At 38.7% G+C, this 57,671-nt stretch carries 55 protein-coding genes (1 of these 55 running past the window's edge); 38 read left to right on the forward strand and 17 right to left on the reverse strand.

Translation table 11 applies throughout. The features are described from left to right. Positions 1–279 (reverse strand): hypothetical protein (locus FBD94_RS19815; RefSeq protein WP_136881155.1); only part of this gene is annotated, 279 nt, incomplete at its 3' end. Positions 280–769: 490 nt separating this feature from the next. Here FBD94_RS19815 and FBD94_RS19820 point away from each other — a divergent pair. From FBD94_RS19820 to FBD94_RS19840, 5 genes are all read left to right on the forward strand, one after another. Beyond that, positions 770–1,930, forward strand: coding sequence for an MFS transporter (locus FBD94_RS19820; protein WP_136881487.1), 1,161 nt, complete (start codon positions 770–772; stop codon positions 1,928–1,930). 139 nt (positions 1,931–2,069) lie between these two features. Further along, on the forward strand, positions 2,070–2,645 hold the full coding sequence (locus tag FBD94_RS19825; RefSeq protein ID WP_136881488.1) for a DUF1572 family protein: 576 nt from the start codon (positions 2,070–2,072) through the stop codon (positions 2,643–2,645). A 2-nt stretch (positions 2,646–2,647) separates the two neighbouring features. Continuing rightward, positions 2,648–3,466, forward strand: a complete 819-nt coding sequence (locus tag FBD94_RS19830; RefSeq protein ID WP_131608455.1) for a universal stress protein — start codon at positions 2,648–2,650, stop codon at positions 3,464–3,466. A gap of 20 nt (positions 3,467–3,486) precedes the next feature. After that, entirely contained in the window at positions 3,487–5,634 is a 2,148-nt protein-coding gene (locus FBD94_RS19835; RefSeq protein ID WP_136881489.1) for a prolyl oligopeptidase family serine peptidase, read from the forward strand. Between the two features lie 32 nt (positions 5,635–5,666). Then, positions 5,667–6,098 (forward strand): nuclear transport factor 2 family protein, encoded by a 432-nt coding sequence (locus FBD94_RS19840; RefSeq protein WP_136881490.1) that lies wholly within the window; start codon positions 5,667–5,669, stop codon positions 6,096–6,098. Between the two features lie 12 nt (positions 6,099–6,110). On the opposite strand, the gene FBD94_RS19845 is transcribed toward FBD94_RS19840, so the two are convergent. Further along, the gene (locus FBD94_RS19845) at positions 6,111–6,752 is read right to left on the reverse strand and encodes a DUF47 domain-containing protein (RefSeq protein ID WP_131608452.1); all 642 of its coding nucleotides are present in this window, start codon (positions 6,750–6,752) and stop codon (positions 6,111–6,113) included. Between the two features lie 144 nt (positions 6,753–6,896). After that, positions 6,897–7,382, reverse strand: a complete 486-nt coding sequence (locus FBD94_RS19850; protein ID WP_131608451.1) for a redoxin domain-containing protein — start codon at positions 7,380–7,382, stop codon at positions 6,897–6,899. 96 nt (positions 7,383–7,478) lie between these two features. Here FBD94_RS19850 and FBD94_RS19855 point away from each other — a divergent pair, with 96 nt between their 5' ends. Continuing rightward, positions 7,479–7,913, forward strand: a complete 435-nt coding sequence (locus FBD94_RS19855) for a PepSY-like domain-containing protein (RefSeq protein ID WP_131608450.1) — start codon at positions 7,479–7,481, stop codon at positions 7,911–7,913. 4 nt (positions 7,914–7,917) lie between these two features. On the opposite strand, the gene FBD94_RS19860 is transcribed toward FBD94_RS19855, so the two are convergent. Genes FBD94_RS19860 through FBD94_RS19870 form a run of 3 tightly spaced genes read right to left on the reverse strand, consistent with a single transcriptional unit; the run spans position 7,918 to position 10,189 of the window. After that, the gene (locus FBD94_RS19860; protein WP_136881491.1) at positions 7,918–9,249 is read right to left on the reverse strand and encodes a sensor histidine kinase; all 1,332 of its coding nucleotides are present in this window, start codon (positions 9,247–9,249) and stop codon (positions 7,918–7,920) included. Between the two features lies 1 nt (position 9,250). Further along, positions 9,251–9,925: a response regulator transcription factor gene (locus tag FBD94_RS19865; protein ID WP_131608448.1), complete on the reverse strand. Its 675-nt coding sequence runs from the start codon at positions 9,923–9,925 to the stop codon at positions 9,251–9,253. Between the two features lie 9 nt (positions 9,926–9,934). Continuing rightward, the gene (locus tag FBD94_RS19870) at positions 9,935–10,189 is read right to left on the reverse strand and encodes a hypothetical protein (RefSeq protein WP_131608447.1); all 255 of its coding nucleotides are present in this window, start codon (positions 10,187–10,189) and stop codon (positions 9,935–9,937) included. Between the two features lie 189 nt (positions 10,190–10,378). On the opposite strand from FBD94_RS19870, the gene FBD94_RS19875 reads away from it, so the two are divergent. Beyond that, positions 10,379–10,969 carry a hypothetical protein gene (locus tag FBD94_RS19875; RefSeq protein ID WP_205945241.1) on the forward strand — a complete coding sequence of 197 codons (591 nt, stop codon included), beginning with the start codon at positions 10,379–10,381 and terminating at the stop codon, positions 10,967–10,969. A 145-nt stretch (positions 10,970–11,114) separates the two neighbouring features. Next, positions 11,115–11,945 carry a KilA-N domain-containing protein gene (locus tag FBD94_RS19880; RefSeq protein WP_136881492.1) on the forward strand — a complete coding sequence of 277 codons (831 nt, stop codon included), beginning with the start codon at positions 11,115–11,117 and terminating at the stop codon, positions 11,943–11,945. 147 nt (positions 11,946–12,092) lie between these two features. On the opposite strand, the gene FBD94_RS19885 is transcribed toward FBD94_RS19880, so the two are convergent. Continuing rightward, entirely contained in the window at positions 12,093–12,806 is a 714-nt protein-coding gene (locus FBD94_RS19885) for a DUF4397 domain-containing protein (protein ID WP_131608445.1), read from the reverse strand. A gap of 143 nt (positions 12,807–12,949) precedes the next feature. Between FBD94_RS19885 and rpiB the strand changes: the two genes are divergently transcribed. From rpiB to FBD94_RS19920, 7 genes are all read left to right on the forward strand, one after another. Then, positions 12,950–13,399, forward strand: a complete 450-nt coding sequence (gene rpiB, locus FBD94_RS19890) for a ribose 5-phosphate isomerase B (RefSeq protein ID WP_131608444.1) — start codon at positions 12,950–12,952, stop codon at positions 13,397–13,399. Positions 13,400–13,405: 6 nt separating this feature from the next. Beyond that, positions 13,406–15,691, forward strand: coding sequence for a DUF7133 domain-containing protein (locus FBD94_RS19895; protein ID WP_136881493.1), 2,286 nt, complete (start codon positions 13,406–13,408; stop codon positions 15,689–15,691). Between the two features lie 687 nt (positions 15,692–16,378). Next, positions 16,379–17,167 carry a heparin lyase I family protein gene (locus FBD94_RS19900; RefSeq protein WP_169472363.1) on the forward strand — a complete coding sequence of 263 codons (789 nt, stop codon included), beginning with the start codon at positions 16,379–16,381 and terminating at the stop codon, positions 17,165–17,167. A 160-nt stretch (positions 17,168–17,327) separates the two neighbouring features. Continuing rightward, a complete protein-coding gene (locus tag FBD94_RS19905) occupies positions 17,328–18,677 on the forward strand; it encodes a PhoH family protein (RefSeq protein ID WP_136881495.1) in 1,350 nt (449 codons plus the stop codon). Positions 18,678–18,740: 63 nt separating this feature from the next. After that, positions 18,741–19,046 (forward strand): hypothetical protein, encoded by a 306-nt coding sequence (locus FBD94_RS19910; RefSeq protein ID WP_136881496.1) that lies wholly within the window; start codon positions 18,741–18,743, stop codon positions 19,044–19,046. Between the two features lie 51 nt (positions 19,047–19,097). Then, positions 19,098–20,957 carry a M1 family metallopeptidase gene (locus FBD94_RS19915; RefSeq protein ID WP_136881497.1) on the forward strand — a complete coding sequence of 620 codons (1,860 nt, stop codon included), beginning with the start codon at positions 19,098–19,100 and terminating at the stop codon, positions 20,955–20,957. A gap of 352 nt (positions 20,958–21,309) precedes the next feature. Continuing rightward, positions 21,310–23,898, forward strand: a complete 2,589-nt coding sequence (locus FBD94_RS19920; RefSeq protein ID WP_136881498.1) for a phosphatidylglycerol lysyltransferase domain-containing protein — start codon at positions 21,310–21,312, stop codon at positions 23,896–23,898. A 19-nt stretch (positions 23,899–23,917) separates the two neighbouring features. On the opposite strand, the gene FBD94_RS19925 is transcribed toward FBD94_RS19920, so the two are convergent. Further along, entirely contained in the window at positions 23,918–24,655 is a 738-nt protein-coding gene (locus FBD94_RS19925; protein ID WP_136881499.1) for an AcvB/VirJ family lysyl-phosphatidylglycerol hydrolase, read from the reverse strand. A gap of 99 nt (positions 24,656–24,754) precedes the next feature. On the opposite strand from FBD94_RS19925, the gene FBD94_RS19930 reads away from it, so the two are divergent. Genes FBD94_RS19930 through FBD94_RS19940 form a run of 3 tightly spaced genes read left to right on the forward strand, consistent with a single transcriptional unit; the run spans position 24,755 to position 26,411 of the window. Then, complete coding sequence (locus FBD94_RS19930) at positions 24,755–25,705, forward strand: energy transducer TonB (RefSeq protein WP_169472364.1); 951 nt, start codon at positions 24,755–24,757, stop codon at positions 25,703–25,705. Between the two features lie 5 nt (positions 25,706–25,710). Continuing rightward, positions 25,711–26,118 carry a (deoxy)nucleoside triphosphate pyrophosphohydrolase gene (locus FBD94_RS19935; protein WP_136881501.1) on the forward strand — a complete coding sequence of 136 codons (408 nt, stop codon included), beginning with the start codon at positions 25,711–25,713 and terminating at the stop codon, positions 26,116–26,118. Beyond that, a complete protein-coding gene (locus tag FBD94_RS19940; RefSeq protein ID WP_136881502.1) occupies positions 26,115–26,411 on the forward strand; it encodes a Dabb family protein in 297 nt (98 codons plus the stop codon). The genes FBD94_RS19935 and FBD94_RS19940 overlap by 4 nt, the downstream gene beginning before the upstream one ends. A 60-nt stretch (positions 26,412–26,471) precedes the next feature. Here FBD94_RS19940 and FBD94_RS19945 read toward each other — a convergent pair whose 3' ends face one another. Next, positions 26,472–27,404, reverse strand: coding sequence for an NADP-dependent oxidoreductase (locus FBD94_RS19945; RefSeq protein WP_136881503.1), 933 nt, complete (start codon positions 27,402–27,404; stop codon positions 26,472–26,474). Between the two features lie 69 nt (positions 27,405–27,473). Here FBD94_RS19945 and FBD94_RS19950 point away from each other — a divergent pair, with 69 nt between their 5' ends. Beyond that, positions 27,474–28,034 (forward strand): GNAT family N-acetyltransferase, encoded by a 561-nt coding sequence (locus tag FBD94_RS19950; RefSeq protein WP_131608433.1) that lies wholly within the window; start codon positions 27,474–27,476, stop codon positions 28,032–28,034. Between the two features lie 3 nt (positions 28,035–28,037). Here FBD94_RS19950 and FBD94_RS19955 read toward each other — a convergent pair whose 3' ends face one another. After that, the gene (locus FBD94_RS19955) at positions 28,038–29,258 is read right to left on the reverse strand and encodes an MFS transporter (RefSeq protein ID WP_136881504.1); all 1,221 of its coding nucleotides are present in this window, start codon (positions 29,256–29,258) and stop codon (positions 28,038–28,040) included. Positions 29,259–29,500: 242 nt separating this feature from the next. Between FBD94_RS19955 and FBD94_RS19960 the strand changes: the two genes are divergently transcribed. The 5 genes from FBD94_RS19960 (at position 29,501) to FBD94_RS19980 (ending at position 34,732) form a co-directional block, all read left to right on the forward strand. After that, positions 29,501–29,725 (forward strand): CDGSH iron-sulfur domain-containing protein, encoded by a 225-nt coding sequence (locus FBD94_RS19960; protein ID WP_131608431.1) that lies wholly within the window; start codon positions 29,501–29,503, stop codon positions 29,723–29,725. Between the two features lie 62 nt (positions 29,726–29,787). Next, a complete protein-coding gene (locus FBD94_RS19965; protein ID WP_136881505.1) occupies positions 29,788–31,665 on the forward strand; it encodes a gamma-glutamyltransferase family protein in 1,878 nt (625 codons plus the stop codon). 85 nt (positions 31,666–31,750) lie between these two features. Further along, a complete protein-coding gene (locus FBD94_RS19970; RefSeq protein WP_136881506.1) occupies positions 31,751–32,239 on the forward strand; it encodes a hypothetical protein in 489 nt (162 codons plus the stop codon). Positions 32,240–32,305: 66 nt separating this feature from the next. After that, complete coding sequence (locus tag FBD94_RS19975) at positions 32,306–33,874, forward strand: ABC1 kinase family protein (protein ID WP_136881507.1); 1,569 nt, start codon at positions 32,306–32,308, stop codon at positions 33,872–33,874. Positions 33,875–33,910: 36 nt separating this feature from the next. Beyond that, positions 33,911–34,732 (forward strand): endonuclease/exonuclease/phosphatase family protein, encoded by an 822-nt coding sequence (locus tag FBD94_RS19980; RefSeq protein ID WP_136881508.1) that lies wholly within the window; start codon positions 33,911–33,913, stop codon positions 34,730–34,732. 14 nt (positions 34,733–34,746) lie between these two features. On the opposite strand, the gene FBD94_RS19985 is transcribed toward FBD94_RS19980, so the two are convergent. From FBD94_RS19985 to FBD94_RS19995, 3 genes are all read right to left on the reverse strand, one after another. Further along, a complete protein-coding gene (locus FBD94_RS19985; RefSeq protein WP_235884574.1) occupies positions 34,747–35,298 on the reverse strand; it encodes a DUF417 family protein in 552 nt (183 codons plus the stop codon). A gap of 69 nt (positions 35,299–35,367) precedes the next feature. Beyond that, positions 35,368–36,201, reverse strand: coding sequence for a helix-turn-helix domain-containing protein (locus FBD94_RS19990; RefSeq protein ID WP_136881510.1), 834 nt, complete (start codon positions 36,199–36,201; stop codon positions 35,368–35,370). A gap of 13 nt (positions 36,202–36,214) precedes the next feature. Next, positions 36,215–37,477, reverse strand: a complete 1,263-nt coding sequence (locus tag FBD94_RS19995; RefSeq protein ID WP_136881511.1) for a BamA/TamA family outer membrane protein — start codon at positions 37,475–37,477, stop codon at positions 36,215–36,217. A gap of 250 nt (positions 37,478–37,727) precedes the next feature. On the opposite strand from FBD94_RS19995, the gene FBD94_RS20000 reads away from it, so the two are divergent. Genes FBD94_RS20000 through FBD94_RS20015 form a run of 4 tightly spaced genes read left to right on the forward strand, consistent with a single transcriptional unit; the run spans position 37,728 to position 40,912 of the window. Continuing rightward, entirely contained in the window at positions 37,728–38,099 is a 372-nt protein-coding gene (locus FBD94_RS20000) for a DUF805 domain-containing protein (protein ID WP_131608422.1), read from the forward strand. A gap of 3 nt (positions 38,100–38,102) precedes the next feature. Beyond that, on the forward strand, positions 38,103–39,584 hold the full coding sequence (locus FBD94_RS20005) for an FAD-binding oxidoreductase (RefSeq protein ID WP_131608421.1): 1,482 nt from the start codon (positions 38,103–38,105) through the stop codon (positions 39,582–39,584). 22 nt (positions 39,585–39,606) lie between these two features. Then, positions 39,607–40,146, forward strand: coding sequence for a hypothetical protein (locus FBD94_RS20010; RefSeq protein WP_131608420.1), 540 nt, complete (start codon positions 39,607–39,609; stop codon positions 40,144–40,146). Positions 40,147–40,201: 55 nt separating this feature from the next. After that, positions 40,202–40,912, forward strand: a complete 711-nt coding sequence (locus FBD94_RS20015) for a YqjF family protein (RefSeq protein WP_136881512.1) — start codon at positions 40,202–40,204, stop codon at positions 40,910–40,912. Here FBD94_RS20015 and FBD94_RS20020 read toward each other — a convergent pair. Then, positions 40,902–41,903 (reverse strand): NADP-dependent oxidoreductase, encoded by a 1,002-nt coding sequence (locus tag FBD94_RS20020; protein WP_317130120.1) that lies wholly within the window; start codon positions 41,901–41,903, stop codon positions 40,902–40,904. The two genes, FBD94_RS20015 and FBD94_RS20020, sit on opposite strands and share 11 nt — an antisense overlap. 187 nt (positions 41,904–42,090) lie before the next feature. On the opposite strand from FBD94_RS20020, the gene FBD94_RS20025 reads away from it, so the two are divergent. The 6 genes from FBD94_RS20025 (at position 42,091) to FBD94_RS20055 (ending at position 49,391) form a co-directional block, all read left to right on the forward strand. Further along, positions 42,091–42,564, forward strand: coding sequence for an SRPBCC family protein (locus FBD94_RS20025; protein WP_131608418.1), 474 nt, complete (start codon positions 42,091–42,093; stop codon positions 42,562–42,564). A 332-nt stretch (positions 42,565–42,896) separates the two neighbouring features. After that, entirely contained in the window at positions 42,897–44,531 is a 1,635-nt protein-coding gene (locus FBD94_RS20035; protein ID WP_131608416.1) for a fucose isomerase, read from the forward strand. Between the two features lie 9 nt (positions 44,532–44,540). Next, positions 44,541–46,103, forward strand: coding sequence for a sodium:solute symporter (locus FBD94_RS20040; protein WP_136881513.1), 1,563 nt, complete (start codon positions 44,541–44,543; stop codon positions 46,101–46,103). Between the two features lie 214 nt (positions 46,104–46,317). Next, positions 46,318–47,256, forward strand: coding sequence for a dihydrodipicolinate synthase family protein (locus FBD94_RS20045; RefSeq protein WP_136881514.1), 939 nt, complete (start codon positions 46,318–46,320; stop codon positions 47,254–47,256). A gap of 14 nt (positions 47,257–47,270) precedes the next feature. After that, entirely contained in the window at positions 47,271–48,563 is a 1,293-nt protein-coding gene (locus tag FBD94_RS20050; protein ID WP_136881515.1) for a DUF3748 domain-containing protein, read from the forward strand. Positions 48,564–48,608: 45 nt separating this feature from the next. Beyond that, positions 48,609–49,391: an SPX domain-containing protein gene (locus FBD94_RS20055; RefSeq protein WP_136881516.1), complete on the forward strand. Its 783-nt coding sequence runs from the start codon at positions 48,609–48,611 to the stop codon at positions 49,389–49,391. A 129-nt stretch (positions 49,392–49,520) separates the two neighbouring features. Here FBD94_RS20055 and FBD94_RS20060 read toward each other — a convergent pair whose 3' ends face one another. After that, positions 49,521–50,894 carry an NAD-dependent succinate-semialdehyde dehydrogenase gene (locus tag FBD94_RS20060; protein ID WP_136881517.1) on the reverse strand — a complete coding sequence of 458 codons (1,374 nt, stop codon included), beginning with the start codon at positions 50,892–50,894 and terminating at the stop codon, positions 49,521–49,523. Positions 50,895–50,912: 18 nt separating this feature from the next. Next, on the reverse strand, positions 50,913–51,515 hold the full coding sequence (locus FBD94_RS20065; protein ID WP_131608410.1) for an RNA polymerase sigma factor: 603 nt from the start codon (positions 51,513–51,515) through the stop codon (positions 50,913–50,915). Between the two features lie 209 nt (positions 51,516–51,724). Here FBD94_RS20065 and FBD94_RS20070 point away from each other — a divergent pair, with 209 nt between their 5' ends. The 3 genes from FBD94_RS20070 to FBD94_RS20080 all read left to right on the forward strand — a co-directional run bounded on the left by FBD94_RS20070 (position 51,725) and on the right by FBD94_RS20080 (position 56,430). Next, on the forward strand, positions 51,725–52,930 hold the full coding sequence (locus tag FBD94_RS20070; protein WP_131608409.1) for a FecR family protein: 1,206 nt from the start codon (positions 51,725–51,727) through the stop codon (positions 52,928–52,930). 178 nt (positions 52,931–53,108) lie between these two features. Beyond that, positions 53,109–55,673, forward strand: a complete 2,565-nt coding sequence (locus FBD94_RS20075; protein ID WP_136881518.1) for a SusC/RagA family TonB-linked outer membrane protein — start codon at positions 53,109–53,111, stop codon at positions 55,671–55,673. Beyond that, a complete protein-coding gene (locus FBD94_RS20080) occupies positions 55,666–56,430 on the forward strand; it encodes a TlpA family protein disulfide reductase (protein WP_136881519.1) in 765 nt (254 codons plus the stop codon). Before FBD94_RS20075 ends, FBD94_RS20080 begins: the two co-directional genes overlap by 8 nt. 41 nt (positions 56,431–56,471) lie before the next feature. Here the strand turns inward: FBD94_RS20080 and FBD94_RS20085 are convergent, their stop codons facing one another. Continuing rightward, entirely contained in the window at positions 56,472–57,011 is a 540-nt protein-coding gene (locus FBD94_RS20085; protein WP_136881520.1) for an SRPBCC family protein, read from the reverse strand. A gap of 174 nt (positions 57,012–57,185) precedes the next feature. On the opposite strand from FBD94_RS20085, the gene FBD94_RS20090 reads away from it, so the two are divergent. Continuing rightward, positions 57,186–57,671: the start of an LCP family protein gene (locus FBD94_RS20090; protein ID WP_136881521.1), read on the forward strand. 495 nt of this gene lie beyond the right edge of the window; 486 of the gene's 981 nt are visible here — the first part of the coding sequence; its start codon is at positions 57,186–57,188; its stop codon lies off the right edge, out of view.

Here is a 57,671-nt window from a genome sequence, read left to right on the forward strand (position 1 = left end):
AGCGTCGAATGCCTGTTTCAATGCCTTTTGTACGTCTGTTCTAAAGCGATAAACCATTGTTCCATCATAAAAATCTGTGATGATCTCCGTTGCATCTCGCCGGAATTGTTCTGCCAGGGTACTGGCGATCCCAAATTGAGTTGCTGCTTTGTGTGTGTTTTCAGTTTGCTTCTCCTTTGTCAACCTGGATTTGCCTGTAACCAATTGCATATTGCGATACTTCTTAAAAACAGCAGGTCCTATTACACCTGTCAGGAATTTTCCGTCAAATTTTGCCATGATCTATATGTTTTTTATAACTAAACAACTGATCTAAGATAAGGTTTGGTTAGCGTACAACAAAATTTCAAGTTAAAAAAAATAAAACAGTAATGAAACTCCATGTTTTTGTTTAAAAAGTTGGAATATAGTTGGAGTATACTTGGACTATACTTGGAGTATTATACTACTCAGACCGATCTCTGTCTTATCCGTATATAGCTTTTTTAGGAATCGACAGTTGACGAAAACAAGACAATGCGGTAAGACACTTTGAGTAGGGATTACTATGAATACAGGATAAATACAACTTAAAGACTGAACGCTATCTGAAGCGGTTCTATACTACGAGTACTAGAAGATAAAAAGTATATTTTTCGGTAAATTAATCGAAATCTGCGACAGAACTTAAATCCTGATTAACACAAAGTTTACCTTAAAAAGACTAAACAGGGGCTATTTATTTCTTAGTTTTGTACTGTGTATTTTTTACACTAACTACAACACGGAAATGAAGAAAAGTTTACTGACTTTAACCCTTGGGGGACTGGGGATTGGCATCACAGAATTTGTGATGATGGGCTTATTGCCCGATATTGCAAAAGACTTGGCCATTACCATTCCACAAGCAGGCCACTTGATCTCGGCTTACGCTCTTGGGGTTGTTATTGGCGCTCCTGTTTTAGTTGCCATTGCGGGTAGTTATCCCCCAAAAAAGATATTAATGGCGCTGATGTTGATGTTTGTTGCTTTTAATGCACTTTCAGCATTCTCTCCTGATTATACCACGATGTTTATTGCTCGTTTGCTTGCAGGGTTGCCTCATGGTGCCTTTTTTGGCGTTGGTTCAGTAGTGGCTAGTAAGCTTGCCGATAAAGGTAAGGAAGCACGTGCAGTCTCGCTCATGTTTGCTGGTTTAACCATTGCAAATGTAATTGGCGTGCCACTTGGAACCTATATAGGACATAATTATTCGTGGCGATATACTTTTGTCATCATTGTTATTGTTGGTTTAATTACACTTTTAAGTTTAAAATTATGGATGCCCGCTCTGCCAGCAACTAAAGACAGAGATTTGAAAAAGGAATTGGGTTTCTTTAAACTACCAGAAGCTTGGTTAATCATCTTGATGATCGCAATTGGAACCGGTGGATTGTTCTCCTGGTACAGTTATATTGCTCCTTTACTAACCGATGTATCGGGGTTTTCAGCGGATTCAATTACTTATATCTTGGTACTTGCCGGATTGGGCATGTTGGTTGGTAATTTTGTTGGTGGTAGGTTGGCAGATAGATTTTCTCCCGCGAAGGCTTCAGTTTCGTTACTTATCGCTATGGCTGTTAGTTTGGTTGTTGTTCATTATATCTCTACCAATCAAATGCTTTCATTGGTTATGACCTTTGTTACCGGTGCTGTAGCTTTTGCGCTTGCTGCACCAATTCAGATGTTGATGATTACTACCGCTAAAGGATCAGAAATGCTTGCAGCCTCTGTTAGTCAGGCTAGTTTTAATATTGGGAATGCATTGGGTGCCTTTTTAGGTGGCTTGCCACTGGCAATAGGATATGGTTATACCTCGCCTGTAGTCGTAGGTACGCTAATGGCCTTAACAGGTGCTTTATTTGCCTGGATGCTAATTGCTAGGAATAAAAGGACTATGCTGGTCGCTTAGTGCCATTTAATTTATTTAAATAACAAGGGGTAGTACAGAATGATTCATTTTTGTACTGCCCCTTGTCATTTTATTTAAAAGACAAACTTTTACTTGCTATAATTTGTAATTTTAGCTTAATCTAGTTTATGATTAAATTATGGAAACGGATTATTTATCAAGTGTTCAAAAACAATTTGAGTATTATAAATCATTAGGTGAAAAAACTATTGCACAAATGCCTGAAGATAAGCTATTCTGGCAGTACAATGAGGAGAGCAATAGCATTGCTACTATCGTAAAGCACCTTTCAGGGAATATGCTTTCCCGCTGGACTGATTTCCTGACATCAGATGGAGAAAAGGCTACCCGTAACAGAGAAGCTGAATTTGACAACGACATCAATAACAAAATGGAACTGCTTAAGCTATGGGATGACGGCTGGAAGTGTTTTTTAGCTGTATTATATACGCTGAAAGATGAGGATTTGAATAAGGAAATCTTTATCCGGAATATGGGCCATACGGTTACAGAAGCTATTAATAGGCAGCTGGCGCATTACCCTTATCACATAGGTCAAATTGTGTTTATAGGAAAAATGGTATGTGGACCAAACTGGGTTTCTTTATCGATTCCAAGAGGGAAGTCGGACGTTTATAATGCAGAGAAATTTTCAAAGCCAAAACATAAGGAACATTTTACTGACGAGTTTATTGAGAAAAAAAGAAGATCGTAATTATGACCATAATTGTAGCAACAGACTTTTCAGAGGTGGCGGAAAATGCGGTTGAATATGCCGCTGCAATAGCGAAACACAATAATGCCAGACTCATTCTTTATAACTCCTTCGTGATTCCGATGCATGCGGCCAATACACTAATGCCTGGTTCCAGCTTTCAAAAATTATTAAATGATAATGAGATCCGAATGATCGAAAGGTCATTATCGCTTTCTGTTACTTATGATATTGAAGTAGAGCATGAATTCGCTTTTTCATTTATTGAAGATGAGTTGAAGGCATTGCTGATTAAGTATGATGCTGGATTGGTGGTATTGGGTATGCATACCAAAACTTTAGAACAGGATTTGTGGGGCAATACGACTACTTCGGCCATAAAGAAATTAAGATTCCCTGTATTGGCTGTGCCATTGGGCGCCAAATTTGAAGGTATTAAAAAAGTACTCTTTGCTTGTGATGTGCTGAAAGGGGTTTCAGAAAAAGTATTGGTAAACGTTAAAGCGCTGGCCTTGAGTTTAAATGCTGAAGTAGAGGTGTTTAATGTAAATAGAGCATTAGAAGAATTGAAAAAAGAGGGGGAAGGCCTGCAAGCCACCAATGCTATTGATGATGGATTGGAAGGCATTACTTATTATTATAAAAACGTTAAATCAAGTGCTGTGATTAAAGAGATTGAAAAGGAGATAGAAGTATTTGGTGCTGATATGTTGATTATGGTTCCTAAAAAATATGGCTTTTGGGCTTCTCTAATTCATACCAGTAAAACCCGGATCATGGCCTCTGGTTTACAAATTCCATTACTTTCTATTCCAATATAGAAATCTAAAATTATTCGGTTATGAAACAAATTACTAAAAAAGCCTTGTTACTTTTGGCTATATTATCGCCCTTATTAGCCGAAGCACAATTGAATAAAATATCAAACAAATCTACAATGACTTATCCTGTAACGAAAGAAGGAGCTGTAAAAGACAATTATTTTGGAACCGAAGTAAGCGATCCGTATCGCTGGTTGGAGGATGACCGCTCGGAAGAGACCAAAGCTTGGGTAGTTGCGCAGAATGCGGTTACGCAAAAATATATGGCTCAGATTCCTTATCGTAATCTGATTAAAGCACGTTTAACCCATTTGATGAATTACGAAAAGTATTCACAACCCTTTAAAAAAGGTGCGTATACTTACTTTTATAAGAATACGGGCTTGCAAAACCAAAGCGTGTTGTATCGCCAAAAGGGAGATCAGGAAGCAGAAATTTTCCTTGATCCAAACACTTTTTCTAAGGATGCTACGACCTCTATGGCCAGTATTGATTTCTCTAAAGATGGTAGTCTGTGCGCTTATCAGCTTTCTGCAGGTGGGTCTGACTGGACAAATGTCGTGGTGATGAAGACGACTGATAAAACCATAGTTGGTGATGCGCTTATTGATGTGAAGTTTTCGGGCATAGCCTGGCATGGTAATGAAGGTTTTTATTATTCTAGTTATGATAAGCCTAAAGAAGGAAGTGAATTGTCGGGACTTACTCAATACCATAAATTGTATTTCCATAAATTAAGTACAGATCAAAAATATGATGTGTTGATTTTTGGTGGTGAAAAGACACCACGCAGGTATGTTGGTGCGGAGCTTACCGAAGATGAACATTACCTGATCATTTCTGCTGCCAATACAACCTCTGGGAATGAGCTTTACATCAAAGACCTTAAAGAACCCGGTTCTGCGATCATAAGTGTTGTTGATAATTTTGATCAAAACCATTCTGTTGTAGATAACGTGGGCACTAAACTTTATATCTACACGAATTTAAATGCGCCAAATGGACGCATTGTTACTGTTGATGCTGCTGATCCGAAGCCAGCAAATTGGAAGGAACTGATCAAGGAAACAGCAAATGTTTTAACGCCATCAACGGGTGGTGGTAAGTTGTTCACCAATTACATTGTCGATGCGGTTACCAAAGTGTTGCAGTACGACATGAATGGTAAACTGGAACATGAAATTGAGCTGCCTGGCTTAGGTACGGCCATAGGTTTTAGTAGTAAGAAACACGAAAAAGAGTTGTTTTATACTTTTACCTCTTATGTTTATCCGACTACTATCTTTAAATATGATGTGGCCAATGGTAAGTCAACTTTGTATAAAAAATCAGGGGTAGATTTTGATCCTTTACAATATGAGTCGAAGCAGTTTTTCTATGCTTCTAAAGATGGTACAAAAGTGCCTATCATCATCACCTATAAAAAAGGAACTCCATTGAATGGCAAAAATCCAACTGTTTTGTATGGTTATGGAGGCTTCAACATCAGTCTTACACCCGCTTTTAGCACTTCCGTTGTTGCTTTATTAGAGCAAGGCGGTATTTATGCTGTGGCTAATCTGCGTGGTGGAGGCGAGTACGGTGAGCAATGGCATCTGGCAGGCACAAAGTTGCAAAAGCAAAATGTGTTTGATGATTTTATTGCTGCTGCGGAATATCTGATTGATCAGAAATACACCGCTAAGGAATATCTGGCAAGTATGGGTGGTTCTAATGGTGGACTGTTGGTAGGGGCTACAATGGCACAGCGCCCGGATTTGTTTAAAGTTACTTTTCCGGCGGTAGGTGTGTTGGATATGCTACGTTATCATAAATTTACCTCAGGAGCTGGTTGGGCCTACGATTATGGTACCTCGGAGGATAGTGAGCGGATGTTTGAGTACCTGTATAAATACTCACCGGTACATGCTTTAAAACCCGGAGTTGCTTATCCTGCTACATTGATCACTACTGCTGACCATGACGATCGGGTAGTACCTGCACATTCTTTTAAATTTGCGGCTACGCTGCAAAAAGATCAAGGTGGTGATGCACCTGTGTTGATCAGCATTCAGACTAATGCAGGTCATGGTGCCGGAAAGCCTACCGATAAAGCAATTGAAGAAATTGCCGATAAGTGGGCATTTATGTTTTACAATATGGGGCTGGTTTATAAACCACTACAGTAATTTACTATATTCGGTTATTAAAAAAGCAGAACATGAAACAAACAATTATCTTAATTGCATTTACCATTATGAGTTTATTTGCTTCGGCACAATCAAAGGATGAAACTAAAATTGCAGAATTAACTGAAAAAATGCGTTTAGCGATGATTAGCGGCAATAAGACTGAACTGGAAAACCTGGCATCCGCTAATTTAACTTACGGACATTCGACCGGAAAGATTCAAGATAAAGCGGCTTTTGTAACCGCTTTATCTACCAAGGCATCTGATTTTAAAGCCATAGAATTATCAGAGCAATCTATTACTGTTGCTGGTAATACAGCAATAGTTCGTCACATTTTAAGAGCTGATACGAACGACGGTGGCATTCCGGGGAAAGCTAACCTTGGTATAGTACTGGTATGGGAAAAAGAGGCTGGCGCATGGAAATTACTCGCCAGACGCGCGTTTAAGATCAGCTATTAATTTTGGATGTTTCTATGCGTTCTTGATGAGGATGGATTCCAATACATTTGCAGCATCATCACATTTGTCGGCGGCCATTTCAAGTAGCTGTAATACCTCTTTTTGTTTGATGAGCTCAATGGCATCTTGTTCATCATCAAATAATACGGCTATAGCAGTATTACAGATCTGGTCTGCCTTACTTTCTCCTGCATTTATCCTTAGGCAGACCTCCGCAATTAACTGAGGATTTTTAAAACCTCTTAATTCTTTAATGGCACTTTCCAGATCTGTACACATCTCAAAAAGTAATTGGGCCAGGTTAATCATGGCTTTGTTTATCGTTTTGATATTGTACAGATCTATATTTATTCCGGCTGCATAGATGTAATCTGCGATATCATCCAGCGCACTTACCAATGCGTGGATATCTTCACGATCGAAGGGAGTAATAAAGGTCTTCCCTAATCCTAAAAAAATGGCGTGTGTAATGTCGTCACCAGTCTGTTCAAGCTTTTCAACTTCCTTAATGTGTTCTCTTCTTTTAACCTGGTCTTTTGAAGTAACGGTATCAACTAATGCTCCTGATATTTTTACGAGGTTACTTCCTGCCTGTTCAAAAAGAGGCTGGAATAGTTTGTCCTTTGGACTAAAGAAATTGAAAATGCTGTTCATAGTATTTTTGCTTTTAACAAAAATATAGTTGCATTGTTAAGCCATTATGAAATGTAATGTCTATTAACCTGCAACTTTGCAGCTTTATGTTTTCTTTATTAACTCAATTTACTAGATAAAAAGATAGACGGAAAAGAGTGGACATTAATTATTTATTTTCTTAAAGAACTTAGACACATCATTTTCATTACTAGAATAAAAATCAAGGTTCTTATCCGTTCCATACAAATATAGCGAAGGGTATTGTTTAGGGTGAAACAAAGGAATAAAGACATGATCACGATCTTGTAATACGGTCACATTTTTCATGGCCTTTAATGGCTTTCCAAAGTTGTCCATAAAATAATTGATGGAACGAAATTCATCTTGTGAAACGAGGTAAAGGTTGGCACCCGTCAGCTCTTTACTTCGTTTTGATAGATTTGAAGCTACACGTTGACAATGCTCGCAAGTGGCATCAAATAATATAATTAGCGATTTAGTGCCTTTCGTAATCTGATCTGTAGTAAAAGTTTTTCCATCTGCTTTATAAAAAACAGCTTTAGGCATTGCAGTACCAGGAGTTGGTGTTTGTGCAGAAAGAGTTAGCGAGCTTAGGGTAATCATAAGGGCAATAAATACTTGTCTCATAGCAGATGATTTTAATACGGCCGCTAATATAAACAAATACCCTTTTAGGTTGTTATCTAAAGCAATAATGGTATCAATTAATCTAAATTATTTCCTATGAAACAAAAATTATTATTTTTAGTATCTATGTTTTTTTCTGTTGTAGCTTTTGCTCAAGATATCCCAGTAAGCAATGTTCCGGCAGTGGTGAAAAATTCATTTACCAAAGCATTTCCAAACGCCACTAAGGTAGAGTGGGAAATGAAAGGTGATCTATTTAATGCCGATTTCGACATTGGACGTAGGGATAATGAAGTATGGTTAAATAATAAAGGAGCGATTGTTAAACACAAACAGGAGATTAAAGGCAGAGAATTACCTGCAGCTGTAGCTAAAAGTTTGAAACAGAATTTCAAAGCATTCTGGATAGACGATGTAGATAAATACGTAATAGGTAAAGAGGTTTTTTACAAAGTGGAGCTCAAAACCCTTACGGAAGAAAAGAATATTGTGTTAGACAGTAAGGGTGCTATCGTAAATAGAATCTTATAATGTTTTAAATGATTTTTTGGTACAGCTCTGAGGGGAAAAGCAAGCTAAAAGTGCTGCCTTTATGTACTTCAGAGCTGACTTTAATTTCGATGCCATGGTATTGGCAAATGCTCTTTACAATAGAAAGGCCCAAGCCGTGTCCCACATTTTCTGATAGGTTGGTTTTTCTGAAACGGTCAAATATGAAACCTTGCTCTTCGGCGGAAATGCCAATACCACTGTCCGCAATTGCAACGAGGTAGCCCTTATTGGTCAATTCATCAGTGATAGTAATACTTCCCTTATCTACATTGTACTTAATTGCGTTATTGATCAGGTTATAGAACAACTGAAACAATAAGTCGTGATTTACACCTTTTAGCAATGGGTTTCTATCCAGTTTAATCTCAATGTTAAGCGCTTTCTCTTCCAAGCGGTGACTGATTTCTTCGATGACTTCATTGACAAGGTCTGCAGGTTTTACTGCATCGGATTTAACGAACTGCTCATTTTCTATTCTTGAGATCAGGAGCAAAGAGTTTGAAATCTTCTTCAGCCTGTTTAACGTCTTCATCATTTCTACAATCTTGAGGATTACCGCATCACTCAATTGTTCGTCGCCAATCAGATTTTCCATTTTATTTTGAAGGATGCTGATCGGGGTCATCAATTCATGTGAAGCGTTGGCAGTAAATTCACGTTCTTTTTCAAAGGCCTCATTAATTTGATCCATCAAGAGTACTAATGATTCGTCAAGATATTTAAAATCGTAAGTAGAGGTGCGAACTGGGGGAGAGTGGTCTTTAAAAGGGAACTTCCTGTTGATCAGTTTCGATTTAATGATTTTTCCTAAGGGACTAATGAGTGTTCGCGTAAAGAGAAGGTCAAATACTAAACTTGCTATGATGAGGCCTACAAGCACATATAGCGCTGTGCGTTGCAAAGGTTTGTTGTACTGATTGATGCTATTTATGGTTTTTCCAATTTCGAGCAAGTAGGGTTTTTGATCGAAATTAAAAGTATGCATCAGGATCCTATAGGTTAGCGTATCCTGCTCTACTACGCGTTGCGCTGTTTTTATGGTGTCAATTGTTATTCCTTTTGCTGCGGGCTCTAAGGCGATATATTCTTCCTTAAGCATGGTGTAACTCCCGTAACTGTCATCGCTCTGCAGATAATGATTTATGCCTTTTTGTTGCACTATTTTGATCACCTTATCTTGTTGTCTGCGCAAAGAATAGGTGGTGTATTCAGCAACAATGCCATCTACCAAAAAAGGCAATAAAACGATGAAAAGTAAAACTACAGCCAGTTTAGAGCCGGTAATGAACAGGATTAATTTTGAGGATAGCTTCACGTTATTTTTTTATTCTATAACCCACCCCGCGCACTGTTTCCAGAAAATCTGTCGGCGCCCAGGCATTTAATTTCTTTCTAATGTTTTTAATGTGGGCGTCAATATAGTTGGAGTCGTAATCGTCATCGGCAAAAGTACCCCAGATGTGTTCGCTGAGTTGTGCCCTGGTAAGTACGCGGTTGTTATGAAGGAATAGATAACTGAGTAGGTCAAATTCCTTGCGTGACAGTTCAATTTGATTTTCCTTAAAAAGGACAAGCCTTTTTTGCAGATCGAGATTGAAATCGCCTAATGGCAATAGCTCTTCTTTAACATTGAATTTCCGGCGTGCAATGGCTTGCATTCGGGATTGTAGCTCTAACAATGAGAAAGGTTTTGGTAGGTAATCATCTGCCCCAAGGTCGAGGCCAGCAATGCGATCTTCCAGATTGCCCCTTGCGGTAAGGATGATGTATGCGGCATCTGGGTTGTGTTTTTTAGCCTTTGGGAGTAAGCTTAGACCATCTCCATCTGGCAAGCCTAGATCCAGCAGGATGAAATCATAACTGTTCATCTCCATCTTTTCCAGTCCATCTTTAATGTTGTGTGCCAGATCGCAAATGTAAAAAGCCTTTTTCAAGAAATCTTCCATTTCGTAGGCCAGCGTTTTTTCATCTTCTACAATCAAAACTTTCATGCCCGATTCTTAATTTCTTCTTTTATTATCCTGAGGTTTTTCTTTCTTGTCGGACGGTCTAACCTCACCTGGTTTTTCTTGTTTTCTGGATTGAGGAACTTCTTTTACCTCAGGTTTTTTAGGTTCTTGTTTTTTATCTCTTTTATCCTGATAAAAGCTGGAAATTAGGGATATAGAGGAGTGGTTACGGGCAAAAGAACCTGTGGGAAGCCATATGATAAGTAAGACTGTAGCAATTGACCGAAGTAAGAGATTAATGTTCATGATGTAAATATAATAAAGCGCCAGAAAACGAAGGTACCCATTTCCACTATTACAAAGCTGGTCACTGAAGATGAAATTAAGATGAAAAAGAAAAATATATTAAATAATTCTAAAATTTCATGTTGATTTCATGTTCGGTTTGCAGATTTGATTCAACAACACACAAATGAAACATTAAATAATAAGGTCATGAGAAAGTTAATCGTATTAGGAATCCTTGGTATAATAGGATGGATGCCTTTCAAGGCAGAGGCACAGGTAAGCATAAGTTTAAATATTGGTTCTCAGCCTTTATGGGGACCTGTAGGGTATGATTACGTAGATAATTATTATTTGCCAGAAATTGAATGTTATTACAATGTCCCAAGGCGACAATTCATTTATATGGATAATAGCAGGTGGATATTCTCTGCTTCACTTCCGTCAAGATATAGAGGTTATGATCTTTATGGTGGTTACAAAGTAGTTGTAAACTCTAGAGATCCGTATAGAAATTTTGACAGAGATAGGGTTACTTATGCCAGATACAGATCGGTTAGAGGTCAGCAGGTGATCAGATATAGTAACGATTCCAGGTATTATGTAGTGAAAGGCCACCCGCACTATGGAATGTCACATGGACAAGCTAAAAAGTATTATTCAAGAGATAACGACAGAGGTCATGGTAACTGGGATCGTGGTGACAGAGACCATGGTAGAGGTAGAGATCGTGATGATCATGATAGAGGTGGAAGAGATCATGATAGGGGCGGTAGAGATCACGGTCGCGGCAGACATTAATAAACACACAATTAAACCAAGGGTGCTACATTTTACGTATGCACCCTTTTTTGTGATATATGGTTTGCGTTATTCAAATTTAATCTTTGTCATTTTTTTTCTTTGTAAGAATCTAGGGAGTTTTGCATATAGATAAAATATTACTATGAGCAAATCGAATAAATTTACTGTACAAGAAAGAGAAATCTCTTTCTTGTCCCATGGGGATAATGATTTTTTATCCCTTACTGATATCGCGAAGTATAGGAGCAATTACGATCCTAATGATGTCATCCGTAATTGGATGAGAGGTAAAAGCACCCTAGCGTTTTTAGGTCTTTGGGAGATATTGAATAATAGTGATTTTAAACCCGTCGAATTCGACGGGTTTAAAAGTGAAGCCGGTTATAATTATTTTGTACTGTCGCCTCAAAAATGGATTGAAAAAACTAATGCTAAAGGCATTATATCAAAATCTGGAAGGTACGGTGGGACTTTTGCCCACAAGGATATTGCATTTGAATTTGCCTCTTGGATATCTTCGGAATTCAAGTTGTATTTAATTACAGAGTTTCAAAAGCTTAAAAATGAAGAAAATGACCGTCTTAGCTTGAATTGGAGTTTCCAACGTACCCTTGCAAAGGTCAATTACAGGATTCATGCAGATGCAATAAAAGAAAAGATTATACCGCTAGAGTTAACAAAGGAACAATCTGCAATGATTTATGCCAGTGAGGCAGACATGCTCAATGTTGCTCTCTTTGGTAAAACAGCTCAGGAATGGAAAAATGTCAATTGTAATTTAGAAGGCAATATTCGTGATCATGCTACATTAGAACAACTCGTTGTATTAAGTAACATGGAGAGTCTCAATTCTGTTATGATTCATCAAGGTTTACCTCAGAAGGATCGTATTGCGCAACTAAACCTTACAGCTATAATGCAGCTTAAATCTCTGCTAAATAATAAAAGTTTAAAAAGATTGCAAAATCCATAATACATCAATATAATGGCTCTTTTTTAATTTTAAACCCGTCGATTACGACGGGTTTAAAATTACGTTATAGTGGCTCTATTTATAAATATAAAAAGGTGTTGCATCATTTGAATTATGATGCAACACCTTTTTATATTTTTTATGATGCTATTGGTTGATGATAATCTTTCCACCGAAACCTTGTTCGGCATCACCAGGCGTAATTAAACCTGTTGAAATTACAGTATAAGATTTCCCCGCTTTAAGCTCCATACTACTCAAATCTGCTAACGGAGTTCCTGTTGCTTTATTTCTAAACTGTAAAATATATGTTTTTGCCTCTACTTCGATAAATTCGCTATTGGTTTTATAGGCTTTGTTTTCTATAATAACGGCTCCTTCTTTAACCGCTAAGTCTAATGCTGGCGCATCTGGAGAAAGGTTGATAAACCTAACAAAAGCTTTAGTAGAGCTTATACTACCCAGATTATCTTTGATTTTAAAGAAATCCATGTTTGTACCTTTGTCAATAAGAAAAAGTGAGTTAATTGTATTTGCTTCTAATACGACGTCTTTGGTGATTATACTTGCAGAACTGCTTGCCGTTGTAAATTTAATGCTGTGCGTACCTGGAGAAGTCTGAAAATAACCAGTAGTGCCATTATAAGGTACTGCACCGCCGGTGTTTATCGCGCTTTGATCCATATAAATGTTGAAAGTAGCCGTGGTAGGAGAGGTGTTTGTAATATTTAAATAAGCTATCTCAGGTGTCGGTACGGGATCCTTTGAGCAGGAATTAAGGACTAATGTGCTGATCGATAATAGGGTAAATGCGCTAAATCTTTTAAGATTTTTGATCGTCGGTTGAATAGAGATGTTCATTGTTTAAGTTTTTAGATTTGTGAATGTAACTCTTATAAAGACGTACAATGTCATGCGAACGCTACAATAAAATTTAAAAAATCTGATTACATTAGAACTTTAACAAGCAAAATGCTGTTTGAATACTAAAAATGAAACACAAAATGAAGGTAATTATAGGTTCAGATCATGCCGGATTCAATTATAAAACCATATTGATTGTGGCTTTAAAGGAAAAGGGATATGATGTAATTGATTTGGGGACAAACAGTGAGTTGCCTACTGATTATCCAGATCATGCGGCTGAAGTGGCCAATGCGATTATTGATAAAAAAGGAGACCGAGGCATATTGATTTGTGGTAGTGCCGTCGGTGTAAGTATAGCAGCCAATAAATTTAAAGGTGTAAGGGCAGGAGTATGTCATGATACCTATTCAGCACACCAATCTGTGGAGCATGATGATGTGAACATTCTTTGCATGGGCGAACGTGTAATCGGGATTGAACTGGCAAAAGATATTGCCTTTGCTTTTTTAAACGCCGCTTTTTCTGGCGAGGAACGTCATGTTTTAAGATTAGCAAAAATTACTGCAATAGAGAATAAAACCCTTTAGATTTAGATGAAATTATACCTGTATATACTACTTGCGCTTGTTGTTTTTACGCTTTATAAATGCCAAACCCATAAAAAAACGATTGAAGTCAATAAAGAACTTATTCCTGATACCACCAACTCTCCAGTTATCCCAGCCGCCGCTGCGATTAAACTGATGCGGGTAGAGGACGGATTTGAAGTTAAACTGGTTGCTGATGAACCACTTGTTGTAGCTCCAGTGGCCCTGACCTTTGATAATAAAGGCCGTATATGGGCAGTGGAAATGGTAGGTTATATGCCTGATGTAAATGGAAAGGGAGAAGATAAGCCGAACGGGAAAATAGTAATCCTTGAAGATAAGAATGGTGATGGGGTGATGGATGATAGAAAGGTATTTCTGGACTCCTTGGTATTGCCACGGGCCATTTGTTTGGTTGATGGCGGGATACTAGTAGCAGAGTCGCCAAACCTCTGGTTTTATGAGATTAAAAATGATCAGCCCGGTAGGCGAACATTGGTGGATGGTAAGTATGCTGATGAGGGAAATGTGGAGCATCAGCCCAATGGCCTGTTAAGAGCGATGGACAATTGGATTTACAATGCCAAGTCGAGTAAACGTTACCGCAAGATAGACGATAAATGGATCATTGAGGATACGCATTTTAGAGGGCAGTGGGGAATTAGTCAGGATAATTATGGGCGTTTGTATTACAATGACAATTCTACCAATCTTGTCGGTGATTACTTTAGCCCTGGTTTTGGAGCTACGAACAATAACCAGCGTAATGTTGAAGGTTATTCCGAAAGAATAGTCAAAAGTAACAGGGTTTATCCAGCTCGTTCGACGCCTGGAGTAAATAGGGGCTATATGCCGGGTGTTTTGGACGACAGTTTACGTTTGAAAAATTTTACAGCTGCATGTGGCCCGGTTATTTACCGTGGTGGTTTGTTTGGCCCTGATTATGATTTTAATGCATTTGTTGCAGAGCCGACAGCCAATTTAATCAAGCGAAACATTCTAACCGAAAAAGGATATGTAGTGAGCGGTGAACAAGCTTATTCTGGTAAAGAGTTTTTGGCCAGTATCGATGAGCGGTTCAGGCCGGTTAGTTTGTATAATGGTTTTGATGGAGCGTTATATGTAGTTGATATGTACCGTGGTATAATACAGCATAAAACATATGTTACACCTTATTTGCGGGATAAGATCCTGAGCAGAAAGCTAACTGAACCATTGAGTTGTGGCAGGATTTATAAGATAGTCCCAAAAAATAAGCTGGCAAGTGTGGTAAAGTTTAGTAATGATCCTAAAGCACTTGTAGAACTGTTGGGTAATAACAATGGTCAGGTGCGCGATATGGCTCAACAAATGTTAATTGATGGAAAATACAAAGCCGCTATTCCTTTTTTAAGAGCCGCTATTCAAGATACAAGCCAACCCTTGAAAGTAATCCATGCGATGTGGGTATTGGAAGGGTTATCAGCTTTGCAAACCAATGAAGTGCTGGCATTACTAAAAGCAGAGCAATGGCCTTTGAGAATGCAGGCCTTAAGCGTTTTGCCATCTGTGATTAATGGAACTTCTTTTAGGTATTATATGGATGCACTTGCGCAGTTACTTCATCAGAATGATGAGCTGGCTGCTCCATACATAGCTTATGCCGCGAATTATATCAAGCCATTTAATGCCGACGGAGCTCAATCTCTGGTGATTAGCCTGGTTAAAAAGTACCCTAATAATCCTTATGTTTCAAGTGCAGTATTGAGTGGTTTAGCACATCGCGAAGATGTTTTTGCGAACTCAATAGCGTATTTATTACCTGATACAAACTTGAACATCAATAAACAGTTGACAGCGTTAATTACCAGGGTTAGGAGCGCGCAGAAGAACAGGGATCCGCTTTTACAGGCTAAATTGTATCCTAAAGGGGCTGCGCTATTTGCATTTAGTTGTCAGACTTGTCACGCTGCAGATGGAAATGGGGTCAATGCGCTCGCGCCACCTTTGAATAAATCTGAGTGGGTGACAGGAAATAAAGAAAAACTGATTTCGATTGTGCTGTATGGGCTGACGGGCCCTGTTAAAATTAATGGACATGTTTACGAATCACCCGAGATTTCAGGTGACATGCCTGGTATAGCACATAGTGAGGAGATATCTGACGATGATGTAGCTCAAGTACTGAGCTTTATACGTGGCTCATGGCAAAATAACGCAGGTAAAGTTAGTATTGATGAAGTGAGTAAAGTCCGTAAACGATATAAAGGTAGAGAGAAGGCTTTTACAATTGAAGAACTGGAAGCTAAATAGAAGCATGGTGTGTGAATAACTTGTTGGTAAGCTGTTGAAAAACCTGTTGAAAATATGTTAATAAATTGACTTAAATATGTTTGTTTTAGATGGTTATAGTTCGTAAATTAGATCTATCAATTACGAAGTACTTTGACAGTCTGGAAGAAATATACCAAAAAGAAATACTTGGCCTCCGGGCAAAAGCTTCTGGAAATTTCGATGGATCAGCAAGGGATCAGACTCAAAGGAAACTGCGAAGAAGAACTTAGATAACCAAAAGCCGTAAGGCAAAGGAACATCAGCCGAATCCGGAACAGACATTATGATCAACTGAAACAGCCTACGGGATGAATCGGAAACATGATTTAGACGAGTTTCGAAGTTCTTAGGAACTGAGAATACGACGAATTGTAAAGTAATAAATCGAATTGATGCTTTACTTACAGCTAAGGCTGCAAGAAGAGTGGAAACGGAGACCTTGAATCGAAAGAAGAAAGGCTCCGTTTTCTTTTTATAGGCTAACCTTATAATTATCCTGGAAATGCTTATATGGCTTATTACTAGGTTAGTAGCGCATAATTTCGGTCTCTGTAATCAGCTATATTAGTAATGCTTTTATTTAACCTCTTAAATCTCAAAGCATTATTATTAATAGCATTGCCTGTAAATGGGCTTTGTTTTTTGCTAACCTTAAACTTAATTTTAATGAAAAACAAATTGATTATAGCCGTAGTTCTCGGCTGCTTTGCATTTCTTTTTTTTGCTTGCAAAAAAGAAACAAGTTCAATTGCTGAAGAGCTAATTACAAATAAGACCAGTATTAGTGTCGCAGATCCATCCGGAACAGTTGGTATACTATCAGTATTATGGGATGGTGATGCTAATTTAGGTACAGGCGTCTTTAAAGTGTTAAACGTGGACGCCCCAGCTGATCTGGCAGCAGTGAATAATGCCACTTATGGGAAAATCTGGAGATTTACAAAAGCCATAGGAAGTAACCGCTGTGAAGTACATGCCGCTAAAAACTTTGCTGCAGTAGAGGGTGACGATATTTATTTGGGCTGGCGGTCGCAGTTAGCGATGACTGCTTCGCTTACCACTAATGCATTGTTCCAATGGAAAGCTTATGGAGCAAACATGACGCAGAATTTTCCTATCGTTATTAAAACTGTAAGTGGTGATTTTAAGTTAATGCATACTGCCCCTGGTGGTGCCAATACCTATATTTGGAGTACGCCAGTAAGTGTAAACAATTGGAATACCTTTGTTTTAAGAATAAAGGTTTCCCGTAATGCAGCGGTAGGATTTATGGAGTTTTGGTTCAATGGTGTTAAACAAACACTGAGTAATGGTACCCAACGGTATTACGGACGTACATTGGATGCTGACTATTGCGATCCTAAATGGGGTGTTTATGGCGCAAGTTCTGAACTCATAGTAAATAGGGTTCATGGATTAAAGATTGGATCTGCTTATGCAGATGTTGCTCCTTAATTTGAATAACTTAGTTCGCATTTTTTCCAATACAAACTAAGCTAAATAGAGGTTGAAAAATTAGCTAAAGAATTGTTATGAATGTTAAGGCATCCTTTTTCGGATGCCTTAATTGTTTTAACGCTATCGATGCAAATCTTTTTTGCTATTTTTATATACCATGAAAAAAGCTGCTAATCATCCTACTTTAGAAAAAAAGATCTTTGTTCTTGATACTTCAGTTATCCTTTACGACCATAATGCCTTCAAAAACTTTCAGGAACATGATGTGGCCATTCCTATACAGGTGTTGGAAGAGCTGGATAACATGAAAAACGGTAATGAAACCCGTAATGCTGAGGCGCGCAGTTTTATCCGGTTAATGGATAAAGCCTCAGGTGATCGGATTATGAATCAATGGATCCCTCTGAATGGCAGCAAAAGTGGACATTTTAAAGTGGTAATGGATTATAAACCTGATAAATTTGATGCGGAAGAGATTTTTGGCAAAGGTAAATTTGACCATCGCATTTTAAATGCTGCATTGAGTCTTAAACAGGAGTTTCCTGAAAAGCGCGTGGTACTGGTGTCTAAAGATATTTGTCTCAGGTTAAAAGCAAAATCGCTAGAGCTGCATGCCGAAGATTATGAAACTGGAAAAATTAAAAATGTAGATGAGCTGTATACTGGAAAGGCAGTGCTGACGAATGTAGCTGATGAGATTTTTAAAGCGCTTAAAGCAGATGGCAATGTTGATGCTGTGGGTCTTGATATTACTGAAACTCAGTCCAATCATTTTTGCATTTTAAAAGGTAAGCGCAAAACGGCAACCACTTATTACCATGCAAAATCAGGAAAACTATTTCCAGTCGCTCCCCGAACTATATTTAACATATCTCCACGTAACGATGAGCAATCATTTGCGATAAACGCTTTACTTAATCCTGATATCAAATTGGTTACGATACAGGGTAAAGCTGGGACTGGTAAGACCTTATTGGCCATAGCCAGTGCTTTGGAACAACGTAAAGATTACCGACAGATTTATGTAACGCGTCCAATAGTTGCTTTGAGCAATAAAGATATTGGTTTTTTACCGGGTGATGCGAAATCTAAAATTGATCCGTACATGGCGCCGATATGGGATAACATGAGGCTTATAAAGGAACAATATCACGCTGATCCTAAAATGCAAGCCAGAATTGATGACTTTGTAAGTACAGAGAAGATCGTAATTACGCCCTTGGCATACATTAGAGGTAGAACTTTAAGCAAAATCTTTTTTATTGTTGATGAGGCACAGAATTTAACGCCACACGAGATTAAGACCATTATCTCAAGAGCGGGAGAGGATACAAAAATTATTTTTACAGGTGATATTTATCAGATTGACACCCCTTATCTGGATGCAGAGAGTAATGGCTTGTCTTACCTGATCGAAAATGCAAAAGATCATGATTTGTATGCACACATTACTTTAGATAAAGGGGAGCGGAGTGAGTTGGCAAATCTCGCCAACGATCTTTTGTAAGTTAAACACATATCCATACATTTAAATATTTTTAATAAATTGTTTTACATTATAAAATCGAATATGAAAAAAATTGTATTGTTGTTAGTAGTTGGCCTTGCGATAGCAGGCTGCTCTACGGTTAAATCAGGGACAGATCAGAATCTGGTAGTTTTACAAGGAAAAGTTGAACCTCTGGGGATGTCTACCTTTCAGTATGGAACGCACGTCATCAGTGCTGCAGATAAAATTTATGCCTTAAAAAGTAGTAAAGTTAACCTTAAGGATTATGAAGGAAAAGAGGTAACTGTAAAAGGTTTAAAGGTAGCGGGTTATCCGATTGATGGTGGTCCTGAATTTATTGATGTACAGGAAGTGACTAATAAATAAGGTATTTCTTCAATAAAATATTTTATAGATTGCGCTGGCAAATCTTATTTCATGAAACGACTAACTTTAATGATTCCCATTCTGATGATTTTATCATGTCAGCAGAATACTAAAAAAACTACTACTGAAAACCAGGTTATGGTTGATGATCCACATTCCTTTTCTAAGCCGTCAATAGCTTATGTAACCCATCTTGATCTTGATTTAAAGGTTAATTTTGAGCAACAACAAATTACTGGAAAGGCAATCTGGACAATAGACAACAAGGCTAAGGCTAAGGAAATTATATTTGATGACAGTAAGCTGAACATCGAAAAAATTACACTTGGTGCTGACGAGAAGGAAACGACCTTTACATTTGGTTCTGAGACAGCATATTTGGGCAAGGCCTTAAAAGTAGCTATCGCTCCTGAAACTAAGTTGATCAATATTTACTATACAACTGGTAAGGATGCTAGTGCTTTACAATGGCTTAATCCACAACAAACAGCCGGTAAGAAACGACCATATCTTTTTACGCAATCAGAAAGTATCGCAGCACGCAGTTGGGTGCCTTGTCAGGATAGTCCAGGTATTAGATTTACCTATAATGCTACCGTAAAAGTACCGGCAGACTTGTTGGCTTTAATGAGTGCCGAAAATCCGCAAGCCAAAAACAGTACTGGTATATATCAGTTTAAGCAGGTGCATCCTATCCCGTCTTATTTATTGGCACTTGCTGTGGGTGATATAGCCTTTAAGGCTGTAGATGAGCGCACAGGTGTATATGCTGAACCTTCTGTATTGGAAAAGGCAGCCTGGGAGTTTGCAGATATGGGTAAAATGGTTCATGCTGCAGAAAAACTTTATGGACCTTATAGATGGGGTAGGTATGATTTGGTCGTGTTACCTCCTAGTTTTCCTTTTGGGGGAATGGAAAATCCTAACCTAACCTTTATAACTCCAACAATATTGGCGGGTGATCGTTCACTGGTGAGTATTATATGTCATGAGTTGGCGCATAGTTGGAGTGGTAATTTGGTTACCAATGCTACCTGGAATGATTTCTGGTTAAATGAAGGCTTTACAAATTATTTTGAGCGCCGCATGGATGAAGAGCTATACGGTAAAAACGAGGCCGAAATGCAAGAAGTATTTGCAAAACAAGCTTTGGAAAATGCTGTAAAGGATATGGGCGCTGACAGTAAGGATACTTATTTAAAAACAGATTATACTGGCCGTAATCCTGATGAAGGCACGAATGATATCGCATACGAAAAGGGTTTTTTCTTTTTAAAGACGATTGAAGCGGCTGTAGGAAGAGAAAAGTTTGATGCTTTTTTAAGAGGATATTTTGATGGTCATGCTTTCCAGTCTTTAACTACTGAACAGTTTTTGGACTACTTGAATAAAAATCTGATAAAAGGCGATAAAGCACTTGAAGATAAAATAGATATTAATAAATGGGTGTACGGCCCAGGTATTCCAGCTAATGTGGCTGCTGTTGGTTCAGCACGCTTTAAAGCTATTGATGGATTGGTGGCTAACTGGCGCAAAACAGCTGCTGTAAAAGGCTTAAGTAAAGAAATCGTGTCTAGCAATGAAAGACGTTATTTTATTAGCCAATTACCGGCTAACCTGACGGCAAAAGATATGGCTGCATTGGATGCTGAATTTGGTTTTACGGCTTCTAACAATACCGATATACAACTGACTTGGTATGAATTGGCCCTTCGCCATCACTACACAACTGCTGATGCCCGGATTAAAGCTTATTTACTCGAAAATGGAAGGATGTGGCACATCATCCCATTATATAAAGAAATGATGGCTACACCTGAAGGATTAAAAAGCGCAAGAGAGATTTATAAATTGGCAAGGCCAAATTATCATCCTATGACTTACCAGGCGATTGATAAGTTGTTGAAATAGGACATTTGTATAGGCCGTTAGTTTTTCTGGACAAAATGGTGTTATATGCTACATATATGTGTCCTTAAAATAGTATTAAAGCTAATTTTATCCGTTTTTAATTATTGGCACAGAATTTGTTTTTCATGAAACGGTTTAGTTTGGTTTAGGTTGATCTGTGGTGGATCGACCTTATGAACGGGAATAGTCTCTCCGACTTATTCCCGTTTCTCGTTTAACGCCTTTTGTCGTTTCCTAAACCCTAAAAACTATTTTTACGTTTAGTCGTTGTATGAGTAGCTTTAATAATCCAGGTAAATTAAATGCTTAGAAAAAAGGTGCCAAATCGATATTCTTTTTTTACAATTGCAATATGAATAAAGCCAAGTTATATATATCTAAACTTGTTTATAATAAATTCTTTTGGCAACTGTTTGTAGCGATTTTTATGATTGCTATGGCTGTATTCTTTATCCGACAGGAACACATTGAAATAATCAAAATTAAGGATCAGCTGAGTAGGAGCCATCCATTATACATATTTTTAGGCATAATTTTAACCCTGGTGTACATTGCTGCACAAGGGTTAATGTATGTGCACAGTTTTAAGGCTTTAAATAAACCCCTGTTATTAGCGCTGGCTACTCAATTGTTTCTGAAGCGGAATTTGGTTAGTATTTTTTTACCAGCTGGTGGATTTTCTTCACTGGTGTTTTTTACCAAAGAGATTGAAAAAAAAGGGGTAACCAAGTCACAAATACACCTGGCATCCACCTTATTTGGCTTTTGTAGCATTCTTTCTGTAGTTGTTGTGGCTATTCCTGTATTGGCCATCGCTTTACTATTTACTAAAATCGGGACAGCAGAACTGCTGAGTTTTGGATTCCTCTTGATACTTACTGCTGCATTTATTTTGCTGATCTATTCTGTATCCATAAAAGGAAGGGCTTACCGTTGGCTTTCCAGGATACGCCCTTCACTATCTACTGTATTAGACGATATGGTTAATGAAAAGATCAACCGAAGGCAATTTTGGATTACTTTGTTGGTTTCGATAGGTATCGAGGTCATTGGTATTGTTCACCTTTACATTTCTATGCTGGCACTGGGACTTGATGCCAGTTGGCCAGCCGCTATAATTGGTTACATTGTGATGGTGATCTTATTGATTGCTTCTCCGTTTTTAAGGGGCTTAGGCGCAATAGAAGTGTCACTTACCTTCGTATTACAGCAGTTTGGTTTTCCTATTCTTGCTGCAGCAACCATCACGTTGCTATTTAGGTTCTTCGAATTTTGGTTACCACTGCTTGCCGGTATATTTAGCTTTATCACGAAGAAGGACAATGTGATCCTAAGGATCTTACCGGCCTGTATCATCCTTGTTTTGGGGCTTGTAAATATCATTTCGGCTATTACTCCTGCTATACCTACGCGATTGCGAATGGTTAAGGATTTGTTGCCGGAAGATCTGATTGTAACCAGTAATACACTTGTACTGGTTTTTGGATTGATTCTGGTTATCATTAGTATATTCTTGCTGCAGGGCTCTAAGCGTGCCTGGTATGCCGCAATATTTTTAACGGTTTTCTCTTTTTTTGGACATCTAATTAAAGCTGCTGATTACGAGGAAGCTGTATTGGCATTTATAGCTGGTTCCGCATTGTTGTATACACGTAAGTCTTATCGGCTTAGACCAAATGCTCGGTTGGTTGCTATCGATTACATGGTTTTAATGTATGCTATACTCGCTGTGTTGGCGTATGGTGTACTGGGCTTTTATTTTATTGATAAAAAGCATTTTGGGATTGATTTTCATTTTATGCAGGCTTTGAAGGCTGTGTTACAATTGTTCTTTTTAATTGATGATCATGGCATGACGCCACTTACCCGATTTGGAGAGCGCTTTCAGGATTCTATTTATATAGCTGGGGCAGCGGTTATACTTTTTGTCGTTTTTAGCCTACTTAGACCTTACTTTTCTAAACCCTATAATTCAACGGAAGATTTTGATCTGGCCAGGAAGTTATTAGATAAATACGGTGCATCTGCATTGGACTATTTTAAGGTATATCCCGATAAGTTCTTGTTTTTTAATGCGACTAAAACCGCTTTTATCAGCTTTAAGCTTACCCGCCATTTTGCCATAGTATTAGAAGATCCTGTTGCTGAAACTGAAGTTGAGCGAACAGCGGTGATGGTCTCATTTGAAGATTTTTGTGGGCAAAACGGCTTTATAAGTGCTTATTATAGAGTGCCAGAGCAATCATTAGGCATGTATACCGCCATGGGATATAAACATATTCCTATTGGGGAGGAGGCTGTATTGAACTTGACTACTTTTACGCTTGATGGTGGTAAGATGAAAACGACCAGAAGTGCCATAAGTAGGTTGACGGCAGAAGGATATTGTCTGAAAGTATATAAAGAACCCATAAAGGAAGGTTTACTCCAGAAATTGGAAAGGGTATCCGACAATTGGTTGGATGCCTTGAATCAAAAGGAGGTCGCTTTTACGCAGGGTGTTTTTGATACTAGTATTTTAAAAACGCAGACCATTATTACCGTTGAAGATGGGGAAGAAAAAGTATATGCTTTTTTGAACTTGATTCCGGATTACGCAGCGGGTGAGGCAACTTATGACTTGATTAGAAAGGTATGCGATGCACCTAATGGCGTATTAGATATGCTGCTGGCAAAGACTTTTATCTATTTGAAAGAGGAGGGATATACTGCTGTAAATATGGGACTCGCGGCGCTTTCGGGCATGGATAAGGTAAACATTACTCAGAAAACAATTAAGTATGCGTACGAGAATTTTAAAATGTTCGGTCAGTTTAAAGGACTAAGAAAGTATAAAGAGAAGTTCTATCCAAACTGGAATAAGAAGTATTTAATTTACAGTCACAATTACCACCTTTTACAGGTTCCTTCGGCATTAAAAAGAGTTTCTGAGGGTAAGTAAAAAAAGCGCTGCCTTAATTTCATCGTGGGTTTATTCCTCTCGTTATAGTAGCTATGATTTCGTTATATGAGGTTTGATCGTAACTGTGATCTCCGGGGATCAATTTAAGGTAAAAGTTAGATTTTATGATTCCTTCCAGCGCTCTAGGATCTTCATCTTTTCCATAAAAGCAGTAGATTGGTATTTTAACCTTGTCTACTTCTGTTTTTACATTGTACTTTTTATTGTCTTTGGAAATGTTGAGTAGGTCAGAAGTACGTACTTTAAAATCTGATGTTGCAAATGGAGAAAGCATGCCAAGCGCTGCAACTCTGTTTTTTAGACGCGGATGAAGTCTATTGTATACAAATGGTATCACATCAGCACCAAAAGAATAACCACAAAGAATGATCTTTTCTGGTTTGTATTGTCTTACATAAATCATGAGCAGCATCGCCAGGTCTTCCGCTGTTTTTCTTGGCGTTTTACCTTCCCAGAAATAATCGCGAGAATTGAAGCCGATGGTGTTAAATCCTGAACCTGAAAATTTAAGCGAAATCGCATCTTCGAAATCCACCCATCCGCCATCTCCTGAAAGGATTAATACTAAGGTGTTGTTTTTAACGCTATCTGGTGCAGGGTATACAAATACGGGCAAATCGAAATCAGAGCGTTGTATTCCACTGTGTCGCGTAACCCGGTCTCGCTTTAATAAACTACAACTTGATAAGCTGATTAAGCCTGTTATAAATAGAATATTTAACGGTTTACTTAACATGGAGTTTGCTGTTTTTGTCTGATTTACTGAGTTTTTCTTTACAAATATTGTTCCCCAAAATGAAAAATGTATTACCTTACAGTAGTTATTAATTTATGTATGAATAAAATATTCGCTCTATTTTTATCCTTCATGGTAATTGGTTTAGGCGTAAATGCGCAAAAACAAAACCTATACTTCTTAAAAAATAACGGTCAATATGTGAAAATTCGCGATAGCGCTGATTATTTACGTATTGTACAAGAACCTGATCCCGGATCGGTTTTGTATATTGTAAATGAACATTATCTGGATGGGAGCACCAAAAGTAAAGGACTTTCGAGTAAGATAGATCCACCTGTGTATGAGGGGCAGTATATTTCTTATTATAAAAATGGTAAGAAGAAATTATTGGGTAATTACAGCAAGGGGAAGCTTGTGGATACGGTATATAATTATTACCCCAATGGGAATCTGTATACTGAAATTGCTTATGTGAATGCTAAAGATGGGGTAAAGACTTATATCAAGACTGTTAAAGATTCGACTGGTAAGAATTTAGTGGTCAATGGCAATGGCGCTTGTGGGCTTTATGATAATAATTTTAAAGAAATCATAGAAAGCGGCTCGATAAAGGATGGATTTTATGATGGGGTTTGGAAGGGTGGCTTAAAGAGGAGCGGTATAAGTTATACCGAAACGTATGTTGATGGTAAATTGCTTTCGGGAGAAAGTACTGATCGTTCTGGAAATCAGTATCCATATACAAAAAGTCATATTCAACCCGAGTTTAAAGGCGGTATGAAAGAATTCTATAAATACTTGACAAAGAATGTTAAATATCCTCAAGAGTGCTATACTCAGCGCATACAAGGTAAGGTGTTTTTAAGGTTCCAGGTATTAAAGGATGGATCTATTAGTGATATAAAAGTGCTAAGAAGTCCACATCCTAGTTTGACAAGAGAAGCTATTCGTGTAATTAGTGTTTCTCCGCCATGGGAACCCGGGGTAGAAAGAGGGATTCCTGTAAATGTATTTTTTAATATACCGATTTCATTTACTGTTAGTTAAAAATAATGATTGTTTTTATTGATGTAACTTGTGCAATTATAGAAGGGGAGCTAGGTAAAGTGCTTGTTGCCCAACGTAGTGCAGAGATGAACCTCCCATTAAAAATGGAGTTTCCTGGTGGGAAAGTCGAGCCCGATGAAAGTCCTGAGGAGAGCCTGATCAGGGAAATTAAGGAAGAGCTGGATGTTGATATCGAAATTGTATCTGGCATACCAGGAAATCAACATAGCTATCCCGACTTCTCCATTAATCTGATTCCCTTTGTCTGCCGGATAACGGATGGGGAGATTGTTTTAAGGGAGCATGCAATGTATCACTGGGTAGCAATGGATGAATTATTAAGCTTAGACTGGGCTGAAGCAGATATTCCAATTGTAAGTGATTATATTCGCAGCAAAAAAATAAGAAAATGATAGCTCATCACGTACTATTCTGGCTAAAAGCCGAGACATCTGAAGATCAAAAAACAGCTTTCCGTAAAGGTTTAGAATCACTTGAAAATATTGAAGTGGTTAAAACCTTTCATATCGGCACACCTGCACCAATTGAACGTGCTGTTGTTGATACAACTTATACTTTTTCATTGGTTTTGTTTTTTGAGGACCTCGCAGCACATGATGTTTATCAGGTACATGAAATACATAAGGCATTTTTAGATCAATTTAGAGTGCTTTTTGAAAAAGTAATTATATACGACGCACATTAGTATTTAAAAAGGCTGTATCATTAATCGATTAATGATACAGCCCCATATAGTTAAATTGTTTTATTGCGCTACTTTTAAAACAATTTTACCCCGAGTATGGCCAGCTTCACTTTTTTGTTGTGCTTCTGCTGCTTGTGGTAACGTTAATACCTCTGCAATAATAGGTTTAAGTTTTCCCTCATCTATCAGCTTTGCTAAGCTAGTTAAATCACCAGGACTGGATTGAGCCATAAATTGGGCCCCAATCATGCCTTTTTCCTTTATTGCAGCTTCGTCTCTTAGCCCCACAGTGCTGACTAAAATTCCACCAGGTTTTAGTACATCCAAAGATTTTTTTTGAGTGTCGCCCCCTACAAGATCAAATACCAAGTCTAAATCTTTTAATTTGCTTTCAAACGCTTCATTTTTATAATCTATCACCTCGTCGACCCCAAGTTTTTTTAAGAAATCAAGATTCTGTTCAGATGCCGTACCAATTACATAAGCGCCTTTCCATTTAGCCAATTGTACGGCATAAGTGCCAACACCACCTGCAGCAGCATGGATAAGCACTTTTTGTCCGGATTCAAGCTTCCCATGGTCAAACAAACCCTGCCAGGCAGTTAGTCCTGCTAATGGAACAGCTGCCGAATGAATATGATCAATTGATGTTGGTTTTAGCGCAATTTCTCCTGCATTGACGGCTACATATTCAGCGTAGGTACCGTTTCTTGATACATTTGGGCGTGCATATACCGCATCTCCTTTCTTAAATCCATTAACATTTGAGCCTGCCATTTCTATAATACCGGAAACGTCCCAGCCTAGTATGATTGGAAATGTTCTTTTGTCAGAACCAGGCATATGTCCTTCTCTTACTTTCCAATCCACAGGGTTGATGCTTGTTGCGTAAACTTTAATCAACACCTCGTCAGACTTAATCTCAGGCTTCGGGGCATCTTCATATTTTAATTCGTTAACGCCACCGAATTTATAGATTTGAACTGCTTTCATATCAATTGTTTTTTGAGGGATAACAATTAATGCTTATGATGGTTTCATTCATTTTAATTAGCTTCGTTTATGATAATTCGAGAAGCACTTTCAGCTGATGCAAAACAATTAGCTAAACTAATTATTCAGGCAATGGATGATCTTGCTGCAAAGTTTATAGGTGCTACCGATCCTAATGAAGCTGTTCCTTTATTTGAAAGATTTGCTGCATTACCAGGTAATCAGTATAGCTACGAAAACACCTTGGTATATGAGGACGAAGGGGAGATATGTGGAATGATCAATGCATATGATGGTGCCGATCTTGAAATATTAAGGGCTCCTTTTTTAGATTATATTCAAAAAACTTATGGTTTTAACCATGATCTGGAGGCAGAAACGCAGGCTGGTGAGTACTATATCGACTGCATTAGTGTTGCTCCAGGTAAGCAGGGCAAGGGGATTGGGAAAGAGTTGATTAAGGCTATGGTTGATTACGCTGTTGCCCATCATCACCACACTATTGGCCTGCTGGTAAGTAAAGAAAACCCTAAGGCCGAAAAACTGTATACAAGCTTAGGCTTTAAGGTTGTAAAGGAAAGAGATTTTATTGGTGGTCGCTATTTTCATATGCAAATCACCAGGCCGTAATACTTAGTCGTTATGCAAAAGCTCAGTTTTTTTATTAGCTATTTTAAAGATCGTAAACATAATTACTGCAGATAAAATGGTAATGATTAAATAGCTTGCGCTCAGGTGGTGCTCATCTTTAGCGGGCAAGATTGAAATGATTCCATAGCTTAAAAAAGATACGATTACATAGGTGATACCGCCAGTTAAACCACTGGCAATTCCTGCGTTTTTAGGGAATAAGCCCAGACAAAAGGTAAAGTAGTTGTTGAATATGTAACCTGCTGTTACATGGATTAAAAAGGCGAATAACACCAGGCTGTACAGACTAGAAATAAACTGAATGGTAACGATCATTGTCAGTACAAATGCGCCTTGAAACAAGAGGTTTGTCGTCATCTTTCTAAAGAAAGGCTTGTTTATAGTTGCCTTGCCTATAAAACCACCAACCATCCACGCAAAACCCAATATCAGAGAGCTATAACCTGCAACTACCGGGGTAAGATTTAAGTGGTGTTCTATGATAAACGGACCGGTCATGTTATAAATCATCACCATACTGTAGGCCAGGCCGAGCATGACAATGCCAAGACTGAAGCTGGCTGTTTTTATCATGGTTATATATATGCCAGTGATCTTTTTTAGTGAAAATTCAGAAAAATGCGTCAGACTTTCGCCACTGTAAATAAGTTCCAGAATAGCCAATACAATAGCAAGTATAGCCAGGAAATAGAAATTAGATTCCCAACCAAATGCAGTTTGCAAGTAGCCACCTAAAAAAGGAGCTACAATTGGACCGGTAGACCATATAATGGAAAAAAGACTTAAGTAATGCTTCAGCTTATCGCCGGTAAACATGTCGACAAAATATGCACGCTTGGCCACGATAATTGTACCTACAGTAAAGCCGTGTATGATTCTCATCAGGTAAATCAGGTAAATGTTATGCGTATTGGCAATGACAATACTTGCTGCTGCAAAAATTACGAGAGAAATAAGACTTAATTTATATCTGCCAAAGCTATCCAATACGCTACCTATAAAGAGTTGAGAAACGCCATAGCTGATTAAAAATAAGCTTAAGGTTAGCTGTACCTGCAAGCTACTCACTCCCATAGTCGTCGCCATGGTAGGTAATGATGGGATGTAAATATCTGTTGCAAAACCAGATAAGGGGAGTAGAGCGAATGCAAGCAAGGTGGAAATTCCCTGGTGCTCTTTTTTAAGTGTTTTTATGTTGTTCAAAGTATGTGCGATGTTATTTTGACGAATCAAAGTTAGCCTTTCAAAATTCCATGGTATATATTTTTTAACACCTTAGTGTAATAATTACATCTTGCTAATTTCATATTTTATTCCTTTATCTTATTTACAAAAACAGACAGCTGATCGTATGCTTTGTGATAGGCAATAGATAACGGTTCTAAATTAAAATGAGATCCCATACGCTCTGGCCATTATTGTATTTTTGCAGCAAAAAATATTACATGTCAAAAACAAAACTTACAATTAATACTAACGGATCGGTAAAGATCGAAGGCGATTTTGAAATCGTTGATAGAAACGGCAATGTTTATGAATTACAGGGAAGAACTGCTTTGGGTATCTGTCGTTGTGGTCTTTCTAAAAATAAGCCATTTTGCGATGGTTCACATAGTGGACAATTTGAACACGAAGCGATTGCATTTGATCTTCCTCCAAAGAAAGCTTAATTAGTACATAATATCAATTTCAGTTATTTATCTTAGCTTTATTAGGATAAATAACTGTTGGTATGAAATATCTGTTGTTGCTTCTTTTTGCTACCTGCGCTATATCCATATCTGCTCAGCAAACTCAAAAACCTGTTTTACATGGACGTAATTGGATGGCCATTACCGGCAAGCCATTAGCCGCAACAGCGGGTGCCATGATTTTCCAAAAAGGAGGAAATGCAGTGGATGCCGCCTGTGCAATGTTGGCAGCTACCTGTACCATGTGGGATACACTGAGCTGGGGCGGAGAGACTCAGGTATTGATTTATAATCCCCATACCAAAAAAGTAATAGCCATTAATGCGATGGGCTTTGCGCCAACGGGTGCTACCGTAGAATTCTTTAAAAGTAAAGGTTATAATTTCCCTCCAGAATACGGCCCTTTGGCGGCTACAACGCCGGGAACTCCAGGCGGACTCATCTATATGCTCGCTAATTATGGTACAATGACCCTGGAGCAAGTGCTTGCTCCGGCCATTCAAATGGCTGCTGGTTATCCAATGGAAGCGCAGGCAGCCAATTACATCGAACGTCAAAAATCATTGATTAAGCAATGGCCTTATAGTAAAAAGGTTTTTCTAACGCGTGCTGGTGAGCAAAGAGAGGCACCTGAAGCAGGGGAGATCTTTGTGCAAAAGGATCTGTTGCTTACTTTGAACAAAATGGTGGATGCTGAAAAAGCGGCACGTAAAAAGGGTAAAAATCGGAAAGGCGCTTTAATGGCCGCGTATGACCGTTTTTATAAAGGTGACATTGCACGCGAATTTGTAAGGGGATGTCAGGAGCAAGGCGGATTAATTACCATGGAGGATTTGGCAAAATGGAAACCATTAGTAGAACAACCACTCATGGTGAACTATAAAGGTATTGATGTGTACAAAATGCAGCAGTGGACGCAAGGTCCTGTTATGCTACAAGCTTTGAATATACTGGAGAATTTTGACCTTAAAAGCATGGGGTATAATAGCACTAAATACATTCATACGGTTTATCAGGCCATGAACCTTGCATTTGCCGACCGCGATTTTTATTACGGAGATCCTTATTTTAAGCCGATTGAACCAATAAAGGGCTTGTTGAGTAAGGCATATGCCAAACAGCGGGCTTCGTTAATTCAATTTGTAAAGAATGATGCTGGTATAGGTCCAGGTGATCCTTATCCATTTGAGGGATTGCTCAATCCTTATAAAAATCTCCTTAAAAACCGGGGATTCGAGATGGATACCTCAAAACGCAATTTTGCACCTAAGCATGATATGGGTAATTATTCTCCTAAGGAAGCCTATGAGGATCGGTTATGGCGGGGAACTACCTCAGTGGAGGCAGCTGATAAAGAAGGTTGGGTAGTTTCTATTACTCCCAGCGGAGGTTGGTTGCCAGCTTGTATTGCAGGGAATACAGGAATTGGGATGAGTCAGCGGATGCAAAGTTTTGTGCTGGATTCGACATTAAACCCTTTCAATGTTGTTGCACCGGGTAAGCGACCAAGAGTTACGCTATCGCCGGCAATGGCACTTAAGGATGGGAAACCATTTTTGGCTTCAGCAGTTCAGGGAGGTGATACGCAGGATCAGAATCTTTTGCAGTTCTTCTTAAACGTGGCAGAGTTTGGTATGAATGTTCAGCAGGCTGCCGAAGCTGCTAATTTTAATTCAAATCAATTGTGGTTGTCGCTGGGCGGAACTAAAACTTCCGATAGGGAACCTAAACCCGGTCAGATTTTACTGAACACGAATACCAGTGAAGCTGTTAGGAATGAATTAAAAAAAATGGGCTATACCTTAAGCTTTGGTGATCGGACCAGTGGCCCGATTAATGCAATTTATTTCGACTGGAAACATGGGAGTTTGTGGGGAGGATCAAGTAATCATGGTGAAGATTACGGAATAGGATGGTAAGAAAACAATTGTAGCTGTCTGCGCCGGGTATTCTAAAAGGATTTATTAGCTTTGACCGAAAAAATAATCAGTTAATTTAATAAATATGAAACCAGGAAAATTTAAGGTAAATAATGATGGAGATAGCCTCTCAGCTACAATTACGGTACAGCCATCTCTTGCCCTAAAAATCTCTTTGTATTTATTAAATATCTTACTGATAGCCGTTATCATATTGTTTACTATCGGTGGAGTAGGCGTTATTGTACTCTTCATTTTAGCTTTCGAAATCTTATTTATAAGATATTCAATTTGGCATATTTACGGGTCAGAATCGATCACTTTAAAAAAGGATACGCTTAGCTATCAGCAATTTTACGGCTTTTTTAAGCTCTCGCTTAAGACACGTAAAATAAATAAAACACTCAGGGTAATTCCCTTTCACGAAGACTTTCGGGCAGGCAGTGATGCAATGAAATTGATCTTCGAGTCATTTGATGAATCAAATGAGCCAGTTAATCTTTATCAGACTGCTTTAGTAGTTTCTAAACAAGATTATCAAGTCTTTATGAAATCATTTAAGCAACTATACTAAGCTTTAGAATTTCATCATATTATCGATATCTTGTAACATAACGTGTCAAAAGGTGTTTAAATAGATATGATGGAGAACCAAAAGATCAAACTCAAGCGGACAGTTTCCCTGGTTAGGATACTCAGTAAGTACGGATTTAAAGAGTTGTTGATCAGAAGTCAGTTTAACAGTCATTTACCTGTTGATGAAGTGATTAATGGTGTGGAGGATGCAATACCAGCTGCCCTCACGGTCTATGAGCGTATCAGGATGGTGCTAGAAGAATTGGGACCTACCTATGTAAAGTTTGGGCAAGCCTTCAGCAGCAGGGAGGATTTATTGCCAGCAGAGATGATCGTAGAGCTGAAAAAGCTACAGGATAAGGTGGAACCGGAATTGATGGATGTCGAGAAATTGATTGCGGATGAATTGAATATTGAACCTGATCAGTACTTTGAAAAAATCACCACGGTACCTTTTGCTGCTGCTTCTATTTCGCAAGTATATAAAGCCAAACTTAAGGGCGGGCAGGATGTGATTTTGAAGATCAGACGATCGGGGATTAGGGAGGTCGTGACTGCCGATATGCTCATCATGAAGGATGTTGCACGTCTTTTGACTAGTTATAGTGATCTTTTCCGTAGAATCAACCTGGTTCAGGTATTAGAGGCATTTGAACAGTCTATCTTTCAGGAACTATCTTTTCTAAATGAACTGGCTAATATTGAACGTTTTTCGAGAGATTTTAAAGGAAATAGATCTATTTATCTGGCCAGTGTATACCCCGAATTGTCAAACGATGCCATCTTATGTATGGAATTTATAGATGGGGTAAAGATTACTGATCTGGACGCTTTGCTTAAGATGGGGCACGATCCTGAAGTTATTGCGCGCAGAGGCTTAGATCTTTATCTTAAACAAGTATTGGAACATGGATTCTTTCATGCCGACCCCCATCCTGGAAATCTGTTGGTTTTAAAAACCGGACAGATTGCCTTTATAGATTTTGGTTCTATGGGGACTATCATGCCGGTAGAAAAGGAATTACTCGAAGACTTTATTTCTCATTTTATATCGCAGGATAGCAAAAGATTAATTGCTACCCTGAAAAAAATGGCCTTGCGTTATAATATTCCTGATGAAAAGAAGCTGGAGAAGGATATTCAGCATTTCTTTAATTTATTGGAAGGGGCATCTCTCCAACACATTGATGTAAAAGAAATACTGGGCAGATTTTCGGCTATTTTGAACCAGAATGAGATTTTGATGCCAGCGCATTTGTACCTGCTAGTTCGGGGAATTGTGTTAATTGAAGGAATTGGCAGAGCACTTATTCCTGATTTGAATATTATTGAAAGCTTAAGGCCCTATATATTCCAGATTGCTATGCGGAAGCTTAGTCCGGAAAATCTGAAAAAGAACGGAATGAAGCTGATCAATACCATTACAGAGTTATTAAAAACCATGCCGGATGATGCGCAGGCGGTACTTCAGAAGTTAAACAGTGGCGAACTAAAGGTGATTCAGGAAGTAAAGGATATGCCCGAGTTGATGAAGCAGTTTAATCGGGGTGTGCATAAATTGGCCCTGGCAATTATAATAGCAGCTTTGCTGATCAGCGTGGCTATTTTGATTTTGGCAAATCATATAAAATAACTACTATATTTGCGCCTTTATTATTCCGATCCAGATTTGAAAAAGTATATTATTCTACTGCTTATATTCATAAGCTTTGCCGCCTATTCCCAAAATGTAACCCTTGGTTCCTGGAACATACAAAACTTTGGTAAGTCTAAAAATGATGATGAGTTAGCTTACATTGCTAAAGTCGTCAATAAATTCGATGTAATCGCGATACAGGAAGTTGTTGCAGGCTATGGTGGTAGTCAGGCTGTAGCCAGGTTAGCAGATGAGTTAAACCGCATGGGCAGTAAGTGGGATTATGTGATCAGTAACCCTACATCAAGTCCAACAGGTAGCTCAAAAGAGCGTTATGCTTTTGTCTGGAATACCAGCAAAGTAAAAAAAAATGGAACGGCATGGTTAGAAGAAACCTACGGATTGATGATTGATAGGGAGCCCTATTATTGTAGGTTTACCGTAGGACGTAAAACGTTTACGGTGGCTAATTTTCATGCGGTTCCTAAATCAAAGCAACCGGAAACAGAGATCAAATATTTTAAGTTCCTACCGGACCTTTATCCCGGTGATAACCTTATTTTTTGCGGTGATTTTAATCTTCCTCAGTCTCACAGTGTGTTTAATCCATTATGGAAAACTGGGCATACCTCTGCTTTTAAAGGACAAAAGACCTCATTGAAGCAGAAATGTGTGAATGGTAATTGTCTGGCTTCGGAGTATGATAATTTCTACTTCAAAGCCTCAGGCATAAATGTACTGAGGACGGGGATAGTCCATTTTTATCAAGACTTTGAAGATCTCAGAACAGCACGGTTAATCTCTGATCATGTGCCGATTTATATGCAGTTCTCTTTAGATGTGATTGCTAAATAGGAAGGGACTCCGGTTTATACCTTTTTAAGAATTCTAACCGCACTGTCGGATGCACAAAGTAATCCAGCAGCCATCATAATCACATCTTTAATTACTAAACGCCCAGCTGCTGATAAGTAAGGGAAGCCGTGATCAGGCCCACCTAAATCAGGAACCCAGGTTTCTTTAGTGGTAATCAGGAAGCTAAGGGTAACCAGCGACATCACAAAGGTCAGTAAGGCTCCTGTTAATCCCAATTTCGCGTTGAAAATTCCTAAAAGGGTTAACAAACCAATGATCACGATTGCAGTGCCCAATGCATAAGAAAATACGTATGTGCCATTTTTTATGTGCCACTGAATATTTTTTTCAACTACTTCGCCTTCTTTGTTTTTGTAATTTTTATAGTCTGGAGCTTTTTCATGGTAAAAGAAGCTCATTACTGGGCTATTTGCAACAAAGGGTACAATGCCGTCAGCTTCGTACTGAAAAGCTTTTAGGCCGCCAATCCAAGCCATTACGATGAAAATGGCTATCCTCATCAGATTAAAGAACTGGCCTTGCGCATTTGCTAAAAAAGTCAACATATCCATTAAATTTATTATGATACAAAATTCAAGGTTGTAGGTTGCTTTTACAATGGACAGATATGGATATTATCTGGACAAATCTGCCACGATAGATATGCCCACTTTTTCTCTGAATGTAGTAGGGGTTACGCCTGTGTGCTTTTTAAAATAGCGACTAAAGTAGTTTTCATCATCAAAGTTAAGCTCAGTGGCAATACTTTTCATGCTTTTGCGCGTTAGGTGAATCAATTTCTTTGCTTCCAGAATAACCCGTTCCTGTATCATGTCCGAAGGTGATCTCATGAAATACGTTTTGCAATTTTTAGAAAATGTATTGGCTGCAACACCTAGTTGCGCCGCATAAAACGAGGGTTGTCTTTCTTTTTGGAAGTGGGTTTCTAATAGCTTTTTAAATTGAGTGACGTAATGATTGGCAAACTCATTTTCAGGGACTGTTACGCTCACTATTTTAGCTTTGCTACTTATGGCCAGGATCAATTGTAAATAGGCACGTATTACGGCTTTAGAATAATCGTCTTTATAATTCAGCTCCGTTGCCAGTTTATCGAATAACAAATGCATTTCATTAAAGTCTTCATTTTTCAGCTGTACAAAAGGTTCTGCATAAATGTTATTAAACAAAAGTCCATTGCAGGCTACCTCTTTTTTATGATATTCTATACAGTAAAAATCTCCATGGAATTGTAAGGCGCGCACCTTTATGGGTGTTTCTGCCATGATGCGAACAAGTTGATATGGGCTGCTAAACAGTACAACGTGGCCGGAAAAATGGTAATCCGTAAAATCCATACTTACTGTTCCTTTTCCTTCAAAGAGAAAGATGTTATAAAGCGGAATGGCCTGATAGTGATGTTCAGTTTCGGCTTTATTTTGCAGGATGTATGCGGTTTCACTTATCATTTTTAATGGTAAACTAGAAAACTTCCGTTAAGCCCAAAAAGAAGCCTTTTGAACCGTATTTTCCGATGGCGTAATCTAGGCATAGGTTTGTACGTGTAGCTTTATTGAATAGCACTCGTAAACCTGCTCCACCACCGGGCTGCCATTGTTGAAATAATTTGGTGCCTAAATCATCGCTCGCAGTTTGGATATTGCCGAAAGTAACTCCACTTATAAATTTATTCCTTAGGATTGGAAAGCGATATTCCAATTCCGAGTAAAAATATTTGGGGCCTTTAAAGTAAGTAACAGTGTATCCTCTTCCGCTTCGGTAGTAGGTATCTCTTCCAGTACCTGGAAGCTCGAGATAGGGCAGGGCACCACTAATTAAATAAGAACCCCAGTTCCAGAAGGCAAGTACATGCTCAGGATTGCTGTCAGACAAGCTCCAGTATTTTCTGAAATCAGTAGTTATTTGTACAGCATTCTTCGAACTTGCCATCCAGGTTTGGTTTACACGGATCCCAGCATCAACATAAATGCCTTTGTAGGCACGATTTTGATTGTCTCGCGTAGTGTACTGTACATTGAAAAGTAAGCCGTTAGACTGGTATTGGTCTCTGTTAAAACCATAACGGTCACTATAAATATTGTATGGCGTTAGGTCGCTCGTATTTAACCGGTCTTCGATTTTTCTTCTAATTTCGAAGGACACACCAGCGCCAACAAAGAGACTTTTTGCAATTTGTTTATATATCTTTTCTCTGAAGTTGTAGTACTCGGCGTGGAGTACATAAGGCTTACGATCAGGATTGCTTAGTATAAAATCGGCTTCGCTTGCATGGGAAGCATTTCCTATTCCTAATCCAAAATCAGGCAAAACAGTCTTCGCTGCTACTAAACTCCCCTGAAGGTTCCATTTGTTGCCCGGAGTGTAGACATTATGATTGAGGTAGAAATAAATGATACCCTTAGTGGTTATAGAAGCTGATGTTGCAGCAATTGACATCAGCGTATTCTTTTCTTTTCCTAAGACTTTACCCGCAACAGCCTTTATGCCAATCTGAGCACCTATACTTGGATTGTAGGCAAAATTGGGTATAATGGTAACTGGCGACTTCTTTTTAAAAGGGTCCGGTTTTCTTTTTGGATGAAAAATGCTTGTAAACAAATCGCCAACATCATATTGTGCGCTTGTGGTATCGTTTCTTAAAGAATGGGTCTTTAAGGAATCCACTGATGGCTTAATTTGGCTGTAGGTGTATTGTATCCCAGCTACTAAGGCTAATAATAACATTAGACCTTGTTTAACTGCTTTCTTTATGAAGTGTAAATGATAATATTTCAATGTGTTATGCTCTTGCCCAAAGATAGGACAAATATGAGATGCCAACAAATGTCGATAATTTTGTTTTGGCTTAAATGCTACTATTTTGAGATATTAATTGTTTTTCTGAGATAATATCTTAAACTTTGGAATAATCAAACTATAAAACGCTACTCAATAATGATTAAAATTCGTTTAACCTTACCTTACCACATTTTTCATGTTTAAAAATCCTTTTTCATTTGAAGGTCGTATCCGCAGATTGGAGTATGGCCTTAGTTATTTAATTTATTTTGCTGTAGCAGTTTTTATTGGTTTAATCCTAGGATTGCTAAGTTTTGATGAACAATCGGCGAATATGCTGTTATTTTTATTATTACTGCCGGCCATCTATTTTGTGATTGCCCAAGGCGCTAAAAGATGTCACGATAGAGGTAATAGCGGCTGGTGGCAACTAATCCCCTTCTATGGTTTTGTGATGATGTTTGGCGAAGGCGATACATTTGAGAATGAGTATGGTCAGAATCCTAAAAATCCAGATAATGAAATTGTAGATCCTTTCGCTATTAAAACGGCTAACGATCAGGACTAGAAGATGAAATTAAGATTAACGACAAAACGCTTAGTTCTTGCAGTTTTCTTAATTCTAGGGTTACTGGTTATAAGACCAGTAACCTTTCTTATTTATACTTACATTAAGGATCCGAAAGCAAGCAAGAGTTTGCGTTCTGCTGTAGTTAATGATGCAAGTCAATTAAATCGAACAAAGGTAGATACTGTTGTAAAAGCACACAAAGAGATTAATCGTGCCATTACTCAGATTTCTGATTTAATAAAAGAAGCCAACGCTTCCGGAAAAAAGATATCAATCGCCGGTGCTCAACATAGCATGGGAGGACACACCATCTACCCGGGAGGTATCTTATTGGATATGAATTCATTTAACTACATGTTGTTGGATAGTACGGCAGATGTATTGAATGTTGGATCAGGAGCTTTGTGGAACCAAATTATTCCATATCTAGACCAATATGGAAAATCAGTTGCTGTAATGCAATCCAATAACTCATTTTCTGTAGGTGGATCTATTAGTGTAAATTGTCACGGTTGGCAACCTAATTCCCCACCAATTGCATCAACAGTAATTTCATTAAGATTGATAAATGCGAAGGGGGAAGTCCTAAGTTGTAGCAGGACAGAAAATAAAGAGCTTTTTTCATTGGTTTTGGGTGGTTATGGGCTTTTTGGGGTGATATTGGATGTTAAATTGAGAGTGACTGATAATAAGATCTATAAAGCTGAGCAGTTTGTCGTAAAAAGTGCCGATTATGTTCGTGAATTTGAACAGTGGATGGAGAAAAATCCTACTACTGGACTTGCTTTCGGAAGAATCAATATCAACCCAGATCATTTTATGGAAGAAGCTATTTTGTCTACTTATGTTGTGACAGATGGACCAGTTCAGAAATTACATCAAAAAAATACTTTTGCAGCTATTAGGAGAACCGTTTTTAGAGGCTCTGCAAATAGTGAATATGGTAAAAATTTACGCTGGAAGTTAGAAAAGTCTTCAGTATCATTGGTAGATGGAAAAACGTTTACAAGAAATGAATTGTTGAATGAAGGGGTAGAAGTGTTCCAAAATACAAATCAGAATTATACGGATATTCTACATGAATACTTTATTCCCAAAGCCGCTGTTCCTGAGTTTATTAAAGCGCTTCAAAGTACAATACCTAAGTATAGGGTTGATTTGTTAAATATTACGGTCAGAAACGTAATGACAGATAAGGATAGCTATTTAAACTATGCACATCAAGAAGTTTTTGGTTTTGTCATGTTGTTCAATCAAAAAAGAAGTAAGGAGGCGGAGGCTGATATGCAAGCATTAACGCGTAAACTGATAACTATTTCCATCTCGTTAAATGGTGCTTATTATCTTCCTTATCGCTTACATGCTACAAAAGAGCAACTGTTAAAAGCTTACCCACAAGCAAGTGCTTTTTTCGAATTAAAAAGAAAGTATGATCCTACGGAAGCGTTTAGTAATAGTTTTTACAAGGTTTATGCGAATTAATATCAGTTTCAATATTTACAATATGAAAAGAATTACATTAATGGCTGTTGTTGCAATAATGGCGCTAACAGTGATATCCTGCAAGAAAATACCTGTGCTTAAATTAGATGAAGAGACAATAGTACCAGAGGTGCCTATTCCTACATCAGAATATTATATTACTTATAAAGTGGATGGTGTTACTGTTACAGCTACAGAGGTTTCAGCACTTCGAGGCATCACCGATTCACCAAGAACATTAACTATTTTAGGCAACGCGAAGAGTGGTGCCATACCTAAGTTTAAGTTTTTTTCTGAAGAATCTTTTATTGGATTTGTAGCAGGGCTTAATATCTGGAGTAACAAGAACTCATATCCAACACATTATATTGAATATACAAATAGCGCAGGTATGTTATTTTCAACAGAAAATATTGACGAAGGAACATATTTTTTTATTTCTGAGGCTTCCTACAAAAACGGAGGTAACATAAAAGGTTCTTTTAATGGAACTGTACAGACAGATAAGGGAGTTAAAGTTAAAATTACTGATGGTGCATTTAATGTGAAATTCAGCAATTAACGCTTTTTGATAACAACTATTATTATATGAATGCTTTGGGACGTATCTTGTCCCCATGAGTTTTTTAACGGCAGAATGGAGAAAGCTGTCTATAGCAAATTATGCAATAGACAGGCAGGTATTAGCGCCTTACATTCCTATCGGCACAGAACTAGATATGTGGAACGATAAATGCTATGTCAGTTTGATTGGCTTTTTGTTTAAAAATACCAGACTAATGGGCTTTAGAGTACCGTTCCATCCTAATTTTGAGGAAGTTAATCTGCGCTTTTATGTCCGATATCTGGATAAGGGAATCTGGAAAAGAGGTGTGGTTTTTATTAAAGAGATAGTGCCAAAGTTCGCCCTTTCATTTGTAGCTAATACAATTTACAATGAGAATTATGTCGCCCTGCCTATGACGCATAGTTGGATTGAAACTGAAGAGGAGAGGATAGTGGAGTATAAATGGAAGTGTAAAAAGCAGTGGCAAAGTTTTAGTGTAACTGCCGAAAGGGAGCTGTCACTGATTCATCAAGGTACCGAAACTGAATTCATTACAGAACATTATTGGGGATACGCCAGATATAGCGATTTTAAAACCAATGAGTATGAAGTGAAGCACCCAAAATGGGATCACTATGAAGTTAAAAACTACAATATCGAATTAGATTTTGGGTTGACTTATGGAGATCAATTCAAATTTTTAAATCACCAAAGTCCCATATCAGTCATGCTAGCTGAAGGATCAGAAATTTCTGTAGAGAGAAAGAGAATTATATTTTAACAATCATTTTACCTTCATTTTTACCTTCAAACAAGTCGATAAAAGCCTGCGGAATTTGATCAAAACCATTAACGATCGTTTCGATGTAAGTTAATTTACCTTCCTGTAGCCAAGTGGTCAATTGTTTGATGGCTTCAGGAAATTTTGCTGCATAGTTAGATACAACAAAGCCCTGCATTAGTATACTGCTTTTTACTAATGTCGTCTGGATTCTTGGCCCCATAGGCACTTCTGTTTCATTGTACACAGAGATCGCACCGCATACTGGTACGCGGGCAAGCTGATTTACGTTTGCAAGTACCGCATCAGAAATATCACCACCAACATTGTCAAAATAGATATCAACGCCATTTGGTGCAGCATTTGCTATTGCCGTTTTCATATCGGTTGTCGTTTTGTAGTTGATTGCTGCATCGAAGCCGAATTTCGAAGTCAAAATCCTATTTTTTTCATCTGATCCGGCTAGGCCAATCACCCTGCATCCCAAAATTTTACCGATTTGTCCTACAATGCTACCTACGGCACCAGCTGCGCCAGAAACCACTAATGTTTCGCCAGCTTTGGGTTTCCCAATTTCAGTTAAGCCTAAGTATGCCGTTAACCCGGTCATTCCTAAAATACCTAAATAAGCTGATAGAGGAGCAGCATTTCCATCAACCTTGAGGAGGTGTTTTCCGTCCGAAACCTGTACTTCCTTCCAGTCCAGCCTTGCTGAAACAAAGTCACCCACTTTGAAATCAAGGTTCTTAGATACTATAACTTCGGCAATGACACCCGACTGTATTGGTTTATTTAATTCAAACGGGGCGACGTAAGACTTCGCACTGCTCATTCTTCCTCTCAGGTATGGGTCAACAGAAACATAAAGGGTTTTTAATAGTACTTGTCCTTCTTGTATTATAGGATTTTCTTCTTCTATAAATTTGAAATCATCCGTAGTTGGTTTGCCTACCGGGCGTTTATTTAACAGGATTACTTTATTCACTTCCATGTATGGTTATATGAGGGGCAAATCATATCAACAATATTCTGGTCATTAATGTTTTACGATTTTCTCGCAGGGCCTCAACTGTGTTTTGTTTAAGGCAACTTAGTTCACGACATATTAACGGATCTGTTTCTATGGAAGCTTGGAATCAAATTAACAATCGTTACTTTTATATCATACATTAACTTTTATGCCCGTAATAAAATTACAGACTCATATTAATGCTGATCGGCAAGTTGTTTTCGACTTAGCGAGAAGTATTGATTTACATCAGATTTCTACAAAACATACAAATGAAAAAGCTGTCGCAGGAAGGTGCTCCGGTCTTATTGAATTAAATGAAACTGTTACCTGGCAGGCCAGACATTTTGGAATTACTCAGGAATTAACTTCAAAAATTACGGAGTTTGACAATGGCGTTTATTTTGTAGATGAGATGACTAAAGGCATTTTTAAGTCCATTAGACATGAACATCATTTTGATAAGGAAGATAATGGAACCTTAATGACTGATATTTTTAGCTATGTTTCGCCACTAGGTATACTAGGAAAAATGGCAGATGGAATTTTTTTATCCAATTATCTCAAAGATCTGCTTATCAAACGCAACGATATCATAAAAGAGTATGCAGAAAGTAATCTACTTCCTATAGATCATTTATAGACTGTAATTACTTACTTAAATATTTGCTGCGATACTTCACCGGTGTGCTAATCCGATCCGTATCAATTCTATAGCTTTGGTAAAAGGCATGTGTGTTGGTAATCGCATCATACTCATTCGTTTCTGCAATCGTGCTTAGGATAGACAGAAAATAAAACTTTGGATGATGAATGATTTCATGATAACATATCACATAAACTAGGCAAAAACTCGTAGAGATTTCAGCCCGGCACTCCCCATATTTGTGTAGACCAAATTTTTAAATTGATTTGTGAAATATATTATCTGTCAGGTCGACGAATAATATTCTCGCAATATTTATACTTTTTAACATGACAACAAATACTGAAAAACAAGTTTACCTTGTATGTAGTGGAGACTTACGTTTGTCGGCCAATTTAAGTTGCTGGGCGGCACAGGTAGAAATGGAAGAACTATTGGGAAAGGCACTGAATGCACAGGGCTGGACAGTGAAAAGGGCCCATGCTTATGACGAAGAGAAAAAGCATGGATTTATAGATTCTCAACGAATGGGCATCGAAGTATTTAAAACGATAGATCCAAATGTACCAATTATTGTAGCCGAAAGCGTTTGGCAGTATTCACATCATGTCCTGGCAGGACTGACTACACATAAAGCACCTATTTTAACTGTTGCCAACTGGAGCGGACAATGGCCAGGCTTGGTAGGTATGTTGAATCTTAATGGCTCATTGACCAAAGCTGAAGTAAACTACAGCAGTTTATGGAGTGAAGACTTTAGTGATGATTTTTTCAATAAGGGGTTAACAGAATGGTTATCTACCGGTAAAATTACCCATGACACCAGTCATGTAAAGTCGTTTAGTGCAGTAACTATACCTTCAGCGGATGAAATTAAAGGACGTAAATTCGGACGTACCTTGCGTGATAATAAAGCAATTATGGGTGTTTTTGATGAAGGTTGCATGGGCATGTTCAATGCAATTGTTCCAGACGACCTACTCCATAAAACAGGAATATTTAAAGAACGTTTAAGTCAATCTGCCCTATATGCCAAAATGAGGACTGTAACCGAACAGGAAGCGGAGAAGATACTGGAATGGTTGTTGCAAAAAGGCATGACCTTTAAATGGGGAACAGAGAGTTTAACAGAACTTACCAGGGAGCAAACCCTTGATCAATGCAAAATGTATATTGCTGCAATGCGTATGGCCGACGATTTTGGCTGCGATACCATTGGTATTCAGTATCAGCAAGGCTTAAAAGATTTAACCGCTACCAGTGATTTGGTAGAAGGATTATTAAACAATCAGGATAGACCTCCAGTATTTTCAGAATCGGGGAAAGAATTATATGCAAATGAAGCGTTGCCACACTTCAACGAAGTGGATGAGTGCGCGGGTATAGATGCTTTGGTGACTTATCATTTGTGGAAGGAATTGGGCATGCCAGGTGAAAACACTTTACATGATATTCGTTGGGGTGAGCATTTTAAAGGCGATGGCATCGATGATTTTGTATGGTTGTTCCTGATTTCAGGAGCTGCACCACCTGCGCATTTTATCAATGGGTATGCTGGCGCGAGCAGCGAAAGACAGCCGCCTATGTTTTTCCATCTTGGTGGTGGTAGCTTGAAAGGCATCAGTAAACCAGGAAGTCTGGTTTGGAGCAGAATTTATATACAGAACAATGCTTTACATTGTGATTTGGGCGTAGGTGATGCCGTGTTTTTACCAGCAGAAGAAACAGAGAGACGCTGGCAGAATACAACCCCGCAATGGCCGATTATGCATGCTACACTTAGCGGGGTATCACGTGATCAAATGATGGCTCGTCACCAGGCAAACCATATACATGTGGTTTATACGACTGATGAGGCTTCATCACATAAAGCCTGCCGTATAAAAGCAGCAGCTTTGGAAGAAATGGGAATTAAGGTTCATTTCTGTGGTGATGTAGATCATGATGGCAAAAAATATGTTTAAACTTGCAAAATGAAAAATCTACCCATATTAGACCTAGCTATTATACTCGCCTATTTGGTGGGCATGGTAATGGTTGGCGTTTACTTTTCCCGTAGAAATAAAAATCCTGAACAATACTCCAAGGCCTCTGGTTTAATACCAGGTTGGGCTATTGGATTATCTATTTATGCTACTTTTTTAAGTAGCAATACCTTTCTAGGTGTACCAGGGAAAGCCTTTGGCGCTAACTGGAATGCATTTGTATTCAGTATATCTATGCCGCTTGCGGCCTGGGTTGCCGCTAAGTATTTTGTGCCATTTTACCGGAATACCGGAGAGGTTTCTGCTTATACAAATTTGGAAAAGCGTTTCGGACCATGGGCTCGCACTTACGCTGTAGTTTGTTTTCTGCTGACTCAATTGGCGCGTATGGGGTCCATATTTTTTGGTATCTCCTTAACCTTACAAGCACTAACCGGTTACAATATGCAGGTGATCATGCTCGTAACAGGTATTTGCATTGTTATTTATACGGTAATGGGGGGTATAGAGGCGGTAATCTGGACAGAGGTTGTACAGGGCGTGCTGAAAACACTTGGTGCAATTTTGATCATCTACCTGGTTGTGTCTAACATGCCTGGTGGGATATCAAAGATTGTTGAAATTGGGAGCCGTGACAATAAGTTCAATCTTGGGAGTTTTAGTCCTGATTTTACGCAAACTACATTCTGGGTCATATTATTATATGGGTTCTTTATTAACCTTAATAATTTTGGAATGGATCAGAATTATGTACAACGTTATCATACGGCTTCTTCGGCAAAAGAAGCTTCTAAGTCTGTATGGCTTTGTGTGTGGATTTATGTACCAGCGTCCTTGTTGTTTTTTGTAATTGGAAGCTGTCTCTATGCCTACTATCAGGTTAATCCTGAAATGATAGAACCAGTTAAATTGCAGGTGGCAGCCGAGCGTCTAGGCGCAGGTGTATCCGCAATGGACATTCAGAATCTGGCTGCAACGCTTCAACCTGCAGATTATGGAGATAAGGTAATGCCACATTTTATGGTAACCATGATTCCTACAGGTTTAATTGGTCTGATCGTTTCAGCTATTCTTTCTGCAGCAATGAGCACAATCAGTTCTGGAATGAACGCTTCTGCTACAGTGTTTACTGAAGACATTTACAAACGTTATTTTAAGCCTGGCATTAATGATAAGCAAAATATGAGGCTATTGCACATCTCGACCGTTGTGTTTGGTGTAGCCGGTATGATCTGTGGTATTGCCATGATTGGGGTAAAAAGTATTCTGGATATCTGGTGGCAGCTGTCAGGGATATTTGCTGGGGGAATGCTTGGTTTATTCCTGTTGGGGATCATCAGCAAGAAATCTGGTAATATGGAAGCTTTTGCTGCTACGATAGTTGGTCTACTGGTGATTCTATGGATGTCGCTTTCTTATTTAATCCCAGAGCAATATGCTTACCTCAAAAATCCATTAAATGCCAATATGATCATTGTGGTGGGTACGCTCTCTATTTTTTTAACGGGTACAATCATTACAAGGTTAAAAGGAAAGGCAGTAATAGGATAAGCTAAAAGCATTCGTGACTCCTCTATGTTGGGGTAAATAATTTTTAAAAGCATTACGTAAGTAATGCTTTTTCCTTTTTTAGATAAGATCATACATAAGCTGGAAAAAATGCACCATATGATATCGCTTTTACCCCAATACTTTTGTATAAGTAGCTATCGCTGTTATACAATGATAGGTGCCAGGATTGATATCTCATGAAAAATAATTAATAATGAACAAATCAGAAAAAGGATTTATACCAGTAATGCTTACGCCATTTAAAGACAATGGTGAGATAGATTTTGATGGGTTAACGAAACTAACGGAACTATATATTGAGGCAGGTGCTGCTGGCTTATTTGCAAATTGCCTATCTAGTGAGATGTTTGAGCTTAACGAATTGGAAAGGCTTAAAATAGTTGAACATGTAGTGAAATCTGCTCAAGGTGCTGTTCCTGTGGTTGCAACAGGGACTTTTGGTGGTCCGATTGCACAACAGGCTGATTTTGTAAAACAGATTTATAACTGTGGTGTAGAGGCTGTAATTGGGATTACAGGTTTGCTGGCTGCTGAGCACGATGGTGATGATGTATTTGATGCTAATGTAGCAAGCTTATTAGATTTAACGGAGCAAATCCCTATGGGATTTTATGAATGTCCGGTTCCTTACAAACGTTTAATCTCTCCAGCGCAACTTGGTTGTTTGGTGGCTACTGGAAGGGTGACTTATCATAAAGATACTTGTCTGGATATAGGACAGGTGAAGGCTAAGATTGCTGCAACTCAAAATAAGAAATTTGGTTTATATGATGCTTACATGGCTCATGCAGTGGCATCTTTAAAAGCGGGATCCGCGGGTCTATCCTGTATACAAGGGAATTTTTTTCCAGAATTAATTGTGTGGTTGTGTAATAACTATGATAACCATGATTTAAGGCTGGAAGTGGATAAAGTACAACAGTTTTTTATAGACAATATGGATGTGATGCACAATGTTTATCCAATAATATCTAAGTATTACCTGCAAAAAAGAGGCCTGCATATCTCTACGTTTACCAGAAGAAATGATATTGGGGTTTTTGATGCAAAAATCAAAACAGGTATAGATGGACTAACTGAAAAATATGATATCTTAAAGGCCGAGCTTGATATTAAACTTGCTGCGGTCTAAACTTGTAAAAAATAATGCTGGAGAGACAATTAACAACTGATGCAAAGGGACATTTTTTAAATACCAATCAATGTTTTTCAGCAGATGGTAAGTGGCTGGTTTATGATACCAGAAACGATGATAGTAAAATTGGCCGTACCGGCAGCATTGAGCTAGTGAATGTAGTTACGGGAGAAGTAAAACGGCTTTACCATACAAGAAATCAAACTGAACATGGCCCCGGTGTTGGTGCAGCTTCCTTTTCACCTGCTGTAAACCGCGTGATTTTTATCCATGGAATAAGAAATGCTGATGAAAAAAATCCTTACGGGTTTACTCGTAGGACAGGAGTAGCCATTGATGTCAATAATCCTGAAATGCCCATTTTTATGGATGCGAGGGACATCAAAGAACCATTTACACCTGGCGCGTTGCGTGGGGGAACCCATGCACATTCATGGAGTGGTGATGGGCAAAGATTGAGCTTTACCTATAATGATGAGGTGATCGCTCAATTGAGTAAAACTAATCCAGATGTTCAGGACCTCAGAACAGTGGGAGTTATGTTTCCGAGAAAGGTAGCGGTTGCTGATGAAGCAAATGGTGAAAACAACTGCGGTGAAATGTTTTCTGTGGTGGTAGCAAAGGTTACAGAAAATCCAGTTGCAGGTAGTGATGATATTGATAAGGCTTTTGATGAATGCTGGATTGGTAAAAGAGGTTATCAGAAAGCCGATGGAAGCTGGCAGGTAAGCGCAATTGCTTTTCAGGGAAATGTGAAAGACGAAAATGGAGGGACTAAAACAGAGATCTTTGTGGTTGATTTACCTGCTGATCTAAGCTTGGCGAATCAAGGCGAATCACTTGCCGGAACTGTTCATCATAGGCCAGATGTCCCAATGGGTGTAAAGCAAAGACGGATTACATTTACTAAAGAGGGGGTCATCGGACCTCGTCATTGGTTAAGATCCAACCTCGAGGGCACACAGGTCGTTTTTTTATCAAAAGATCCTTCGGGTTTTATCAATGTCTTTGCGGTTTCGCCTAATGGGGGACCAGTAAAGCAGATTAGTTTTCATTTATTTGATATTCAAAGCGGATTAAACTTTAGTCCTGATGGCCAATATATCAGCTACGTTGCGCAAAATGCAATTTACATTACAGATGTAACCACTGGAGAATCTAAGCAGTTAACAGAAAGCTCTAGCGATGATGATCGGCCTGTAAGTGCTGTAGTATGGAGCCCAGATGGTAAGGTCTTAGCGTATAATCGTTACGTAAAAAATGAAGACAATTATTTGCAGATCTTTTTACTTGAGAAAGAATAGCCGATCTTTGTCTCTCAAAACTACCCAACCATACCAGCATATACAATGCCCAATCAGGTTTATGAAAACTCGGCCTTCCGTCCATTTAACGATTCCATAGAAATCGAAGCATTGGCGGCTGGACTTAGCTTTTCTTTAACGGATGAGCAACATCCGCTTTGTTTACTTGCTGCAAATGAATTACAGTTTCATTTACAGCATCAACAAGAATGGACGCATAATTTTGGTTTGTCATCTGACGCAGAAGGTATGGTAATTGGAAAGATGTTTGGTGTGCTTGTCGTTCGTACAAAAGAAGGCGTACTGGGGTATCTGGCTGCATTTTCGGGGAAATTGGCAGGTAAAAATCATCACGATAAGTTTGTGCCACCGATTTTTGATGGGCTCACAGCAGGAGGTTTTTTGAATATAGGTATGGAAGAACTTACCCAAATGAATAAGGAAATCAGTCATTTGGAGTCCTTAAATGATCAAACCTATAGCTCAGAGATTGAGCGCTTAAAAACATTCAGAAAAAACTATTCTAATGCTTTGCAAGATAGAATCTTCGAACAATATCATTTTTTGAATAAAGCAGGTGTATCAAAAAGTCTTTTAAAAGCTTTCGAACATACAGGTGCCCAAAAACCACCTGCAGGAGCAGGAGAGTGCGCCGCACCCAAATTGCTACAATATGCATTTCGTCACGGAATGGAGCCTTTGGCATTAGCGGAATTCTGGTGGGGCTTGTCTCCCAAATCTGCCTATTGGAAACACGGTCATTTTTACCCACCATGCCGTGAAAAATGCGAACCCATTTTAGCGCATATGCTTGGTTCGTCATGCTGAATTTATTTCAGCATCTCTCAATAGAAAGTGGCTTAGCGAGTGCGAGATGCTGAAATAAATTCAGCATGACGAACGCCCAAGACCGACGACAGACGAACGACGATTGACGATAGGATACCGGTTATATGGCTACTTGATGTAAACCGTTTTAATATTCACGAATTCATGGATACCAAACGAGCCCAACTCCCGACCATACCCTGATTGATTGATACCTCCAAAAGGTAACCGAGGATCCGATTTGACCAGTGAGTTTACAAAACATGACCCTGCCTGCAATTTGGTTCTGGCAATTTCTTCTCCAACCGATCCATCTTTGGTAAACACAGCAGCACCTAATCCAAATTGCGTATCATTTGCCAATGCTATGGCGTCATCCGTATCCTGAGCTGTTAAAATAGCCGCAACCGGGCCAAACATTTCCTCACTATAAGCCGGCATCCCCTTTTTTATTCCTGTTAATATAGTTGGTAGATAAAAAGCATGATTGCCTTTAAATACAGGAATCTGACCACCCAGTATGCATTTAGCGCCCATTTCTATGTTCTTTACTACTTGCTGATGGAGCTCATCACGCAAATCTGCTCTGGCCATAGGACCCAGATCATGCTCCGTATCCAAGGGGTCGCCTAATTTCCTTTGCTTGATCTTTTCCATAAAAAGCCTGGTAAATTCCTTTTCAATTTCCTTTACCAGGATAAACCTTTTCGCAGAAATACAGCTTTGTCCATTGTTAATCAGTCTGCTGTTTGCACATATTGTCGCTGCCTCTTCCAGATCAGCGTCGGCCAAAACGATATAGGCATCGCTACCACCAAGTTCAAGTACCGTTTTCTTCAAAACTGAACCTGCTTGGGCGGCAACCTTCATCCCGGCTTCGGTACTGCCGGTCAGCGTAACCGCTTTTACATATGGATGAGCTATCACCTGACTTACACCTTTACTGCCAATCATAAGTGTTTGAAACACATGGTCTGGAAAACCAGCATCCTTAACTAATTGTTCAATAGCCAATGCACAGCCAGGAACATTGGATGCATGTTTAAGCAATCCGCAATTACCGGCCATTAAAGCAGGAGCAAGGAATCTAAAGACCTGCCAGAACGGAAAGTTCCAAGGCATAATGGCCAGTACAACACCAATGGGCTGGAAGCTGACATAGCTCTTTGAAGCCTCTGTAGCAATCAACTGATCTTTCAAAAAGTTTACCCCATGTTCCGCGTAATACTTGCATACACCGGCACACTTGTCAATTTCGGCGGCACCGTCCTTTATAGGTTTACCCATTTCCATAGCCATCAAATTGGCTAGGTTGGCCCTTTCTTTATACAATTGATCGGCAAGCCTATTTAAGCAGGTTAATCGCTCCTGAAAACTGATTTCAGACCATTTTAACCAGGCGTTATGCGTTTGTTCGATTTTATGAATAACTGCGGTGTCCGTATCTTCATTATAGGATTTGATAACCGATCCGTTTGTAGGATTGATAGATTGTATACTCATGGTAGAATGTCAAATTAATTAGCTGCGTCCAAAAATTGCTGCTACAATTAGGATAACACCAATTTCCTGATTTTTGTGTAAATATTCTTTAATAAAACGCATAGAATTTACCATATGACTGTTTACTGTGGCCACGGTAATCCCTAAGATTGCAGCTGCTTCCTGATAAGATTTGCCCTCCATCTTGCAAAGTTTAAACACTTTACGGCGTTGATCAGAAAGCTTGTCAATCGCTTCCTCCACAATACCCCAGGTTTCTTTACCTATTAGGTTTTCTTCAGTATGTAGGTAATAATCCACGGCATTGATCAGCAGGCGCTCATGCAAGCGTTTATCTTTAGAAACTTTACGGAAGTAGTCAAAAACAAGATTATTGGCAACGGTATATAGAAAAGCAGTAAATGACTGATCCAATTTAATATCCTGCCTTTTTTCCCACACTTTCAAAAACAAATCCTGCAGCAGCTCATCAGCAATAGATTCATCTTTCACAATTCCATTGATTTTCTTGTAAAGTGCTTTACTATAAGCTAGATATAGCGTATTAAATGCCGGCTCGTAGCCCTGCTTTAATTGCAATAGCAAATGCTGCAGTTCATCCTCTTCTACAAAAATCTTCAATGGTTGTGGCTTGTTTGATTCTTTTTCAATGATATACAATATTTTTTAGTATTCAATAGGTTTTATGAAAGCTACAACCCAAGTGAAATTATTCTGCTGATTGTTACCCGTTTATTAAATAATTGTAAAAAATTAGGTAACTGCATCAATGTATTTTCCCTTAGCTCCGTATTGGTTAATATAGGGGCATACTCAAAGCTTTGTAAAATATGATGAATGATATAAGCACACTTTTTAGTAAATACATGAATGATGGCTGTACCACCGTCGAGATTAAATTGTTGATGCAACATTTTACTGAGCTAAATAGTGAGGCTGAATTAAGAGGAGCTATAGCTATAGAATTGGAAAAGGATACCAAAGAAGAAGTTGATGAAACTGAACTGGATCTTCGTATGTTGCAGATCTATGATCAATTAAAACCTAATCTAATCCAGGTAAGCCAGCAAAATACCATATTACGCCCGATCAGAAATTACTTTAAGTATAGCATTGCTGCTGCCATTCTTGTTGTTTTTTCTGTTGCACTATATTTTTACAACTTTGATCATGGTCAACCAACGCAAAGTGGCTTAACGACGCAACATCAAGGGGCCGATGTTAATCCTGGAGGAAACAAAGCAATATTAACCCTTGCCGACGGATCTAAAATATCCCTGACCGATGCTGGAAATGGGGAGCTCGCTAAACAGGCAGGAATTATTGTGACTAAAACCAAAGACGGGCAATTGGTTTATGAAATCAGCAAAGAAAATAGAGCCGCTACTGAGATTGCCTACAATACCATCAGCACTCCTGCAGGTGGACAATATCAGATCAATCTACCTGATGGGACTACGGTTTGGCTAAATGCGAGCTCTACCTTAAAATACCCTACCGCTTTTGTAAAAGATAAACGCAAGGTCGTGTTAACTGGTGAAGCTTACTTTGAGGTGGCTAAAAATCCCAATCAACCCTTTGTTGTAAGTACAAATGGAGCCGGAAAAGCACAAGAGGTAACTGTACTGGGAACACATTTCAACATAAATAGTTATCAAAATGAGGAGGCTACTAAAACAACTTTGTTAGAGGGCGCAGTTAAGGTATCAACCTCATTACAGGGGAATGTTACCCTTAAGCCCGGTCAGCAAGCCATTTTAGAAAGTACGCTAAAAGTGATGGATGTAGATGTTACACAAGCCATCGACTGGAAAAATGGTAATTTTTACTTTAATGATGAAAATATTGAAAGCATTATGCGGAAGCTGGCACGTTGGTACGATATAGATGTGGTATATAGTGGCAATATTCCGAATATTAATTTTGGTGGTGAAATCTCCAGGAGTAAAAAACTGTCAGAAGTACTAAAAGTATTAGAAACAACCAAAACAATTCACTTTAAGATTGAAGGAAGGAGGGTTACTGTTATGCCATAACTCTACTTTTGTGTAGGTTTTGCACCTATCAGTAATTCAGTACAAAAAAACCAGGAGTGCTTGGAACCACCCCTGGCTATACAGTCTGATTTATTCAATAACCATGTTTCGCACACGATAATTAACTAAAACCAAACCTAAACCCCTAATCTTAATCAGGGGCCTAAAATTCAAATGTATGAAATTTTATGCGCTATTTAAACGCAGGCATATAGCCCGCGTGGCACAACCAATTTTGCGTATTATGGATTCGGTTTCTTGGCTGATTCATAATACAGATAAAAGAAAACTGATTATGCGAATCAACCTAACCGTAATTCTGTTAACCGCGTCCTTACTTCAGGTAAGTGCAGGCGGTTTTGCGCAGAAAATTAACCTCACACAAAACAACATCTCTTTAACCCAGGTGTTTAAAGAGATCAGGAAGCAAAGTGGTTATGATTTTGTTTACGCCACACCACAAATTAAACTCGCGAGAAAGGTAGATATCTTTGCCAGAAATGCATCCTTAGCTGATGTATTGGAAAAGTGTTTCCTTAACCAACCATTTACTTATGAGATACAGAACAAGACTATAGTGATCAAGGAACGCTCGGGTGTAATTGTTGCGCCAGATCGAAAGATACAAGGGACTGTTCTGGATAAAAAAAATGGATCAGCCATCCCAGGTGTAGTTGTGTTAGTGAAAGGCACTAAAGTAGCTACTCAAACTGACGCACAGGGTAAGTTTACTTTAAATGTTCCAGGTGGTGCTGAAACTCTCATAGTACGTTTTCTAGGTTTTAAAACTCAGGAAATTGCTTTAGCTAATTTTGTAAGCTTTACCATCCGGATGGAAGAAGATCCGCAACTTTTAGAGCAGGTTGTGGTTTCTACGGGATATCAAACCATTGCAAAAGACAGAGCAACTGGTTCCTTTTCACAAATCAAACAGGAGGATATGGAGCGAAAACTAACGCTAAATCTGGTTGATAAACTGGAAGGCATGGCTAGTGGCTTACTCCTCACAAGTAATCTTCCTAATTCGAGCGGGCGTCCTACTAAAAACTCGTTGCTGAGTATTCGTGGACGTAGTACAATCAGCGCAACACAAGATCCTTTAATTGTTGTAGATGGTTTCGCTTTTGAGTCAGATTTAGCTTTACTCAATCCTGACGATATAGCTACGGTCGATTTTCTGAAGGACGCAGCTGCAGCTTCGATATGGGGAGTGAGAGCTTCTAATGGCGTTGTTGTCATTCAAACAAAGAAAGGTAAAGCGAACCAAGCCCAAATCAGTTTCTCTACCAATTTTACCATAGGCGGAAAACCAGATTTAGGCTATAGGCCGGTTGCCAGTTCGGCTGATTACCTTGATTTCGAAGCGGAAGGCGTAAACAAATTGCTTATTCCTGATCCAAAAGGTAAAAATTTACCTGCGATATCATCAGGTGCAGATATCTTTTTCCGCTTTAAAAGAGGGGAGATCAGTGCTACAGAACGAGATGCGCTGGTACAGCAATTGAGTGGCTATGATTATAAAACGCAATACTCAAAATACCTATTGCAAAAACAACAGATACAACAATACAATTTGTCTGCCTCTGGTGGAAATGAATCCGCAAGGTACTTTGTTTCAGGTTCCTATAGTAAAGAATTACCGGTGTCTAAAGGTGATCAGACTGAGCGCTTCACTTTAAATTCTAATAATGATTTCCAGCTTTCTAAAAGGTTAGCTGCTTCAGCTGGGTTAATGCTCATCATGAACAATAGCAAAAATAACGGTCTTGGCTTAACACCTCTTCAGCCTGGAATAAGTACTATTCTTCCTTACGATAGAATTGTTGGCGATGATGGAAAGCCAGTACAATACGCACGTGCATTTAATGCAGCGGGGCTTGATGTTTTAGAAAAACAAGGTTATTTTCCTTGGAGATATAATTATTTATCTGCGCTTTCTGATGCAGACAACACTGTCAGATATAGCCAATTTAGGGTTAATGGAAGTTTACAGTATAAAATCATAGAAGGCTTAAGTGCCCAGGCAAGTGGATTGTATGAGCGGTCCTTTCAACGCAGTCGAAATTATTATAGTCCAGAGTCCTATACTACGAGAAATACCATTAACACTGCGACTTCTATACTTGCGGGAAGTAATCCTGCAAAGTTAGTTTACGGATTGCCTTTGGGTGGAATTCTAGATCAGGGCAATATTGACATGGAACAATATAACGTACGTGGACAGTTGGTTCTGAATAAAAAGTTTGGCAGTGACCATCGTGTGGATGCGGTAGCTGGTATAGAAATGAGACAGGTGTGGACAGCTGGTTCTACCAATAGGTTGTACGGTTATGACGACCAGACGTTGAGTTCCCTTCCTGTAAATTATGCAACCCAATACAGCATGGCAGTTACCGGTAATAAAACCACACCAACATTACCGAATACGCTTACAGATGTGAGAGATCGCTTTTTATCCTGGTATACCAATGCCAATTATACCTTTAAAGAAAGGTATGTGATTTCTGGAAGTGCGAGGTTAGACGATTCCAACCTTTTTGGGGCTAGCGAAGAATACCGGGCAACACCACTGTGGTCATTAGGTGGGATGTGGAAACTGGGACAAGAGGATTTTCTTCAGCTACCTTTTGTGGATCGCCTGAACCTGCGCGTGACCTATGGGGTGAATGGAAATGTCGATAAAACAACCAGTCCCTTCCTTATAGCAACTGTTTCTTCATCTCCAGATTTTTACAATGGTTAAGGGACAAACAGACGCAAGGTCGCTTTATTTGGACAAAGGCCTAATCATTATTGATGCTGTTGATTCTATCAAAACAGCGGTGATTAGTGGTGCATCGATTAATGCTGAATATGAAAAGTATAAGGCACTAGGCAAATCTGAAGAGGCCTTGAGCAATTTTATTAAACAGAATCCTGATTCTTATTTCTGTTTTGAAGCATTGCAAAAAATAGCGGGTTCGTATTTTGATGTAACCAAGGTAGAGCCTTTGTTTAGTGGTTTATCGGCCAAAAACCGCAACTCCAAAGCAGGTAAAGCTTTTGCCGCTTCAATTGAAGCGAGTAAGTCTACAGCCGTTGGCAAGATCGCTCCAGAATTCACACAAATGAATACCGAAAACAAACCTGTTAAATTGTCTGATTTCCGTGGTCAATATGTGCTTGTCGATTTTTGGGCATCATGGTGTGGGCCTTGTCGGGCAGAAAACCCGAAGGTATTGAAAGCTTATCATGCTTTTAAAGACAAAAACTTTACGGTATTAGGCGTTTCTGTAGATCAGGAGAAAGATCGGGATAAATGGCTTAAAGCAATCAAGGATGATGGAATGCCATGGATTCAAGTGGTAGATTCAAACAATGACGATCCTAAGGGGGCGGGGAATTTATACGCTATTAAAGCAATTCCTTCAAACTTTTTAATTGATCCACAAGGTAAAATCATTGCGAAAAATTTAAGAGGAGAGGCGCTCGAAAAGAAATTAGCAGAAGTAATTAAGTAATACAAAAATGGCCGGTAATACCGGCCATTTTCATTTGACTTTTATTTTTCTAATGTGGTTTTTAAGGTATCTAAACCACCCTGTAAATCTTTACCTAGCATTCCTTCCATATCCATAAAGAGTAACATGAGATTCATTGGGTAGGCCATTCTGCCTTTAAAACCCCATTTCACCTTCGTTTGGTTTTCTCCCATAGATTCGGTAGCCATATAAGCCTCATCCTCAGCTTCAAAAGGTTCTTTAAAGCGAAGTTTCATATCAATCCGGTCCCCCTCAGTTATATTGGTAATTTCCTGCTCACCTTTACCCACGTTTTTATTGGTGCTTTCCCAACCCGAGATAAAGCCAACAGTACCATCTGTACCTGTATAGGTCTTTTTTGAAGCCGGATCCAAACGATTCCAAACACTATACTGATCTTGATTTTTAATGTGTTTGATATAATCAAATACCACAGCTACAGGCTTGTTGATGGTGACTTCCCGCTCAACGGCATAATCCTTTTTAACAAAAAGTGCGACAAGCAGTGCCAGAATTACAATCCCAACAATTAAGAATAATAGTCCTTTTAAAATTTTCATAATATATAGTTTGGTTTTTAATGAGCAGTTCAATCAATTGCAAGTTTGCCTATATAAAGATGATTAAATTTTAGACAAATCTCCAAATTCATTTTTTCGCTTGGCTTAAAAAAACAGCGGCAGGGATATTGCATATTGTTTTGTAATCTAAACTATTAACAAAACATTTAAACAATGAAAAAACTCTGGTTCGGCTTTATACTTATGGTAGTGTCATACCATGTTAACGCGCAGGACACTACTGCTGTAGCTGCGTCTCCAGTTAATATAAAACGGGTTGCCGTTCAATTAAATAGAACGCCGGAAGCTTTGGGTATATCTCAAAAAACAAGGGATAGAGTAAAAGCAATGACAAATCCCCCTTTTAATATCGCCCTTTTTGCGGTCGACAGGCGTAAGGATGATGACCGGGCAAACTCCGATGTGATCATGGTGATTTCTATTGATCAACAAACCGGAAAGATTAAAATGTCCTCAATTATGCGCGATACCTATGTGAATATTGAGGGGCATGGTATGGATAAAATCAATGCTGCATATGCATTTGGCGGCCCTCAGTTGGCTATAAAAACCATCAACCAGAATTTTGATCTGGATATTAAAGATTATATGAACGTTGACTTTTATAGCGCGGCAAAGATTGTCGACGCATTGGGTGGA

The sequence above is a fragment of the Pedobacter hiemivivus genome, from assembly GCF_005144565.1.
Lineage (GTDB): Bacteria > Bacteroidota > Bacteroidia > Sphingobacteriales > Sphingobacteriaceae > Pedobacter > Pedobacter hiemivivus.

Excerpts from the sequence above, each read along its gene's own strand:
- FBD94_RS19940 (WP_136881502.1), top strand. The coding sequence starts at position 26,115 with ATGATAGCTCATCACGTACTATTCTGGCTAAAAGCCGAGACATCTGAA.
- FBD94_RS19905 (WP_136881495.1), top strand. The coding sequence starts at position 17,328 with ATGAAAAAAGCTGCTAATCATCCTACTTTAGAAAAAAAGATCTTTGTT.
- FBD94_RS19960 (WP_131608431.1), top strand. The coding sequence starts at position 29,501 with ATGTCAAAAACAAAACTTACAATTAATACTAACGGATCGGTAAAGATC.
- FBD94_RS20010 (WP_131608420.1), top strand. The coding sequence starts at position 39,607 with ATGAAAAGAATTACATTAATGGCTGTTGTTGCAATAATGGCGCTAACA.
- rpiB (WP_131608444.1), top strand. The coding sequence starts at position 12,950 with ATGAAGGTAATTATAGGTTCAGATCATGCCGGATTCAATTATAAAACC.
- FBD94_RS20035 (WP_131608416.1), top strand. The coding sequence starts at position 42,897 with ATGACAACAAATACTGAAAAACAAGTTTACCTTGTATGTAGTGGAGAC.
- FBD94_RS20085 (WP_136881520.1), bottom strand. The coding sequence starts at position 57,011 with ATGAAAATTTTAAAAGGACTATTATTCTTAATTGTTGGGATTGTAATT.
- FBD94_RS19885 (WP_131608445.1), bottom strand. The coding sequence starts at position 12,806 with ATGAACATCTCTATTCAACCGACGATCAAAAATCTTAAAAGATTTAGC.
- FBD94_RS20060 (WP_136881517.1), bottom strand. The coding sequence starts at position 50,894 with ATGAGTATACAATCTATCAATCCTACAAACGGATCGGTTATCAAATCC.
- FBD94_RS19845 (WP_131608452.1), bottom strand. The coding sequence starts at position 6,752 with ATGAACAGCATTTTCAATTTCTTTAGTCCAAAGGACAAACTATTCCAG.
- FBD94_RS20055 (WP_136881516.1), top strand. The coding sequence starts at position 48,609 with ATGCCCAATCAGGTTTATGAAAACTCGGCCTTCCGTCCATTTAACGAT.
- FBD94_RS19970 (WP_136881506.1), top strand. The coding sequence starts at position 31,751 with ATGAAACCAGGAAAATTTAAGGTAAATAATGATGGAGATAGCCTCTCA.
- FBD94_RS20045 (WP_136881514.1), top strand. The coding sequence starts at position 46,318 with ATGAACAAATCAGAAAAAGGATTTATACCAGTAATGCTTACGCCATTT.
- FBD94_RS19925 (WP_136881499.1), bottom strand. The coding sequence starts at position 24,655 with ATGTTAAGTAAACCGTTAAATATTCTATTTATAACAGGCTTAATCAGC.
- FBD94_RS19965 (WP_136881505.1), top strand. The coding sequence starts at position 29,788 with ATGAAATATCTGTTGTTGCTTCTTTTTGCTACCTGCGCTATATCCATA.
- FBD94_RS19945 (WP_136881503.1), bottom strand. The coding sequence starts at position 27,404 with ATGAAAGCAGTTCAAATCTATAAATTCGGTGGCGTTAACGAATTAAAA.
- FBD94_RS19870 (WP_131608447.1), bottom strand. The coding sequence starts at position 10,189 with ATGAACATTAATCTCTTACTTCGGTCAATTGCTACAGTCTTACTTATC.
- FBD94_RS19850 (WP_131608451.1), bottom strand. The coding sequence starts at position 7,382 with ATGAGACAAGTATTTATTGCCCTTATGATTACCCTAAGCTCGCTAACT.
- FBD94_RS20015 (WP_136881512.1), top strand. The coding sequence starts at position 40,202 with ATGAGTTTTTTAACGGCAGAATGGAGAAAGCTGTCTATAGCAAATTAT.
- FBD94_RS20040 (WP_136881513.1), top strand. The coding sequence starts at position 44,541 with ATGAAAAATCTACCCATATTAGACCTAGCTATTATACTCGCCTATTTG.
- FBD94_RS20070 (WP_131608409.1), top strand. The coding sequence starts at position 51,725 with ATGATGAATGATATAAGCACACTTTTTAGTAAATACATGAATGATGGC.
- FBD94_RS19865 (WP_131608448.1), bottom strand. The coding sequence starts at position 9,925 with ATGAAAGTTTTGATTGTAGAAGATGAAAAAACGCTGGCCTACGAAATG.
- FBD94_RS20000 (WP_131608422.1), top strand. The coding sequence starts at position 37,728 with ATGTTTAAAAATCCTTTTTCATTTGAAGGTCGTATCCGCAGATTGGAG.
- FBD94_RS19840 (WP_136881490.1), top strand. The coding sequence starts at position 5,667 with ATGAAACAAACAATTATCTTAATTGCATTTACCATTATGAGTTTATTT.
- FBD94_RS19930 (WP_169472364.1), top strand. The coding sequence starts at position 24,755 with ATGAATAAAATATTCGCTCTATTTTTATCCTTCATGGTAATTGGTTTA.
- FBD94_RS20005 (WP_131608421.1), top strand. The coding sequence starts at position 38,103 with ATGAAATTAAGATTAACGACAAAACGCTTAGTTCTTGCAGTTTTCTTA.
- FBD94_RS19985 (WP_235884574.1), bottom strand. The coding sequence starts at position 35,298 with ATGTTGACTTTTTTAGCAAATGCGCAAGGCCAGTTCTTTAATCTGATG.
- FBD94_RS19950 (WP_131608433.1), top strand. The coding sequence starts at position 27,474 with ATGATAATTCGAGAAGCACTTTCAGCTGATGCAAAACAATTAGCTAAA.
- FBD94_RS20025 (WP_131608418.1), top strand. The coding sequence starts at position 42,091 with ATGCCCGTAATAAAATTACAGACTCATATTAATGCTGATCGGCAAGTT.
- FBD94_RS19915 (WP_136881497.1), top strand. The coding sequence starts at position 19,098 with ATGAAACGACTAACTTTAATGATTCCCATTCTGATGATTTTATCATGT.
- FBD94_RS19990 (WP_136881510.1), bottom strand. The coding sequence starts at position 36,201 with ATGATAAGTGAAACCGCATACATCCTGCAAAATAAAGCCGAAACTGAA.
- FBD94_RS19835 (WP_136881489.1), top strand. The coding sequence starts at position 3,487 with ATGAAACAAATTACTAAAAAAGCCTTGTTACTTTTGGCTATATTATCG.
- FBD94_RS20080 (WP_136881519.1), top strand. The coding sequence starts at position 55,666 with ATGGTTAAGGGACAAACAGACGCAAGGTCGCTTTATTTGGACAAAGGC.
- FBD94_RS19820 (WP_136881487.1), top strand. The coding sequence starts at position 770 with ATGAAGAAAAGTTTACTGACTTTAACCCTTGGGGGACTGGGGATTGGC.
- FBD94_RS19825 (WP_136881488.1), top strand. The coding sequence starts at position 2,070 with ATGGAAACGGATTATTTATCAAGTGTTCAAAAACAATTTGAGTATTAT.
- FBD94_RS20020 (WP_317130120.1), bottom strand. The coding sequence starts at position 41,903 with ATGGAAGTGAATAAAGTAATCCTGTTAAATAAACGCCCGGTAGGCAAA.
- FBD94_RS19975 (WP_136881507.1), top strand. The coding sequence starts at position 32,306 with ATGATGGAGAACCAAAAGATCAAACTCAAGCGGACAGTTTCCCTGGTT.
- FBD94_RS19830 (WP_131608455.1), top strand. The coding sequence starts at position 2,648 with ATGACCATAATTGTAGCAACAGACTTTTCAGAGGTGGCGGAAAATGCG.
- FBD94_RS19920 (WP_136881498.1), top strand. The coding sequence starts at position 21,310 with ATGAATAAAGCCAAGTTATATATATCTAAACTTGTTTATAATAAATTC.
- FBD94_RS19895 (WP_136881493.1), top strand. The coding sequence starts at position 13,406 with ATGAAATTATACCTGTATATACTACTTGCGCTTGTTGTTTTTACGCTT.
- FBD94_RS20050 (WP_136881515.1), top strand. The coding sequence starts at position 47,271 with ATGCTGGAGAGACAATTAACAACTGATGCAAAGGGACATTTTTTAAAT.
- FBD94_RS19935 (WP_136881501.1), top strand. The coding sequence starts at position 25,711 with ATGATTGTTTTTATTGATGTAACTTGTGCAATTATAGAAGGGGAGCTA.
- FBD94_RS19880 (WP_136881492.1), top strand. The coding sequence starts at position 11,115 with ATGAGCAAATCGAATAAATTTACTGTACAAGAAAGAGAAATCTCTTTC.
- FBD94_RS20075 (WP_136881518.1), top strand. The coding sequence starts at position 53,109 with ATGAAATTTTATGCGCTATTTAAACGCAGGCATATAGCCCGCGTGGCA.
- FBD94_RS19910 (WP_136881496.1), top strand. The coding sequence starts at position 18,741 with ATGAAAAAAATTGTATTGTTGTTAGTAGTTGGCCTTGCGATAGCAGGC.
- FBD94_RS19855 (WP_131608450.1), top strand. The coding sequence starts at position 7,479 with ATGAAACAAAAATTATTATTTTTAGTATCTATGTTTTTTTCTGTTGTA.
- FBD94_RS19875 (WP_205945241.1), top strand. The coding sequence starts at position 10,379 with ATGAGAAAGTTAATCGTATTAGGAATCCTTGGTATAATAGGATGGATG.
- FBD94_RS19995 (WP_136881511.1), bottom strand. The coding sequence starts at position 37,477 with ATGTTATTATTAGCCTTAGTAGCTGGGATACAATACACCTACAGCCAA.
- FBD94_RS19900 (WP_169472363.1), top strand. The coding sequence starts at position 16,379 with ATGAAAAACAAATTGATTATAGCCGTAGTTCTCGGCTGCTTTGCATTT.